General features: G+C 66.9%; 37 protein-coding genes. 18 read left to right on the forward strand and 19 right to left on the reverse strand.

Translation table 11 applies throughout. The features are described 5' to 3' along the window. A partial coding sequence (locus F3J15_RS26825; protein ID WP_166895029.1) for a winged helix-turn-helix domain-containing protein occupies positions 1 to 232 on the reverse strand: 232 nt, incomplete at its 3' end. 123 nt (positions 233 to 355) lie between these two features. On the opposite strand from F3J15_RS26825, the gene F3J15_RS26830 reads away from it, so the two are divergent. Continuing rightward, positions 356 to 994 carry an FMN-binding negative transcriptional regulator gene (locus F3J15_RS26830; RefSeq protein ID WP_166895031.1) on the forward strand — a complete coding sequence of 213 codons (639 nt, stop codon included), beginning with the start codon at positions 356 to 358 and terminating at the stop codon, positions 992 to 994. 55 nt (positions 995 to 1,049) lie between these two features. Here the strand turns inward: F3J15_RS26830 and F3J15_RS26835 are convergent, their stop codons facing one another. Then, the gene (locus F3J15_RS26835) at positions 1,050 to 1,631 is read right to left on the reverse strand and encodes a thioredoxin family protein (protein WP_089448326.1); all 582 of its coding nucleotides are present in this window, start codon (positions 1,629 to 1,631) and stop codon (positions 1,050 to 1,052) included. A gap of 227 nt (positions 1,632 to 1,858) precedes the next feature. Here F3J15_RS26835 and F3J15_RS26840 point away from each other — a divergent pair, with 227 nt between their 5' ends. Beyond that, positions 1,859 to 2,599, forward strand: a complete 741-nt coding sequence (locus tag F3J15_RS26840; protein ID WP_034190595.1) for a response regulator — start codon at positions 1,859 to 1,861, stop codon at positions 2,597 to 2,599. Continuing rightward, positions 2,596 to 3,918: an ATP-binding protein gene (locus F3J15_RS26845; RefSeq protein WP_166895033.1), complete on the forward strand. Its 1,323-nt coding sequence runs from the start codon at positions 2,596 to 2,598 to the stop codon at positions 3,916 to 3,918. The genes F3J15_RS26840 and F3J15_RS26845 overlap by 4 nt, the downstream gene beginning before the upstream one ends. A 78-nt stretch (positions 3,919 to 3,996) precedes the next feature. Here the strand turns inward: F3J15_RS26845 and F3J15_RS26850 are convergent, their stop codons facing one another. The 4 genes from F3J15_RS26850 to F3J15_RS26865 all read right to left on the reverse strand — a co-directional run bounded on the left by F3J15_RS26850 (position 3,997) and on the right by F3J15_RS26865 (position 6,695). Then, positions 3,997 to 4,608 (reverse strand): alpha/beta fold hydrolase, encoded by a 612-nt coding sequence (locus F3J15_RS26850; protein WP_069252485.1) that lies wholly within the window; start codon positions 4,606 to 4,608, stop codon positions 3,997 to 3,999. Positions 4,609 to 4,670: 62 nt separating this feature from the next. Continuing rightward, the gene (locus F3J15_RS26855; protein WP_089448323.1) at positions 4,671 to 5,405 is read right to left on the reverse strand and encodes a metallophosphoesterase family protein; all 735 of its coding nucleotides are present in this window, start codon (positions 5,403 to 5,405) and stop codon (positions 4,671 to 4,673) included. 111 nt (positions 5,406 to 5,516) lie between these two features. After that, entirely contained in the window at positions 5,517 to 6,050 is a 534-nt protein-coding gene (locus tag F3J15_RS26860) for a GNAT family protein (RefSeq protein ID WP_166895035.1), read from the reverse strand. Between the two features lie 12 nt (positions 6,051 to 6,062). Then, complete coding sequence (locus tag F3J15_RS26865; protein WP_166895037.1) at positions 6,063 to 6,695, reverse strand: LysE family translocator; 633 nt, start codon at positions 6,693 to 6,695, stop codon at positions 6,063 to 6,065. Between the two features lie 305 nt (positions 6,696 to 7,000). On the opposite strand from F3J15_RS26865, the gene F3J15_RS26870 reads away from it, so the two are divergent. The 4 genes from F3J15_RS26870 (at position 7,001) to F3J15_RS26885 (ending at position 12,155) form a co-directional block, all read left to right on the forward strand. After that, positions 7,001 to 8,194 carry a porin gene (locus F3J15_RS26870; protein ID WP_069252481.1) on the forward strand — a complete coding sequence of 398 codons (1,194 nt, stop codon included), beginning with the start codon at positions 7,001 to 7,003 and terminating at the stop codon, positions 8,192 to 8,194. 100 nt (positions 8,195 to 8,294) lie between these two features. After that, the gene (locus F3J15_RS26875) at positions 8,295 to 8,726 is read left to right on the forward strand and encodes a GFA family protein (RefSeq protein ID WP_166895039.1); all 432 of its coding nucleotides are present in this window, start codon (positions 8,295 to 8,297) and stop codon (positions 8,724 to 8,726) included. A gap of 463 nt (positions 8,727 to 9,189) precedes the next feature. Continuing rightward, on the forward strand, positions 9,190 to 11,112 hold the full coding sequence (locus F3J15_RS26880; RefSeq protein WP_166895041.1) for an SMP-30/gluconolactonase/LRE family protein: 1,923 nt from the start codon (positions 9,190 to 9,192) through the stop codon (positions 11,110 to 11,112). Between the two features lie 167 nt (positions 11,113 to 11,279). Continuing rightward, on the forward strand, positions 11,280 to 12,155 hold the full coding sequence (locus F3J15_RS26885) for a LysR family transcriptional regulator (RefSeq protein ID WP_166895072.1): 876 nt from the start codon (positions 11,280 to 11,282) through the stop codon (positions 12,153 to 12,155). A gap of 32 nt (positions 12,156 to 12,187) precedes the next feature. On the opposite strand, the gene F3J15_RS26890 is transcribed toward F3J15_RS26885, so the two are convergent. Next, positions 12,188 to 13,852: a Bcr/CflA family efflux MFS transporter gene (locus F3J15_RS26890; protein WP_345891574.1), complete on the reverse strand. Its 1,665-nt coding sequence runs from the start codon at positions 13,850 to 13,852 to the stop codon at positions 12,188 to 12,190. 19 nt (positions 13,853 to 13,871) lie between these two features. Next, positions 13,872 to 16,040 (reverse strand): TonB-dependent siderophore receptor, encoded by a 2,169-nt coding sequence (locus F3J15_RS26895; protein ID WP_166895043.1) that lies wholly within the window; start codon positions 16,038 to 16,040, stop codon positions 13,872 to 13,874. A 416-nt stretch (positions 16,041 to 16,456) separates the two neighbouring features. Here F3J15_RS26895 and F3J15_RS26900 point away from each other — a divergent pair, with 416 nt between their 5' ends. Beyond that, positions 16,457 to 16,903, forward strand: a complete 447-nt coding sequence (locus tag F3J15_RS26900) for a hypothetical protein (RefSeq protein ID WP_089448314.1) — start codon at positions 16,457 to 16,459, stop codon at positions 16,901 to 16,903. Between the two features lie 26 nt (positions 16,904 to 16,929). Here the strand turns inward: F3J15_RS26900 and F3J15_RS26905 are convergent, their stop codons facing one another. From F3J15_RS26905 to F3J15_RS26925, 5 genes are all read right to left on the reverse strand, one after another. Further along, on the reverse strand, positions 16,930 to 18,024 hold the full coding sequence (locus F3J15_RS26905) for a porin (protein ID WP_089448313.1): 1,095 nt from the start codon (positions 18,022 to 18,024) through the stop codon (positions 16,930 to 16,932). Positions 18,025 to 18,126: 102 nt separating this feature from the next. After that, a complete protein-coding gene (locus tag F3J15_RS26910) occupies positions 18,127 to 19,470 on the reverse strand; it encodes an MFS transporter (RefSeq protein ID WP_166895045.1) in 1,344 nt (447 codons plus the stop codon). Positions 19,471 to 19,621: 151 nt separating this feature from the next. Further along, positions 19,622 to 20,683, reverse strand: a complete 1,062-nt coding sequence (locus tag F3J15_RS26915) for a Rieske 2Fe-2S domain-containing protein (RefSeq protein ID WP_166895047.1) — start codon at positions 20,681 to 20,683, stop codon at positions 19,622 to 19,624. A gap of 49 nt (positions 20,684 to 20,732) precedes the next feature. After that, the gene (locus F3J15_RS26920; RefSeq protein WP_166895049.1) at positions 20,733 to 21,698 is read right to left on the reverse strand and encodes a PDR/VanB family oxidoreductase; all 966 of its coding nucleotides are present in this window, start codon (positions 21,696 to 21,698) and stop codon (positions 20,733 to 20,735) included. After that, complete coding sequence (locus F3J15_RS26925) at positions 21,695 to 22,774, reverse strand: aromatic ring-hydroxylating dioxygenase subunit alpha (protein ID WP_166895051.1); 1,080 nt, start codon at positions 22,772 to 22,774, stop codon at positions 21,695 to 21,697. Before F3J15_RS26925 ends, F3J15_RS26920 begins: the two co-directional genes overlap by 4 nt. Before the next feature lie 201 nt (positions 22,775 to 22,975). Here F3J15_RS26925 and F3J15_RS26930 point away from each other — a divergent pair, with 201 nt between their 5' ends. Further along, positions 22,976 to 23,464 carry a MarR family winged helix-turn-helix transcriptional regulator gene (locus F3J15_RS26930; protein WP_166895053.1) on the forward strand — a complete coding sequence of 163 codons (489 nt, stop codon included), beginning with the start codon at positions 22,976 to 22,978 and terminating at the stop codon, positions 23,462 to 23,464. Positions 23,465 to 23,529: 65 nt separating this feature from the next. On the opposite strand, the gene F3J15_RS26935 is transcribed toward F3J15_RS26930, so the two are convergent. Continuing rightward, a complete protein-coding gene (locus tag F3J15_RS26935) occupies positions 23,530 to 24,276 on the reverse strand; it encodes a TetR/AcrR family transcriptional regulator (protein WP_069252471.1) in 747 nt (248 codons plus the stop codon). Positions 24,277 to 24,446: 170 nt separating this feature from the next. Between F3J15_RS26935 and F3J15_RS26940 the strand changes: the two genes are divergently transcribed. From F3J15_RS26940 to F3J15_RS26980, 9 genes are all read left to right on the forward strand, one after another. Continuing rightward, positions 24,447 to 25,628, forward strand: a complete 1,182-nt coding sequence (locus F3J15_RS26940; RefSeq protein WP_039339638.1) for an isovaleryl-CoA dehydrogenase — start codon at positions 24,447 to 24,449, stop codon at positions 25,626 to 25,628. 31 nt (positions 25,629 to 25,659) lie between these two features. Then, the gene (locus tag F3J15_RS26945) at positions 25,660 to 27,267 is read left to right on the forward strand and encodes a carboxyl transferase domain-containing protein (protein ID WP_089448307.1); all 1,608 of its coding nucleotides are present in this window, start codon (positions 25,660 to 25,662) and stop codon (positions 27,265 to 27,267) included. A gap of 19 nt (positions 27,268 to 27,286) precedes the next feature. Beyond that, entirely contained in the window at positions 27,287 to 28,072 is a 786-nt protein-coding gene (locus F3J15_RS26950; RefSeq protein WP_166895055.1) for an enoyl-CoA hydratase/isomerase family protein, read from the forward strand. 45 nt (positions 28,073 to 28,117) lie between these two features. After that, a complete protein-coding gene (locus F3J15_RS26955; protein ID WP_166895057.1) occupies positions 28,118 to 30,115 on the forward strand; it encodes an acetyl/propionyl/methylcrotonyl-CoA carboxylase subunit alpha in 1,998 nt (665 codons plus the stop codon). Between the two features lie 330 nt (positions 30,116 to 30,445). After that, positions 30,446 to 30,649 carry a hypothetical protein gene (locus F3J15_RS26960; protein ID WP_039339629.1) on the forward strand — a complete coding sequence of 68 codons (204 nt, stop codon included), beginning with the start codon at positions 30,446 to 30,448 and terminating at the stop codon, positions 30,647 to 30,649. A 42-nt stretch (positions 30,650 to 30,691) separates the two neighbouring features. Next, complete coding sequence (locus F3J15_RS26965) at positions 30,692 to 32,806, forward strand: phospholipase C, phosphocholine-specific (protein WP_166895059.1); 2,115 nt, start codon at positions 30,692 to 30,694, stop codon at positions 32,804 to 32,806. 395 nt (positions 32,807 to 33,201) lie between these two features. Next, positions 33,202 to 34,344 carry a DUF2827 domain-containing protein gene (locus tag F3J15_RS26970; RefSeq protein ID WP_069252464.1) on the forward strand — a complete coding sequence of 381 codons (1,143 nt, stop codon included), beginning with the start codon at positions 33,202 to 33,204 and terminating at the stop codon, positions 34,342 to 34,344. A 793-nt stretch (positions 34,345 to 35,137) separates the two neighbouring features. After that, a complete protein-coding gene (locus F3J15_RS26975) occupies positions 35,138 to 35,941 on the forward strand; it encodes an EAL domain-containing protein (RefSeq protein ID WP_069252463.1) in 804 nt (267 codons plus the stop codon). 92 nt (positions 35,942 to 36,033) lie between these two features. Continuing rightward, complete coding sequence (locus F3J15_RS26980; RefSeq protein WP_166895061.1) at positions 36,034 to 36,450, forward strand: hypothetical protein; 417 nt, start codon at positions 36,034 to 36,036, stop codon at positions 36,448 to 36,450. Between the two features lie 98 nt (positions 36,451 to 36,548). Here the strand turns inward: F3J15_RS26980 and F3J15_RS26985 are convergent, their stop codons facing one another. From F3J15_RS26985 to F3J15_RS27005, 5 genes are read right to left on the reverse strand one after another with little or no spacing between them, the layout of a single operon-like run. Further along, complete coding sequence (locus tag F3J15_RS26985; RefSeq protein WP_166895063.1) at positions 36,549 to 38,528, reverse strand: FkbM family methyltransferase; 1,980 nt, start codon at positions 38,526 to 38,528, stop codon at positions 36,549 to 36,551. 23 nt (positions 38,529 to 38,551) lie between these two features. After that, positions 38,552 to 39,688, reverse strand: coding sequence for a DUF2827 family protein (locus F3J15_RS26990; protein WP_166895065.1), 1,137 nt, complete (start codon positions 39,686 to 39,688; stop codon positions 38,552 to 38,554). A gap of 30 nt (positions 39,689 to 39,718) precedes the next feature. Further along, positions 39,719 to 40,186, reverse strand: a complete 468-nt coding sequence (locus tag F3J15_RS26995) for a DUF4019 domain-containing protein (RefSeq protein ID WP_166895068.1) — start codon at positions 40,184 to 40,186, stop codon at positions 39,719 to 39,721. 25 nt (positions 40,187 to 40,211) lie between these two features. After that, positions 40,212 to 41,366, reverse strand: a complete 1,155-nt coding sequence (locus F3J15_RS27000; RefSeq protein ID WP_166895070.1) for a DUF2827 domain-containing protein — start codon at positions 41,364 to 41,366, stop codon at positions 40,212 to 40,214. Positions 41,367 to 41,380: 14 nt separating this feature from the next. Continuing rightward, a complete protein-coding gene (locus F3J15_RS27005) occupies positions 41,381 to 42,526 on the reverse strand; it encodes a DUF2827 domain-containing protein (protein WP_089448300.1) in 1,146 nt (381 codons plus the stop codon). Positions 42,527 to 42,848 lie beyond the last annotated feature (322 nt).

Consider the following 42,848-nt stretch of genomic DNA (forward strand, 5'->3'; position numbering starts at 1 on the left):
ATTCGAGGAAGCCTTCGGCGATGAGCTGCGCGTACGCATCGACGACGGTGCCGCGCGCCACCTGCAGCGACGCGGCGAGCAGCCGGGTGGACGGCAGCGCGTCGCCCGGATGGACGTCGCCGCGCCGCACGGCTTCGCGCAGCGCCTGCGCGAGCTGGCGGCTCAGGTCGCCGGCTGCACGATCGAGCGCGCCGAGTGACGGGATGTCGACGTTCCGGGCCGTTCTTGCCATGATTCTGGTCTGCTGAAATTGTTTCAAACCGGCTCTACAGCATAAACCAGTTTGGCGCCACAATCGGCGCATGACGGGCCAGCGCCCGATCCATTCCCACCCCCGCATGACCGTGGAGCCGACATGTACGTCCCCGCCGATTTCAACGAGCCCAACCCCGACGCGCTGCGCGAGCTGATCGTGCAGCATCCGTTCGCCAGCCTGATCACGCACGGCAAGAGCGGGCTCGACGCGAATCACATCCCGTTCGAGCTGCTGCCCGGCGATGGCGGGCTCGGCGAACTGCACGCGCACGTCTCGCGCGCGAATCCGGTCTGGCAGGACGTCGCGAACGGTGACGAGGTGCTCGTGATCTTCCGCGCGGGCGACGCGTATATCTCGCCGACCTGGTATCCAAGCAAGCATGTGGCGCACCGGCAGGTGCCGACGTGGAACTACGTGGTCGTGCATGCGCACGGCCGCATCACGGTGCGCGACGACGCGAAGTTCGTGCGCGGCGTGGTCGCCCGCCTGACGCGCACGCACGAGGCGTCGCAGCCGGTGCCGTGGAAGATGGGCGATGCGCCGGCGGACTATCTCGATGCGATGCTGCAGGCGATCGTCGGGCTGCAGATCGAGATCACGCGGCTCGTCGGCAAGCGCAAGCTCGGGCAGAACAAGGACGAGGCCGATATCCGCGGCGCCGGCGACGCGCTGGTCGCGAACGGCAACCTCGCGATCGGCGAAGCGATGATCGCGGCGGCCGACGCGAAGCGCGGGTGAGCGCCCGCGACGGGCAGGCATGCGCGGGCAAGCGCCACCCCCGCGCACCGGCGCGTCACTGCGTGCGCGTCGCGCCCTTCGCGCCTTCACCGGCCTGCGCGAGCGCGCCGCGAATCGCGGCCTCGGTCTTGTCGTACTCGCCTTCGCCGTAGCGCGTATAGACGACCTTCCCGTTCGCGTCGATCAGGTACAGCGCGGGCCAGTACTGGTTGCCGTACGCGCGCCACGTGTCGTAGCGGTTGTCCTGCGCGACCGGATACTGGATGCCGAAGCGCTTGATCGCATCGGCGACGTTGCCCGCGTCGCGCTCGAACGGATACTCGGGCGTATGCACGCCGACCACGACGAGCCCCTGGTCGCGATACTTCCGGTCCCACGCCTTCACGTACGGAATTGTATGAATGCAGTTGATGCACGAGTACGTCCAGAAATCGACGAGCACGACCTTGCCGCGCAACTGGCCGAGCGTCAGCGGCGCGCTGTTGTGCCAGCGGTCGATGCCGGTGAAATCGGGTGCGGACATGCCGGCCTGCGAGGTCGGCATGCCCGCGTCGTCGCGGGTGCCCGCGAAGGCGGCGAGCCCGGCCGTGGCGGCGAGGGCGAAGACGAGGGCGGCGATCTTGAGGCGGGGCAGCATGGCGTTCTCCTGAGCGGGAGGCCGCCGCGCGATGGCGGCGGCCGGACGGGTTTCGACAGGCCCCATTAAGCGGCGCCGACGTATCTGCGATGTGTCCGGCGAGCCACGCGTATGCAATGTTGTGTGTCGTCACGGCGGCGCGATACATTGGGATACAAACGTCTGCCCGCCGTGCGGTATAAAAGCGGACATCACCTGCCCGAATACCTCGACACCGACAACGACTCATGGACAAGATCGACCACGTGCTGATCGTCGACGACGACCGCGCGATCCGCGAGCTGATCGCGGATTACCTGGAGAAGAACGGCATGCGCGTTTCGCTGGCCGCGAATGGCCGCGAGATGCGCAATGTGCTGGACGACGGCGCGCCGGACCTGATCGTGCTCGACCTGATGATGCCGGGCGAGGACGGCCTCACGCTGTGCCGCGACCTGCGCGCCGGCAAGTTCCGTACGGTGCCCGTGCTGATGCTGACTGCGCGCGGCGAGGAAACCGACCGCATCATCGGCCTCGAGATGGGCGCCGACGATTACCTGGCCAAGCCGTTCGCGGTGCGCGAACTGCTCGCGCGGATCCGCTCGGTGCTGCGCCGCGCGCGCATGCTGCCGCCCGGCATGCAGGTGACGGAAACCGCGGAGATGCTCGCGTTCGGCGAATGGCGGCTCGACACGACCGGGCGCCACCTGCTCGATGCGGAAGGCACGCTGGTCGCGCTGAGCGGCGCCGAATACCGGCTGCTGCGCGTGTTCCTCGACAACCCGCAGCGCGTGCTGACGCGCGACCAGTTGCTCAATCTCACGCAGGGCCGGCAGTCCGACCCGTTCGACCGGTCGATCGACCTGCTCGTGAGCCGGCTGCGCCAGCGCCTGCGCGACGGCGCGCGCGAACCGCGCTACATCAAGACGCTGCGCAACGAGGGCTATGTGTTCTCGTCGGCCGTGACCGCCGTCGACGGTACGCCATGAGCGCGCGCATGCCGTGGCACTGGCCGCGCTCGCTGTTCGCGCGGCTCGCGCTGATCCTGTGCGTGGGCCTCGCGCTCGCGCAGACGCTGTCGTTCTGGCTCACCGTGACCGAGCGCGACCAGGCGACCACCAACCTGATGATGGGTTACATCGAGCGCGAGGTCGCGAGCTCGGTCGCGCTGCTCGACCATCTGCCGCCGGCCGAGCGGGCCGCGTGGCTGCCGCGTCTCGCGCGGCGCAGCTACGCGTTCATCCTCGGGCCCGGCGAGACCGGCACGCCGCCGGAAGCGCGGCTGTCGGCGCGCGTCGAGCGGTCGATTTCCGACGGCATCGGCGGCGACTACCCGCTGACCGCGAACGCGATTCCCGGCGACCGCGAACATCTGCAGGTGCATCTGCGGCTGACCGACGGGTCGCCGCTGACGATCGACATCCATCCGATGTCGACGGTGCCGCTGTCGGGCTGGCTGCCGGTCGTGCTCGTGCTGCAGCTCGCGGTGCTGGCCGCGTGCTGCTGGCTCGCGGTGCGGCTCGCGACGCGGCCGCTCAAGCAGCTCGCGCAGGCCGCCGATGCGCTCGGCCCCGACCTGAAGGGCGAGCGGCTGAACGAAAGCGGGCCGTCGGAAGTCGCGCGCGCCGCCCGGGCGTTCAACGCGATGCAGGATCGCATCGCGCAGTACATGGCCGAGCGCATGCAGATCCTCGCGTCGATCTCGCACGACCTGCAGACGCCGATCACGCGGATGCGCTTGCGCGCCGACATGATGGACGACGACGCGCAGGGCGCGAAGCTGCGCCAGGACCTGCTCGAGATGGAGCATCTGGTGAAGGAGGGCGTCGCGTACGCGCGGACGCTGCACGGCAACGAGGAAGCCGCGCGCCGCATCGATCTCGATGCGCTGCTCGACAGCATCGTGTGCGACTACACGGATGCGGGGCAGGACGTCGCGCTGCACAGCCGCGCGCCGCTCGCGCTCGTCACGCGGCCGAAGGCACTGCGCCGCATCGTCGGCAATCTCGTCGACAACGCGCTGAAGTTCGCGGGCGCGGCCGAGATCGACGTGCACGCCGCGCCGGACGGCGGCGCGGTGATCGCCGTGCTCGACCGCGGGCCCGGCATTCCGGACGATCAGCTCGACGCGGTGTTCGAGCCGTTCCGGCGCGTGGAGACGTCGCGCAACCGCGAGACGGGCGGCACGGGGCTCGGCCTCGCGATCGCGCGGCAGCTCGCGCTGGCGATGGGCGGCACGCTCACGCTGAACAACCGGGCGGACGGTGGCGGGCTGGAGGCGCGGCTGACGCTGAGGAATGCGGGGTGACAGCGTGCGGCGTGTGAGCGCCGCGGCTTCAGGTTTGTGCTGAAGCCGAAGCTGACGCCGTCGCCGACGCGTGCAACGTCACCCGCGCTGCAGATGCGCATCGACGAGCGGCGCGAGCGTCGCTGCATGAACGGCCGCGAGATCGTGCCGGCCGCCCGGCACGACATGCAGCTGCGCGTCGGGCAACCGCTCGAGCAGGCGCCGGCCGGCCGCGACGGGGCTGATCGGATCGTCGTCGCCCCACAGCAGCAGCGTCGGCTGCACGATGCGGCCGATATCCCGCGACAGGTCGGCACGGAACGTCAGGAACCAGTCGGGAAGCTGCGGGTTGGCTTCCGCGAAACCGGCGCGCCAGTCCTGCGCGCCGAGCCCGGCCATGTCGAGGCCGCCGGACGTGACCGTCAGCACGAGGTGCGTGATCAGTTCGGGTTTGTCGAGCGCCGCGCGCATCGCGATCACGCCGCCCATCGATTGCGCGATCACGGCGGTCGGCCGGTCGATCGTTTCCAGCACATGGCGCACGAGGCTGTCGAAATCGTCGACGGCCGGATCGCGCGGCGTGTCGCCGAAGCCCGGATAGCCGACGATCCGGCGCTCGGCCGGATGCGTCAGCAGGCTGGCGAGCGGTTGCCAGAAGGCGGTGCTGCCCGATGCGCCGGGCAGGAAGAGCAGTTGCGACGGAACGGGCATGGCGGTGCGGTTTTCCGATGAGTGAAGTGAAGCGGAAGGGCGCGCGAGGTGAGCCGAACGGATCAGCACCGGCCGGTGCGCAGCGCGACGGTCCAGTCGTCGCGCCCGCGAGAGGCCGCGGTGGCGGCCGCCGTGTGCCAGTCGTATTCGACCGCATGGAATTCGACGTTCCAGCCGGCGGCCGTGCGCGTCACCATCGCGTAGCGCGCATGCGGCGAGCCCGTCTCGATGCGGTGCGGATGCGGCAGGTCGTCCGTGTAGGCCTGCAGCCCGACGCTGCCCGGGTTGACCACCAGCCGGCCGTCGTCGAGCTTGGCCGTGCGCGGGAGGTGCGTGTGGCCGCACAGGATCAGCGATGCCGGTGCGTCGCCCGCGCGCTGCGCGATTTCATCGGGCGTGGCCGCACGGCAGCCGTCGGGCGTGACCGTTTCGAGGAAATAGACGAGGTCGCTGTCGGGCGTGCCGTGCACCATCAGCACGTCGTCGCCGAGCGTCATGCGTTCGGGCAGCGCGGCGATCCAGTCGAGATGATCGGCGCGCAGCGTCTCGTGCGCCCAGCGATCCGACAGCCGCATCGACTCGCGGTCGCCGGTGAGCAGTTGCCGTTCGTGATTGCCCTTGATGGTCGGCAGGTCGAGCGCGATCAGGCGGTCGGCCGTTTCGGGCGGATGGAGCGCGCCGGACAGGATGTCGCCGAGATTGACGATCACGTCGGCGCCGCGGCGGCGGACGTCGTCGAGCACCGCGTCGAGTGCGGCGAGGTTGCCGTGGATGTCGGACAGCGCGGCGATTTTCATGGGGGATCGTCGAGGAAGGGAACGGCGATTGTCGCCAATTCGGCGCAGGCCGTCCAATGGCGTGCGCATGCGAAGCGGTGAGCGGTTTGACGTGAAGCCGCGGGTGGTGTGTCAGTCGGTCGCGAGGCGCGCGTACATCGTGAAATCGCCCGGCGTGCCGCGCACCATCTTGTACGCGCGCAACAGCCCTTCGTAGCGGTAGCCGCATTTCTGCAGCACGCGCGCGGAGCCTGCGTTGCTGGTCAGCACGACGGCCTGCATGCGCATGAAGCCCTCGACGAATGCCCACTCGGTGACGGCCGTGCACAGCGCGCTCGCGATCCCGCGCCCCCAGTGCGACGGCGCGAGATCGTACGCGATTTCCGCCGAGCGGTTCACGGTCGATACGGTATGCAGGCCGATCGTCCCGGCGAGCGCGCCCGATGCGTCGTCGATCACGGCGAGACGCCGGATCGAATCGGGGTCCGTCGATTCGATGGCGTCGAACAGCGGCAGCAGATCGTCGGGCGAGCGAAGGTTCCAGCTCGTGTGGCGGTAGACGTCGGGGTTCGTCAGGTACGCGTACCACGCGTCGAGGTCGGTGCGTTCGATCTGGCGGAGCGACAGGCCGGGAAAGCCGGAGCGGGGCGGCGCAGCGATTTTCATCGGAATCCGCGCCTATGCCGCATGACGCCGGTACAGCGCCAGCGACCCGGCGAGCGCGAGCAGCATCGCACCGCAGGTGCGTTCGAGCCACAGCGCCCCCGCGCGCTTCAGCAGCCGCACCGCGCGTGCGCCGAGCAGCGCGTAGCCGAACATCACGACCCCGTCGAGCAGCGCGAACGTGATCGCGAGCGCGACGTATTGCGGCGCGAGCGGCGCGGACGGATCCAGGAACTGCGGCAAAAAGGCGGAGAAGAACAGATAGCCCTTCGGGTTCGTCACCGCCGTGAGGAAACTCTTCGCGAAGATCGATGCGTTGCGCCCGGATGTGTCGCCGCCGTGCGCGGCGGCGACGTCGAGCGAGCCCTTCGACATCAGCAGCCGGATGCCGACGTACGCGAGATACGCGGCGCCGAGCCACTTCACCACCGAGAACCAGAACGCCGACGCCATCAGCAGCGCGCCGAGGCCGAGCGCGACTGCGACGATCAGCACGAAGTCGGACAGCATCGCGCCCGCGAAGCCGTAGGCCGCGCGGCGCACGCCGTAACGCGAGCCGTTGGTCAGCGCGAGCAGCACGGTCGGGCCGGGTGTCGCGATACCGACGAACGCGACGGCGGCGAAGATCAGCAGGGTCGTCTCATGCATGAAGGCACTCCCGATGGATGGCGCGCGTTCGATTATCGGTTGCGCCTGCCCGGGCTGTACAGGTGCGGCGCGCTGCGCACACGGCCGCCCGCCCGACTATCTCGATTTTGGCAAAAAACTGTTTTCATTATTCCGCTTTCGATCGGAACCGGTTCCATCTACCATGGCGGCCGCAGTGGGCATGCCCGCCGCGTCGTCGCGCGCGGCCGCGGCCGGCCTCGCACCGCCGGCAGATCTCGCCGCCCGCGCGCTACTCGCAACTGACAGCCAGAACAACGGGTTCAACGCCCGGAGACACGACAATCATGAACAAGCAACTGATCGCAGCCCCGCTGCTGCTCTCGCTCGCGGGCATCGCCGCCGCGCAAAGCTCCGTCACGCTGTACGGCATCGTCGATGCGGGCGTGACCTATCGCAGCAACGAGCGGGTCGGCTCCGCGGGCGCTTACACCGGCCATTCGAGCGTCGGGCTCACGACCGGCAACCTGTCCGGCAGCCGCTGGGGGATCAAGGGTTCCGAGGATCTCGGCGGCGGGATGCGCGCGCTGTTCGTCCTCGAGAACGGCTTCGACATCACGAACGGCACGTCGGGGCAGGGTGGCCGCCAGTTCGGCCGCCAGGCGTTCGTCGGCCTCGGCAGCGACCGCTACGGCACGGTCACGCTCGGCCGCCAGTACACGTCGCTCGACGACTTCGTGAGCCCGGTCGGCCCGTCGTCGTATATCGGCGGCTTCGGCGCGCACCCGGGCGACATCGACGACCTCGACCAGACCGCGCGGGTCGACAGCTCGATCAAGTACACGAGCGCCAACTACTCGGGCTTCACGTTCGGCGCGCTCTACGGCTTCGGCAGCCAGCCGGGCAGCATGAAGCAGCGCAACACGTGGAGCGTCGGCGCGGCGTACGCGGCGGGCCCGCTGCGCGTCGGCGTCGGCTACGAGCGGTCGGACAACAGCAAGACGGGTGCGACCGACCCGACGGCCGGCAAGTGGCAGAGCACCGACGACGGGCTGTTCAACTCGTCGATCAACGAAGGCTATGCGAGCGCGCAATCGCAGCAGATCATCGCGACCGGCGCGACCTACGACTTCGGCCCGGCCGTCGTCGGCGTGAACTACAGCAACGTGCAGTACCGCAGCGGCGGCCAGTCGCTGTTCACCGGCCATGCGACGTTCAACGTCGCGGGCGTGTTCACGCGCTGGAACGTGCAGCCGCAGACGCAGTTGTTCGCGGGCTACAGCTACACGCGCGGCAGCGACGTCGACGGCGTGGACGACCGCGCGCAGTATCACAACGTCACGCTCGGCGCCGTGTATGACCTGTCGAAGCGCACCAGCGTTTACCTGCTCGGCGCGTACCAGCATGCATCGGGCATGACGCTCGACGCGCTCGGCCGCCCGGTGGCCGCGACCGCGTCGGTGTCGGACAAGGCGAACGGCCACTCGTCCGATTCGCGCTCGCAGGCCATCGTCAGTCTCGGCCTGCGCCAGAAGTTCTGACGTAAAGCGATCGTTGCGGCTGCAACGTTGCCCGCAGCCGATGCAGGCAACGTTGCCCGCAGGCTCCCATACTGTCGCCTCCTTTCATGGAGGAGACGACATGACCCGAACGCATTCCGCGAGCTGCCTGTGCGGAACCGTCACCGTGACGCTGCGCGGCGAGCCGGCGGCGCGCGCGAACTGCCATTGCGCGACCTGCCGCGATTTCTACGGCACGCCGGTGCTGTCGGCGACCGCGTGGCCGCCCGGGCAGGTCGCCGTCGAAGGCGGTAGCGCGACGTTCCCGCGTCCAGCGAAGTCGATGTCGCGCACATACTGCGCGTCGTGCGGCGAGATCGTGTTCGGCACCAACCGGCTCGGCATGCGCGTCGTGCCGAACAGGGTGGCCGCACGTGCGCACGGCGGGCAACTGCCCGACGACCTGCAGCCGACGATGCGCCTGTTCTACCGGCACCGCGTGATCGACGTCGTCGACGCGCTGCCGAAATACCTCGACGGCTGGGACGGCCCGACGCTCGACGACGCGAACTGAACGATCGCAGCCGCGTGCCGGCACGGCCGGCGCACGGTTTTGGGTTTTCTCCACCGTATCCCGCTTTCCTCTTCCTTCCTCCCGCCGCATGCCGCTGTGCTGAATCGCGACGACGCGATTGCGCCGGACATTATTTTTCTCTTTCATTTAAATTTCTATTTGTAATAATTTGGCCCATTTCCGGGGAATGAAAAAGACAATGCGGGCATTTCAGAAAAAATGACGTATTCGCATTGAGTGGGCCGGAAGAAAATGCCGGGGAAAAAGCGCCGAAACCGTGCGCCCGGCAAGCTGTTGCGGTGCGGTGAACGGGTTTGACCATCGTTGACGGAAAAGCGCCGGACGGCAAAAAGAACGAGGTGAATAATTCGTGAGGACGGCGAATGCGTTTTAACCGAAATCACCAATATTTCATGCGCCGCGATTTACAGTGTCGATCATTGAACGTTCGGGAGCATTATTCATGTCAATGAAACAAATTCGGGCGGCGTTGCTGGGAATGTGCATGGCAATGCTGGCGCCGGCGAGTCACGCGCAGATGCAATACTCGACCGACTGGCTCGCGAACACGTACGGCACGCTGGCCCAGCACGTCGGCAATGCCGCGCGCTCGATGTGGGTCGCGCCCGAGGGCGTGATCTACACGTCGTCGCGCTGGGACGAGAACGCGGGCGGCGTCGCGCTCTACCAGAACGGCCAGACGATGGGCACGATCGGCATCCACGACGAATTCCAGGGCGGCGCGATTACCGGCAACGCGACGTCGATCTTCGTCGCGCTCGGCTACAACCGCACCTTCGGCAGCGGCTCGGTGGGCCGCTACAATCGCAGCACGAACAAACGCGACCTGCGCATTCCGGTCAGCACGTGGACGGGCCTCCCGAACCCGGACGTGATCACCGGCCTCGTGACGGGCGGCAACCTGCTGTACGCGAGCGATTTCTACGGCAACCGCGTGCGCGTCTATACAACCGACGGCGTCTGGCAGCGCGACATCGGCGTGACCGGGCCCGGCGCGCTGGCGCTCGATGCGGCGGGCAACCTGTGGGTCGCGCGCATGAGCGCAGGCGTGGTCGTGCAGTACAGCGCGACCGGCACGCTGATGAACACGATCCAGATGGCGGCCGGCGCGCGGCCGTCGGCGCTGTATTTCGATGCGTCGACGGGGCAGTTGCTGGTGGGCGACCAGGGCCCGGACATGAACATCAAGCTCTACAGCCTCGCCGGGTTGCCGCAGCAGATCGGCACGTTCGGCGTGCAGGGCGGCTATCTCGACACGACCTCGGGCATCAAGGGGCAGGTCGGCGACAAGCGCTTCACGCGCGTGGTCGGCATCGGCAAGGATTCGGGCGGCAACCTGTACGTGCTCAACAACGCGTGGGGCGGCGGCTGGGATCTCGGGCGCAACGGCAGCACCGACCTGCATGCGTACAGCCCGACGGGCGCGCTGCAATGGAAGCTGCAGGCGCTGAACTTCGAGGCGATCGCCGCGCCCGATCCGGCGACCGACGGCACGTTCTTCTACAGCGGCAACAACGTGTATACGGGCTCGGCGGGCGGCACGTTCGTCGCGAACACGGTCGACCCGTTCACCTATCCGAAGGACCCGCGCCTCGACATGAACGACTACCAGCGCGGCCAGCATTTCGGCCAGCTCGTGATGGTGGGCGGCAACCGGATTCTCATCGCGTCGGGCCAGAACCCCGGCAACTTCAATTTCTACTACTTCACGCCGGCGACCGGCTACATCGCGAATCCGGCCGGCTCGCTGCCGGGCAAGCCGTTCAACACGACGTTGCAGGTCACGACCGGTTTCGACATCGACGGCAACGGCGACGTGTGGGCCGGGCTGAACGGCACCAACGTGATCACCCGCTACCCGATGACGGGCTTCGACGCGACCGGCAAGCCGTCATGGGGCAAGCCGGTGACGACGCCCGTGCCGAGCACCGTGGCGCCGACGACGCGCATCATCTACCAGGCGGACAGCGACACGATGATCCTCGCGCAGGGCCTGGCGAACAACTGGGACTGGACCGCGATGAACGGGCACATCGAGGTCTATCACGGCTGGAAGAACGGCAACACGACCGCACCGAACCCGGTGATCAACCTGACGAGCGCGAACCCGAAATCGATCGCGGCGGCCGGCCATTACCTGTTCGTCGGCTACGTGCACACCGTGCCGAACGTCGACGTGTTCGATCTCAACACCGGCGCGCTCGTGACGACGCTGACCAACTCGAACACGTCGGCGATGGACGTCGGCAACGACGTCGACTCGATGTACGGGATCCGCGCGTACCTGCGCTCGACCGGCGAATACGTGATCACGAAGGACAACTACAACGGCACGAGCATGATCGTGTATCGCTGGCATCCGTGAACGCGCAGGCCGTTCGGTCGCGTACGGCACGGCCTGGATTTCGCGCTTGTCGAACGATACCGTCCTATTGATAGGGAAACCTGATTATTGAAATCGGGTGGGTAAGGCGACTTGTATAATTGCGGCCAACCAATACATACATGCCTTACCGAGAGAGAACGTTATCCATGAACTGGGACGATGCCCGCGTTTTTCTGGCCGTTCATCGCACGGGAACGCTGCGCGAGGCCGCCGCCGTGCTCGATGTTGATCAGGCCACCGTGGGGCGGCGGCTGACGGCGCTCGAGAAGGCGCTGGGCGCGAAGCTGTTTCTCAAGACGTCGTCCGGCTATGTCGTGACGCAGGTCGGCGAGCATTCGCTGCAGGCCGCGGAAGCGATGGAGCAGGCGGCGAGCGACTTCGAGCGTCGCGTCCACGGCTCGGACGACCGGCTCGAAGGCGAGGTCCGCGTGACGACGACCGATTCCCTTGCGATGGATTTCGTCGTGCCCGCGATACGGTCGTTGCGACAGAAGTGCCCCGCGATACACGTGGTTCTCACGACGTCGGTACAGGTGCTCAACCTGACCCGGCGCGATGCGGATCTCGCGATTCGAACCGTGATGCCGGAAAACCCGGATCTCGTCCGCCGCAAACTGGCGGAGTGGGAGGTCGGGCTGTTCGCGAGCCGTGAGTATCTGGATGCACATGGTGAGCCTGCGATCGGATCGGCTTTCGAAGGGCATGACCTGGTCGTCTATCAACCTTCCATCACGTCCAACCAGGGCGACACGCTGTGCGGCGAGTCGATGGAACGCGGGCTCATCGTTGCGCAAGTGAGTTCGAGCCTGATGCTGGCCACGTCGATCCGGTCGGGCATCGGCATCGGTGAACTGCCGGTGTATATGGCGCAAGGGGATGATTCGCTCGTGCGAATCTGGCCCGACCGGTCGCGAGCCGCGCCGTATCAGGTCTGGCTCGTGTCGCATACGGACCTGAACCGGACGGCGCGCGTTCGTGCCGTCACCGCCGAGATTGCCGCTTCGTTCGACCGCTATCGATAGCGGCCGGGTCTCGCCAGTGCGGGGCCGGTTGCTCAACGCGGCCGGGTCTTGCGCATCGAGAGCGTGCGTCGTGCGGCATACCAGCGAGGCACGATCGCGACCGCCGCGACGATCGCGAAGAACGGGATGGCCGTCGCGAGCACATGGCTGCCGGTACCGAGCAGGCCGCCGGACACGGTGGCCGCGAGCGACGCACTGCCGATCTGGAAGAAGCCGACGAGCCCGGACGCCGTGGCCGCGCGCCCGTGTTCGCTCGCGATGGCGCCCGAGACGGCGAGCGACAGCGACGATCCGTTCGACAGGCTGACGACGAACATCGGCAACACGATCGCGATGATGCTCTTGACGTGCGACGATTCGCACAGGGCGAACGCGATGCCGCCGGCCACGAAGCAGCCGACGCCGGCCACGACGATCGCGTCGTAGGACATCCGGTCGAGCATGCGGCGCGAGAGCATGTTGGCGGAAATGATGCCGGCGGTCAGCGGCAGATAAAGCCAGCCGCTTTGCTGTTCCGACAGGCCCAGGCCGGAGAAGATGAACGGCGACTGTGTCAGGTAGACGAACCACGCGCAATAGATCGCGCAGACGACGAGCGTGTACCGGATGAATGCCCGATCCCCGAGCACATCGGCGAAGCCGGACAACGGCGCGGCGTGAGGTTGCCCCGGCGCGACGGCAGGCCGCGTTTCCTTCAGGAGAAGCTGGACGAGCACGAGCGCGACCGCGCCAAACGCGGCGACGAACATGAAATCGCTCCGCCATCCGAACCAAGCAGCCAGATATCCGCCGATCGCGGGCGCGATCGCCGGAGACAGCGACACGAGCGGATACACGATGCTGTAGACCTTCGCGGATGCGTGCTTGTCGCAGGTGTCGGCGATGATCGCGCGTCCGATGACGAGGCCGGACGCCGCACCCAGCGCTTCGAGCACGCGCCAGCCAAGAAAGCTCGCGAAGCCGCTGGCGCTTGCGCAGCCGATCGAGCCCAGGATGTATACGAGGATGCCGACCGTCAGCACCGGTTTGCGTCCCCATCGATCGGAGAGCGGGCCGTAGAACAGCTGCGCACAGGCGAGCGCGATCAGGTAGGCCGATACCGTCTGCGGCATCTGCCATGCACCGATTGAAAACTCATGGGCCATCGACGGCATCGCGGGCAGGTAGACGTCGGACGCGATCAGGCCGAAGGCGCTCAATAGGGAGACGACGAGGATGAGTGAGAAGTGGGACATGTTCGCTGGGTGGTTGGGGCGGAGCGCGCGGAGAGGGCAACGCGTATTGAGCAGCCCTGAGACAAGGCCGGGGCGATCATACGGCGTGCGATGCGGTTCGGGAGCCGGCGGAATTGCATCGCTCGGATGCATTTCTGCGGGCGGCGAAGCGCGTGCCGGGGAGGCGTGTGGAGGAGGGCGTCGGGTGTCGTACAGGACGCTGGTCAAGAAGAATCCGGCGCCGGTGTTGGCGGCGAGCAACGACGCGTTTCGCCGTCGTGCTTGTTGCGCCGGATGATCGATCGGTGTTTCGTCGCGGCGTTGCTGTTCGACGCAATGCGCGCGGGTTTGCCGCAATCGACCGACCGTGAAGTGGCCGGGGTGCTGCGCCGAGGAGGAGAGGGGGGCGGCTGAGCGAGCGTGGGACGCGACCGCTGATGCGGGTTTGCGGGTGGGCCGCCGCTTGCCGGCAAGCCCACGCACGCATCAGGCCATCAGCACATCAGAACGACACCGTCGTCGTCAGCGTGACGAGCCGCGGCTCGCCGACCGCGATGATCAGGTTGTTGTTGCTCGACGGGTAGTAGGTCTTGTCGAGCAGGTTCTTCACGTTGAGCTGGAAGCGCGTCGGGAACTTGCCGATCGTCGTTTCGTAGGCCGCGAACGCGTCGACGGTCACGTAGCCGGGCAGCGTGAAGCTGTTCGCGGTGTCGCCGGAGCGTGCGCCGACAAGACGTGCGCCGCCGCCGAAGCGCCAGCGGCCGGGCAGGTTCGCGATCGCCGTGTCGTATACCGCGAAGAGGCTGCCCGTATGGCGCGCAACGTTGGTTAGCGGCGTGTTGCTGTCACGATCGGTTGCATTCGTGTACGCATAGCTGCCGATCACGCTCAGGTGGCGCGTGATCTGCCCGGCGACGTCGAGCTCGATCCCGCGCGAGCGCGCCGTGCCGATCGTCGACGTCAGATCGCCGACCGTGACCGCGACGTTGCGCTTGTCGATCTGGTAGACCGCGAGCGTGCCGGTGATCGCCGGCTTCACGCTGAACTTCAGCCCGGCCTCGAGCACGCGGCCGTATTCCGGCGCGAGCGGCGCCGCGACGTTCGTGGCGACGTTCGGCTTGAACGAGCGGCTCACGTTCGCGTACGCGGTCAGCGCCGGCGTGAGCGCGTACGCGAGGCCGAACTGCGGCAGCCACACGGTGCCGCGCGAGCGGTCGGCGAACACGAACGGCCGCCCCATTCCCGATTCCTGCTGCCAGTTTTCCCAGCGCAGCCCGCCCACCGCCGTGAGCCGGTCGGTGAGCTTCACCGAGTCCTGCACGATCGTCGAATACGCATGTACCACCGAGCGCGAATCGCTTTGCTTCGGGTTGGGTATGCCGCCCGGTGCGAGCAGGTCGTACACGGGATCGTAGAGAGTGAAGCCCTTCGTCGCCTTGCCGCGGATCGTGTCGCCGCGGAAGCTGCGCTGGCGCTCGTATTCGCCGCCGATGTAGATCGCGTGGTGCATCCCGGCGAGTGTCACGTTGCCGAGCAGGCCGAGCGTCGCGATCTGGTCGGAGTCGTTGCGCCCGAGGTTCGCATCGGACGAGCGCGTCAGTGCGCCGGTCGAGCTGTTGAACGCGGTGGCGCGGGTAATGTATTGGTCATAGCGGTCGCGGCCCCAGCCGTAGGTCGCACGCACGCGCCACGCGTCGGAGAAGCGGTGCTCGATACGCGCGTGCAGCGTTTCCTGGATGCCGCTGCTCTGCGACCACGCTTCCTCGTAGCGGCGGTAGCGCAGCGCATCGTCGAGCTGGCCGTTCACGAGCACGGTGCCGCGATCGAACGGCGTCGTGTAGTCGACGTACTGGTAGCTGACGTCGATCGACGTGTTCGTGTCGTGCCACGACAGCGCGGGTGCGATCAATGCATCGCGCTGGCGGCCGAAGCTGCGCCAGTAGCGGCTCGTGTCGTACTGGCCGGTCAGCCGGAACGCGAGCGTGCCGCCCGCGACCTGGCCCGGCTTGCCGAGCGGGCCCGTGAGATCGAAGGTTGCGCTGCTGCCGCCGTGGCTCGTGCGCGAGGCCGAGATCGAGCCGCCGAACGTGTCTTCCGGCTTGCGTGTGACGAGATTGATCACGCCGCCCGGATCCTGCATCCCGTAGAGCAGCGACGCCGGGCCCTTCAGCACTTCGACGCGGTCGATCGTCGCCAGATAGCTGTGCAGCACCGGCGTGCGCACGCCGTCGACGAGCACGGAGCCGTCGTTGTTCGACCCGAAGCCGCGCTTGATGAACGCGTCGCGCGTGCCGCCGAGCGTGTTCGTCTGCGTGACGCCGCTGATGTTGCCGAGCACGTCGTCGAGCGTGCGCGCCTGCTGGTCCTGCATCACGCTGCTGCTGACCACCGCGACCGATTGCGGAATCTCCTTGATCGAACGGTTGTCGCCGCCCGCGATGCTCGTGGTGCGCGGCTGATAGCCGACCGTCGGATCGGCGGTTGCCGATGCGCTGACGCTGATGGCCGGGAGTTCGCGCGCGGCCGGCGTCGCGGGCGTGGTGGCAACGGTGGCGGGCTCGGCTGCGGATGCATGCGTGCCGCTCGCGACGCACAGAGTGACCAGGGCAGGCAGGCTCGTGCGCCACGGACGCAGGGTCCGGGCACGGCGGGGTGTTCGGCGGGATGGCATGAATCGATGCAGGACGGAGTGCTAAGGATCGTGTCGCGGGCCGCAGCGTTCCGCCACGACCAGGACGCGAATAATATATGTAATGAGAAGCATTTGCAATTGTAATGAGGTGAGCGGTGGCATGCGGGCCTTGGTTGCCGGGCCGTTGGCCGTCTGCTACCGTAGCGACCAAAATCAGACGCAGTGAAATTCAATGAGAGAGCCGGGGGCCGCACCATGTCATCTTCCTGTCACGTCGCGTTCAGCGCGACGCTGCGCACCGCACACGACCATGCGGGTGGTGAAGTGATCGCAGCCGTGTTCCGCCATTCGAACGATTAAAGCAACGGAAGCGAATTCATCGGGCGTTGCGCCGGGCAGCCGGCGAAGCGCCGTATTCCATCACTTCAACCACCACGCTTGACGGGAGACCACCCATGCGAAAAATTTCCGCGCCGTTCGCGGCGGCCGCGCTTGCGGCATGCACGATGCTGGCGGGCGTTCAACAGAGCGCCTGCGCCGCGTCGGATACCGAGCCCGCGATCGACGCGCATTACGGTGCCGTGATCGAGGCCTATACGCAGGACATGGCCGCCGCGAAGACGAAGTACGACGGCAAGCGACTCGTGTTCGTCGGCGCCGTGATCCGGATGGGCAGCGATCCGGGCGGCACCTATTTCGGCGCGCTGACGAAGGACGGCGAGCAGTTCGACACGCATTTCGACGTGGCCGACCAGGATGCGCTGAAGCCGAAATTCCCCGGCGGCGAGATCAAGCCGTTCGTCACGTCGTCGGCGTTCCGCTTCAGCTGCGTGAACGAAGGCTATATCGATGCGCCGGTGCTGCCGGGGTTGAAGCTCTCACACTGCCGGCTTGCCAACTGACCCCGCGCCGGCGCGGGGTCCGGCGTTCAGAACTTCTGCTGGATGCCGGCCATCACGCCGAGCTGGTTCATCCCGGTCCCGACCGTCCCGCCGGCAGCGACCGCGTTCGCAGCCAGCTTGCTGTTGAACATGTAGCCCGCCGACGTATAGACGGTCGTCCGCTTCGACAGGAAATAGTTCGCGCGGCCGACGAGCAGCGTGGCATTCGTGCCGCCTTCGCTGTTTTCGCGGCGCTGCAGGTAGCGTACGCCCTGAAGGTCGAGCGCAAGGTAGGGCGTCGCATAGTACGTGCCGCCGGCGAACACGATATCGGCCTGCAGGTGTTCGGCTGCCGCGAGGTTGCGGCGGATCCATCCGGCGCCGAGTTTCGCGGGGCCGATCTTCACGTAGCCGGCGACGATGTCGCGCGTGTCGGTGTACGCCGGATTGTTCAGCGGGGCGAGCGCGCCGCCGCCGCCGCGCATCACGTCGTGCGACGCGGCGAGCCCGAAGTTGCTCGCGTCATACGCGAGCATCGCCGTGTACTGGCGGCAGGCGACGAGGTCACCGGGCACCTGTCCGGCACAGCCCGTCGCCGACGGCCCTGCCGGCCCGGCCGCGTCGCGACCGAAGCTGTAGGTGGCGCCGAGCGTCACGCCGTGGAACGTACCCTTGTAGCCGATCGCATTGTCGCTGCGCGCGTTCGGCAGATAGGAATCGAAATCTGCCATCGAGTGAATCGACGGGCCGATCACGTCGGCATTGGTCAGCACGATCATCGACATGTTCATCTGGCGGCCGAGGGTCAGCGCGCCGAACGGACCGTTCACGCCAACGTTCGCCTGTCGCCCGAACAGGCGCCCGCCGTAGTTCAGTGCGCCGGTGCCGGGCTGGAAGCCGTTTTCGAGCACGAAGAAGGCCTGGTAGCCGCCGCCGAGATCCTCCGTGCCTCTCAGCCCCCACCGTGACGGCACCTCGCCGGTCAGCGTCGGCATGCCCGTGAACGATCCGCCGTGCGCGGCGTTGTTGTAGTAGGACACGCCGGTATCGATGATCCCGTACAGCGTGACGCTGCTTTGCGCGCAGGCCGGTCCGGCCAGCGCCATTGCCGTCGCGAGTGCGACGCCCGGTTTCCTTTTCATGACTGTCTCCAAACAGTATGTAGCTATGCTTATCGATTTTTATGGTGACCCGGATGTATCTGGGGTGCCGACGGGTATCGGCAGGACTGCTGGCGTCGCGTGTTACGAGATCGCCGGGTCGCGTTGCCGGCGCGGCGCCGCGGCACGCGGGCCCGCCATGACGACGGCGATTGCCGCGCCGGCCATCGGCACGAGGAACGCGAGATAGAGATGGGGCACGGACCAGCCGTCGTCCAGCAGCGCACCGACCGTCATCGGCGACAGGATCGCGCCGAGGCGGCCGATGCCGACCGCGAGGCCGATGCCCGTCGTGCGGATTTCTGCGGGGTACGGCGTCGGCGACAGCGCGTACATGCCGGCCACGCACGCATTGATCACCGCGCCGAGGCATACCGCGACGGTCATCCCGATGCCGAGCGAGCCCGTGTTCGCGCCGAACACGACCATCAGCGCACCGCCGAGCAGCAGGGTCGCGCCCAACAGGTTGCGCAGGGCGACGCGCGTCGACAGCAGGCTGAAGAGTGAGGCGCCCGCAATGCCGCCGAGGTTGAGCAGTACGCCGCCGGTGACGCCCTGCGATGCCGACAGCCCGGCCTGGACCAGCAGCTTCGGCGTCCAGCTCACGACGAAGTAGAAGCTGCCCATCACGAGGAAGAACGCGATCCACAACGCGATCGTGCGGCGCGCGAGCGGTGCGCGCAGCACGGCCGTCCAGCTCGACGCGGGGCTTGCCGTGCCGATGGACGAGGCCGCGGCCGGCAGCGAGTCGATCGGTGCGCGCTTCATTCTCGCGAGGATGCGGTTGATTTTCTGCAGCGCGTGGTCCGGCCGCCTCGCCAGCAGGAAATCGAGCGATTCCGGCAGCAGCGCGAGCACCATCGGGATCGACAGCAAGGTCAGGATGCCGCCGAACGCGAACACGCTGCGCCATCCCCACGTCGACAGCAGGTAGCCGGCGATGACGCCGCCGGCGGTGGCGCCGATCGCGTAGCCGGTCGACTGCATGCCGATTGCGGCGCTGCGCCATTTGTTCGATGCGTACTCGCCGCTGATGACGGTCAGGCTCGCCAGCATGCCGCCGATGCCGAGCCCCGTGTAGGCGCGCGTGACGGCGAGTTGCAGCGTGCTGTGCGTGGCCGCGCAGGCGAGCATCCCGGTCGAGATCACGGCGAGGCAGAGCAGGATGATGCGGCGGCGGCCGACGCGGTCGGCCAGCGGCGCGATCAGCACCGAGCCGATGCCCATGCCGGCCAGGCCTGCGCTCAGCAGCAGGCCGATTTCCTTGCCGCTCAGTTTCCATTCGGCCGCCAGGTGCGGCGCGGCAAACGCGATGGCCAGCACATCGAAGCCATCGAGCATGTTCAGCACAACGCAGGCCGTGACCGCCATCGTCTGGAACGCGCTCATCGGGGATTCGTCGATCGTATTGCGGATATTTGCGCTCACGTCAAAGATCCTTCATAAAGTAGTATGACTAATCAAATGGAATGGAAGCCGGCGGCAATGGATGGGACGAAAGCGACTGCGCGGGCTGACGGGCATCCCCGGGGAACACCCGCCGCGGCCGGCAGGCCCAGCTAGTGCACCGGCACGATGCTTACGCGGGTTCGGGGTGCAGCAGCAGCCGTTCGATCACGCGCCGCGCGCGATTGGGGCCCGCGTCGCCATGAATGTCGATCTGTCGGCCGTCCGGGAACCGCAGCTGATTCCGGTATTGCGCTTCGATCACGGTCTTGTCCTCGTCGAACGTCGCTGCGGATTGCTCGATGACCGTTTGCGCGACGCGCTCGACATCGTGTTGCGGATTGGTCGCGACGGTCCAGAAGTAGTGCGTCGTCGTGTCCGTTTCGGGCGTGATGCCGTGGAAGCCGCGCATGTGAAGGCCGCCGCGTGCCGGATCGCGCAGGTCGCCGGTACCGGCGTCGATCGCGCCGGTCCAGATCCGGATGTGCGACACGTGGAACTCGATTTCCTGCCAGCGATCGACGCGGGCCGCGAACGGCCATGCGGCGGTGTAGGTCGGCGGCGGGTCGGAATCCGGCATCCGGCGAACCAGTGTCACCGTGTTGCCGTCGCTGCTGACGCGGGTTTCCGCGCCCATGTGCAGCGGCGCGTTGCCGCCGATCGTTTTCAGATGGACATAGCCGAGGTGGCTCAGGTCCATCAGGTTGTCGTGAATCAGTTGATAGGGCGCGTCGTAATGATAGTGGCCGCCGCCGAACCGGTATTGCGGATCCGTATGGAATGCGTAGCGGGGCGGCGCGCAGGTCGGTTGAGCGTGCGGGTCGGCGCCGATCCAGATCCACACGATCGCGTCCTGCTCCTGCACCGGATACGACGACACGCACGCCTTCGCCGGAATCCGGTCCTGCCCGGGAATCTCCACGCATGCACCGCCGCGGTCGAACAGCAGGCCGTGATAGCCGCAGCGCAGGCCGCGCGCTTCGAGCGAGCCGCACGACAGCGGCAGCGACTTGTGGCAGCAGCGATCCTCCAGCGCACCGACTTCCCCGGACGGCAACCGGAACAGGACGACCGGATGGCCAAGCAGCGTGCGGGCGACGGGTTTATCCGTCAGTTCGGATGACAGCGCGGCGACCCACCATCGGTCGACGGGGAATTTAGCAGTCTTGATTGATGGCCGGGCAGGTTGCTCCATTGATCGTCTCCAGTATTGTGGTGGGCCGCCTCGGGTCGGGCGTGTCCGTCTACAGATCGAGTACCAGCAGGTCGGTTCGTGCTCGCGAGCAGCAGGGCATGAACTGGTCGCCGGCGGCTTTTTCCTCGTCGGTCAGATACGTATCGCGGTGATCGGGCTCGCCTTGCAGCACGCGCGTCAAGCACGTGCCGCATACGCCTTGCTCGCACGACGTCAGCACGTCGACGCCGTTTGCCGCCAGCGCCGCGATGACCGTGCATTCGGCCGGCACGTCGATCACCTGGCCGCTGCTCGCGATCCGGACCTGGAACGCGCGATCCGCGCCGGACGGTGCAACCACGCCGCCGAAGAACTCGTAGTGCAGTCGCGCTTCCGCCCAGTTGCGCTCGCGCGCGGCGTTCAACACCGCGTCCATGAAGCCGCGCGGCCCGCATACATACAGGTGCGTACCTTCGGGCGCCGCGGCGAGCACGGCGGCCAGGTCGAATCGTTGCTCGGGCGCGCCGTCGTCGACGTGGAAGCGGACGCGATCATGGAACCCGGCCGCGTTGATCCGCTCGACGAAGGCCATGCGGTCGGTCGAGCGCGCGCAGTAATGCATGTCGAACGCGCTGCCGGACGAGAACAACCGTTCCGCCATGCTGAGGATCGGCGTGACGCCGATCCCGCCTGCGAGCAGCAGGTGGTGCGGCGCGTCGGGGGCGAGCGGAAACTGATTGCGCGGCACGCCGATCCGCACGGTATCGCCTTGCCGGACGGCATCGTGAATGGCGCGCGACCCGCCGCGGCCGTCGGCATCGCGCAGCACGGCGATTTGATAGCGGTCGCCGTGCTCCGGGTGGTTGCACAGCGAATACTGGCGCACGAGGCCGCCCGGCAGATGCACGTCGATATGAGCGCCGGCGTCGAAGCGCGGCAGCGGCGAACCGTCAGCGCTGACGAATTCGAAGCCGCAGATGTCGCGTGCTTCCTGCCACTTGCGGGCCACCCGGACCGTCAGCGTCGCGGCGCTCATGACGCCTCCTTGATCTGCGCGACCGGAATCACGGGCCGCGACGGGCTCGCCCCGTTCTCGTCGGCGAGCAGCCGCTCGATCACCTTGCGCGACAGCACGCCGCCGGCGTCGATGTTGAGTTTGAGCAGCTTGCGATCGGGCCACTTCTCCAGGTTGAGCTGCTGGCGCTCGAGCATATCGAGATCCTCGGCGAAAATCTTGCCCTGGCCTTCACGGATCTCGGCGGTCAGTGCGTGATCGTCGGGCCGGAAGTTGCGCGCCATTCCCCAGAAGTACCAGATCGAGGTGTCCGTCTCGGGCGTGATGAAATCGACCACGATCGACGACGCCTTCCATTCGGCCGGCGCGTCGTAGCCGCCGTGGCCCGCGTGCGCGACGCCCACTTCGATCATCACGTGGCTCGGCGGCGTGAAGCGGCAGATCTGCCAGCGGTCGACCGGCACGTCGTCGGCCAGCCCGTTGCCGCGCAGCGCCATCTGCCAGAACGGCGGCGGCATCACGTTCTCCATGAAGCGGCTCGTGACGACTTCGTCGCCATGGCTGGTGGTCTTCGGCGGCGCTTCGTCGATTTCCTTCTGGCCGATGCTCGTCGCATGCACGTAGGTCTCGTGCGTGAGGTCCATCAGGTTGTCGATCATCAGCCGGTAGTCGCAGCGGATGTGATACAGGCCGCCGCCGTGGGCCCAGGCCGGGTCTTCCGCCCACGCCAGCGCGGGCAGTTTGGCGGGATCGGCTGCCGACGCATCGCCCGGCCAGACCCAGATGAATCCGTATCGCTCCACCACCGGGAAACTGCGAATCGGCGGGAAACCGCCGACACGCTGGCCCGGCATGCCGGTCGCCTTGCCGTTGCAGCCCATTTCCAGCCCGTGATAGCCGCACACGAGTACGCCGTCGCGCACGAATCCCAGCGACAGCGGCGCGCCGCGGTGCGGGCAGAAGTCTTCGAGCCCGGCGACCTGGCCATCCGCCGCGCGGTAAAACACCATCGACTCGTTGCAGATCTTGCGGCCCAGCGGCTTGCCGTCGATCTCGTCAGGCGTGCACGCCACGTACCACGCGTTCTTGAGAAACATGTTCCTTGTCTCCTTCGGGGCGGTGCCGCCGGGGAGGCGGCCCGATGTTCATTCCGTGTACTGAATGAGATTCAGTGTACTCATTGAGATTGGCTCGAGCAAGGCGGGCGGTATACTGGTTTTCCCGGGAAATGGCGCGAGGCAGCGCCATGCCGTCGGCGCGTGCAACCGGCATGCGCCGCTTATGTCATCGACTCATTCATGGAAAAAACGAATCCCGCCGACCTGCCGGTTTTCCCGCTCGATCTGTACGACGAACCCGGGCACCTGATCCGGCGCGCCCACCAGATCGCGGTCGCGATGTTCTACGAGAAGCTGGGCCGGGACGTGACGCCCGTGCAGTACGCGGTCCTGCGGATGCTCTATGAGAATCCGGGGCTCGACCAGGTGACGCTCGCGCAGCGGGTCGCGCTCGATACGTCGACCACCGCCGATCTCGCGGTCCGGCTCGAAGCGAAAGGACTGATCGTGCGCGAAGTGCTGCCGCGGCGGCAGCGCCGCTTGCTGCTGACGCCGGCGGGTGTCGAACTGCTCACGCACCTGATTCCGTCGGTGAAGGAACTGCGTGCCGGCCTGTTCGACGGAATGGGAGAGGACGATTCGCAGGAACTGATGCGCCTGTTGCGCAAGTTCGTCCATTTGAACAACGAGCAGAGCCGCGCGCCGCTGCGCGTCAGCGACGAGTCGTAGCGCCCTCGAACCCCGCGACGGCGGGGAAGCGGCGATGAGGCGGCGGGCGCGCTGCCCGCCGCGTGTCACCCGCGCGTGCTTTCGCCTTCCAGCCGCCGCACGGCTTCCGCCACTTCGTTCCTGAAGCGCACGAGCGCCGCCTGTTCCGGCGCCGGCGGCTGCACGGCCGCCCACAGCATGTCGACGAGCTGCGTGGCCGTCGTTTCCGCATCGAGCTTGCGGTGCCCGAGGATCGCATCCCACAGCACGTGCTCGATCGGCCCGAACACCATCGAGCGCAGCAGGCTCAGCGGCAGGTCGGTACGCACTTGCCCGGCCGCCTGGCCGCGCGCGAGCACGTCCATCAGCGGCGCGGTGTAGCGGCGCTGCAGCGCGGTGAGCTCGTCGCTCAGCGCATGCTGCTTCGCGCGGCCTTCCGACAGCACCAGCGCGCACAGGCCCGTGCCGTTCACCAGCATCAGCCGCAGGTGGGTGCGCACGATGAACGCGAACTGCTGCTGCACCGATGCGTCCTGCGGCATCCCTTCCTCGAAGGCGGCGATGTTTTCGTCGTACCAATCCGCGATGACGCGCGCACACAGCTCGCGCTTGCCGCGGAAATAGCTGAACACCGTCGCCTCCGACACGCCCACGCGCTGCGCGATCTCGGCGGCCGTCGCATGCTCGTAACCTTTTTCGGCGAACACTTCCCGGCCGGCGCGCAGAATGTCCTGCACGCGTTGCTGGGATTTGCGCCCGGCGGGCGCGCGCGACGTGTCGGCGCGGTCGGCTTTGACGGTGGCGGTCATGGTGTCGGCGGTAGCGGCTGTCATCCCGGCATGATATCTGAGTGTCACTCAAAAAACTATTGACGCCGAACCCGACGGGGCGCGAAACTGTGCAAAATTTACGCTGTATCGGTCAATGAATCTACGCATTCATTCGATCTGAGCGAAACTCAGAAATCGGTGAGTGCCACACACTTTCTGGAGACGGAGGAGACATGATCAACCTGCCCGGTGTGCAATTCATGCTCGGTGAAGACATCGAGATGCTGCGCGACGCCGTCGCGACGTTCGCGGCGAAGGAAATCACGCCGCGCGCGGCCGAGGTCGACCGCACCGACCAGTTTCCGATGGATCTGTGGAAGAAGTTCGGCGATCTCGGCGTGCTCGGCATGACGGTGGCCGAGGAATACGGCGGCGCGAACATGGGCTACACCGCGCACATGGTCGCGATGGAGGAGATCTCGCGCGCATCGGCGTCGATCGGCCTGTCGTACGGCGCGCACTCGAACCTGTGCGTGAACCAGATCCATCGCAACGGCACGGAAGCGCAAAAGCAGAAATACCTGCCGAAGCTCGTGTCGGGCGAACACATCGGTGCGCTCGCGATGAGCGAGCCGAACGCCGGCTCCGACGTCGTCAGCATGAAGCTGCGCGCCGACAAGCGCGGCGATCGCTACGTGCTGAACGGCACGAAGATGTGGATCACCAACGGCCCCGATTGCGACACGCTCGTCGTCTACGCGAAGACGGACGTCGAAGCCAACTCGCGCGGCATCACCGCGTTCATCGTCGAGAAGGGGATGAAGGGCTTCTCGGTCGCGCAGAAGCTCGACAAGCTCGGCATGCGCGGCTCGCACACGGGCGAGCTGGTGTTCCAGGACGTCGAAGTGCCGGAGGAGAACATCCTCGGCCAGCTCAACGGCGGCGTGAAGGTGCTGATGAGCGGCCTCGACTACGAACGCGCGGTGCTGTCGGGCGGCCCGACGGGCATCATGGCCGCGTGCCTCGACGCCGTGGTGCCGTATATCCACGACCGCAAGCAGTTCGGCCAGGCGATCGGCGAATTCCAGCTGATCCAGGGCAAGGTCGCCGACATGTACACCACGTTCCAGGCCTGCCGTGCGTACCTGTACGCGGTCGGCCGCCATCTCGACTCGGCCGGCAGCGACCACATCCGCCAGGTGCGCAAGGACTGCGCGGGCGTGATCCTCTACACCGCCGAGAAGGCGACGTGGATGGCCGGCGAGGCGATCCAGATCCTCGGCGGCAACGGCTACATCAACGAATACCCGGTCGGGCGCCTGTGGCGCGATGCGAAGCTGTACGAGATCGGCGCCGGCACGAGCGAGATCCGCCGGATGCTGATCGGCCGCGAGCTGTTCGCGGAAACGATGTAACGCCCCACGTCACGCGAACGGAGCCCCGTCGATGCCGATCATCGAATCGAAACTGAATCCGCGCTCGGAAGACTTCCGCGCGAATGCCGCCGCGCTCGAGGCGGTCGTCGCCGACCTGCGCGCGAAGATCGAACAGCTCGCGCAGGGTGGCGGCCAGGCCGCGCGCGACAAGCACCTGTCGCGCGGCAAGCTGCTGCCGCGCGACCGCATCGCGCAACTGCTCGATCCCGGTGCGCCGTTCCTCGAGTTCTCGCAGCTCGCGGCGAACGGCATGTACAACGACGACGCGCCGGGCGCGGGCGTGATCACCGGGATCGGCCGGATCGCCGGCCGCGAATGCGTGATCGTGTGCAACGACGCGACGGTCAAGGGCGGCACCTACTACCCGGTCACCGTGAAGAAGCACGTGCGCGCGCAGGAAATCGCCGCGGAAAACCGGCTGCCGTGCGTGTACCTCGTCGATTCGGGCGGCGCGAACCTGCCGAACCAGGACGACGTGTTTCCCGATCGCGACCACTTCGGCCGCATCTTCTTCAACCAGGCGACGATGTCGGCGGCGGGGATCGCGCAGATCGCCGTCGTGATGGGCTCGTGCACGGCGGGCGGCGCGTACGTGCCGGCGATGAGCGACGAGTCGATCATCGTGAAGGAGCAGGGCACGATTTTCCTCGGCGGGCCACCGCTCGTGAAGGCCGCGACCGGCGAGGAAGTGAGCGCCGAGGATCTCGGCGGCGGCGACGTGCATACGCGCCTGTCGGGCGTGGCCGACCATCTCGCGCAGAACGACGCGCATGCGCTGTCGATCGCGCGCAACATCGTCAGTCACCTCGCGCCGAAGATCGCGTCGCCGGTCGCGCTGCGCGAGCCGAAGCCGCCGCGCTACGACGCGAAGAGCCTGTACGGCGTGATTCCGGTCGATACGCGCAAGCCGTTCGACGTGCGCGAGGTGATCGCGCGCATCGTCGACGATTCCGAGTTCGACGAATTCAAGGCGCGCTACGGCACGACGCTCGTCACGGGCTTCGCGCACATCTGGGGCCACCCGGTCGGGATCGTCGCGAACAACGGCATCCTGTTCTCCGAATCGGCCGTGAAGGGCGCGCATTTCATCGAGCTGTGCTGCCAGCGCAAGATTCCGCTCGTGTTCCTGCAGAACATCACGGGCTTCATGGTCGGGCGCAAGTACGAGAACGAAGGCATCGCGCGGCACGGCGCGAAGATGGTGACGGCCGTGTCGAACGCGAAGGTGCCGAAGTTCACGGTGATCATCGGCGGCTCGTTCGGCGCCGGCAACTACGGGATGTGCGGTCGCGCATTCGGCCCGCGCTTCCTGTGGATGTGGCCGAACGCGCGTATTTCGGTGATGGGCGGCGAGCAGGCTGCGTCGGTGCTCGCGACGGTGCGCCGCGACGGCATCGAGGCGAAGGGCGGTTCGTGGTCGGCCGAGGAAGAGGATGCGTTCAAGCAGCCGATCCGCGACCAGTACGAGCGCCAGGGCCATCCGTATTACGCGAGCGCACGGCTGTGGGACGACGGCGTGATCGACCCCGCGCAGACGCGCGACGTGCTGGGCCTCGGCCTCGCCGCGTCGATGAACGCGCCGATCGAAGACACACGCTTCGGCGTGTTCCGCATGTAACGGCCGGGAGGGCTGAACGATGCGATACGAAACGATCAAGGTAAGCGAAGCCGGCCGCGTGGCGACTGTCACGCTCGCGCGTCCCGACGTGCGCAACGCGTTCAACGAGACGACGATCGCCGAGCTGACGACCGCGTTCGAATGGCTCGACGCGCACGAAGGCGTGCGCGCGATCGTGCTCGCTGCGGAAGGCGCGGCGTTCTGCGCGGGCGCGGACCTGAACTGGATGAAGAAGATGGCCGGTTACTCGGACGACGAGAACCGTGCCGATGCGCGCAAGCTCGCGCGGATGCTCGAGGCGATCCATCGCTGCGGCAAGCCGGTGATCGTGCGTGTGCATGGCGACGCGTATGCGGGCGGCGTGGGCCTGGTGGCGGCGGCCGACATCGCGATCGCCGCCGACGGCGTGAAGTTCTGCCTGTCGGAAGCGCGGCTCGGGCTGATCCCCGCGACGATCGCGCCGTACGTGGTGCGCGCGATGGGCGAGCGCGCGGCGCGCCGCTATTTCACGACGGCCGAGGTGTTCGATAGCGCACGTGCGGCGTCGCTCGGCTTCATTCACGACGCGGTGCCGGCCGATGCGCTCGACGAAACCGTCGCGAAGCTGGCCGCGACGCTCGTCGCGAACGGCCCCGACGCGGTGAAGGCGTGCAAGCGGCTCGTTGCCGACGTGGCCGGCCGGCCGCTCGACGCGACGCTGATCGAGCAGACCGCCGACTGGATCGCGCGCACCCGCGCCGGCGCGGAAGCGCGCGAAGGGATTGCGTCCTTCCTCGAAAAGCGCACGCCGTCGTGGCGTGAATGATCGCGCAGCGCGCGTGACCCCCTCTTTCCGGACGACACCGAAGCCATGTTCGACAAGATTCTGATCGCCAACCGCGGCGAAATCGCGTGCCGCGTCGCCGCGACGTGCAAACGTCTCGGGATCGCGAGCGTTGCCGTCTATTCCGACGCGGACGCGAACGCGAAACACGTGGCCGCATGCGACGAAGCCGTGCACATCGGCGGCTCGGCCGCCGCGGACAGCTACCTGCGCATCGAGCGCATCATCGAAGCCGCGCGCGCCACCGGCGCGCAGGCGATCCACCCCGGCTACGGCTTTCTGTCGGAGAACGAAGATTTCGCGCATGCGTGCGAAGCGGCCGGCATCGTCTTCATCGGGCCGCCGGTCGACGCGATCGCGGCGATGGGGTCGAAGGCCGCCGCGAAGGCGCTGATGCACGCGGCGGCCGTGCCGCTCGTGCCCGGCTATCACGGTGACGACCAGGACGCGTCCAACCTGCATCGCGAAGCCGACGCGATCGGCTATCCGGTGCTGCTGAAGGCGAGCGCGGGCGGCGGCGGCAAGGGGATGCGCGTGGTCGAGCGCTCCGACGATTTCCCGGCGGCGCTCGCGTCGTGCCAGCGTGAAGCCGCGAGCAGTTTCGGCAACGATCGCGTACTGATCGAGAAATACCTGACGCGCCCGCGCCACGTCGAGGTGCAGGTGTTCGGCGACACGCACGGCAATACCGTGTACCTGTTCGACCGCGACTGTTCGGTGCAGCGCCGTCACCAGAAGGTGCTCGAGGAAGCACCGGCGCCCGGTTTGCACGACGACGTGCGCCAGGCGATGGGTGAGGCGGCCGTCGCGGCCGCGCGTGCGGTGAATTACGTCGGCGCGGGCACCGTCGAATTCATCATGACGGGCGAAGCGTTCTACTTCATGGAAATGAACACGCGCCTGCAGGTCGAGCACCCGGTGACCGAGATGGTCACGGGGCTCGATCTCGTCGAATGGCAACTGCGCGTCGCATCGGGCGAGCCGCTGCCGCTGAAGCAGGACGAACTGCGCGTGCAGGGGCATGCACTCGAGGCGCGCCTGTATGCGGAGAACCCGGCGCGCGGCTTCCTGCCGTCGACGGGCACGCTGAAGCACCTGCAGCTGCCGGCCGGCGTCGAGTTCGCGATCGGCGCATCGGTGCGCGTCGACAGCGGCGTGCGCGAAGGCGATGCGATCACGCCGTTCTACGATCCGATGATCGCGAAGCTGATCGTCCATGGCGCGGATCGTGCAGAAGCGCTGAGCCTGATGCTGCGCGCATTGCGTGCCTGTGAAGTGGTCGGCCTGCACACGAACGCCGCGTTCCTGCAGCGGGTCGTTGCGTGCGCACCGTTCGCGACGGCCGATCTCGACACGGGCCTGATCGAGCGCAACCACGACGCGCTGTTCGCGCCGCAGGAGCCGCCGCGCGCGATGCTTGCGCTCGCATGCGCGGCGCTGCTCGCGCGCGAACGCAGCGCGACCGCACAGGGTTCATCGCCGTGGGGCGCGCTGCCGGACTGGCGGCTGAACGGCCGCTATCGCCGCACGCTCGAATGGCACGCGGCCGAACGCGAAGCGGACGTGACGGTCACGTACGAGGACGACGGCGCGGTTGCGCGCCTCGCGATCGGCGACGCCGCCGCGCAACCGTTCGCGTGGACGCGTGGCGCCACGCCGCTCGATTTCGACGTGAAGCTCGGCGGCGTGCGCAGCAGCGGCCGCGTGTATGCGGACGGCGACCACTTCCACGTGTTCACGCAGGGCACGGCGGAGACGTTCGAATGGCGCAACCTGCTCGCGCATGCAGGTGACGCGGAGCAGGGCGGTGGCCGCCTGACCGCGCCGATGCCCGGCAAGGTGATCGCGGTGCTGGTCGAGCCCGGCCAGAAGGTCGAAGCCGGCACGCCGCTGATCGTGATGGAAGCGATGAAAATGGAGCACACGATCGGCGCGCCGAGCGCGGGCGTGGTCGCGGAAGTGCTGTACGGCGTCGGCGACCAGGTCTCGGATGGCGCGCAGTTGCTGATGATGGCGGAAGGCTGAGCAGCGCTTTCGTCGTACACGGGCCGGCGGCTGCCGGCCCGCTCAAACCGCGTCGCGATCCATCGCAGGCACGCGGTTGCGACAGCACCGCCTTGACCTCATCGACAAGCGACAGCAGTACGAAGCTTTCGATTGAATTACGCGCTCGCTGGCGCGGATGACATGCCATGCCGCACATTCCGCACCATGCGTGTTTTTGCCCGCGTGCGCTCCGATTTTCTCCCGCCACACGACACCATCGTGTAACACGTCGAAATTAGCATCTCGCCGTCGATATGACCGGTGCGCACCCGCGCCTGTGTCACGTCTTCACATCCACGGAGAGACGTTATGCGAAACTCGGCCCTACGGCCCTTCGCGGTCGCTGGTCTGATCGCGCTGACCGCACTCCTCGGCGCCTGCAACGACGACGTGACCGCACCCGCCGCACCCGTCGCGCAGCAGAAGGCCGCCTGCGGCGGCGGCGTGGTCGCCACCGCGCAGATGCACTGCCCGCCCGGTTTCACCGCACCTGCCTCCTCGCCCGCTTCCTGATCCCGGCCGTTTCCACCAGAAATCCAATCAAGAGCAACCAGCATGGCCACCCATTCGCGACGCGACTTTCTGAAGTTCTCCGCCGGCCTCGCCGGTGCGACCGCCGCCACCGCACTGCTGCCGGAATCGATCCGCAAGGCGCTGGCGATCGAGCCGAACACCGTGACGGGCACGATCCAGGATGTGCAGCACATCGTCGTGTTCATGCAGGAGAACCGCTCGTTCGACCACTACCTCGGCCACCTGAGCGGCGTGCGCGGCTACAACGACCGCTTCCCGGTCACGCTGCCGAACGGCAAGCCGGTGTGGTTCCAGCCGCGCCAGGAAGACACGTCGAGCGTGATCGCGCCGTTCCGCTACGACACGACCAATCCGGGCGTCAACGCGCAATGTATCGGCGGCCTGCCGCATACGTGGGCGACGACGCACGGCGCGATCGACAACGGTCGCGCGGACCAGTGGGCGGTGCAGAAGTCGAACATGACGATGGGCTACCACGTCCGCGACGACATCCCGTTCCATTACGCGCTCGCGGATGCGTTCACCGTGTGCGACAACTACTTCTGCTCGATTCCGGGCAACACGCACCCGAACCGCATGTACCTGATGACGGGCATGGTCGACCCGCTCGGCACGGGCGGCGGCCCGCTGCTCGACAACACCGACTACATCGACAACCAGTTCGACAAGATCAAGCTGCCGCCTTTCAACTGGACGACCTATCCGGAACGGCTCGAAAAGGCCGGGATCTCGTGGCAGATCTACCAGCAGGGCACCGGGTTCGACAACTTCACCGGCAACTACGGCACGAACATGCTCGCGTGCTTCAACAACTTCGTGAACGCGCCGGCCGGTTCGTCGCTGCAGACGCGCGGGATGAGCACGCGCCCGATCACGCAACTGAAGGCCGACGTGCAGGCGAACGCGTTGCCGCAGGTGTCGTGGCTGCTGCCGCCGGCCGCGTATTCGGAACATCCGAAGTTCACGCCGCTCTACGGCGCGTACTACCTGTCGACGATTCTCGATGCGTTGACGTCGAATCCGGAGGTATGGAGCAAGACCGTCCTGCTGATCATGTACGACGAGAACGACGGCTTCTTCGATCACGTCGTGCCGCCGTCGGCGCCGACGCTGCCGGGCTCCGGCATGAGCACCGTGGATGTGTCGCTCGAGCGGCACAACGTCGTGACCTCGACCCAGACCGGCACGTACACGGCCGACAACCTGCCGTACGGCCTCGGCCCGCGCGTGCCGATGTTCGTGGTCTCGCCGTGGTCGAAGGGCGGCTTCGTCTGCTCGCAGGTGTTCGATCACACGTCGGTGCTGCAATTCATCGAGAAGCGCTTCGGCGTGATGGAAACGAACATCTCGCCGTGGCGCCGCGCGATCTGCGGCGACCTGACGTCGGCGCTCGACTTCTCGAAATCGGATGCGACGCTGCCGACCCTGCCGAGCACGCAGGCGTATGTCGCGCAGGCGGATCTGCAATGCTCGCGGGCGTCGTCGCAGACTGCGCCGGCCAGCACCGCGCAGCAGGTCGTGACCGCGCAGGAACCCGGCACGCGGCCGGCGCGCGCGCTGCCGTACGAACTGCATGTGACCGGCCAGCTCCAGGCGCAGGGCTACGCGCTGACGTTCGCGAATACCGGCACGCAAGGCGCGCACTTCTGGGTCTATACGGGGGACGCGACCGCGATGCCGCGCCGCTATACGGTCGAAGCGGGCAAGCAGCTGACCGATACGTGGGCGCTCGATGCGAACGGCAACTACCTGGTGAGCGTGTGGGGGCCGAACGGTTATTTCCGGCGCTTCGCGGGTTCGGCCACGGCCGATGCCGGCGCGAAGCCTGAAATCACGCCATGCTACGACACGGCCAACGGCGACGTGTACGTGACGATCGCCAACGCCGGTACCGGCACGCTCACGGTCACGGCCACCGATGTCGCGTACGGCGGTGCACCGCGCACGCTGACGGTGCCGGCGGGGCAGCGCGTCGAGGCGCACTGGGATCTGTCGTGCAGCAGCCACTGGTACGACCTGCAGTTCGCGGTGGCGGGGAATGCCGGGTGGACGCGCCGGATCGCGGGGCACGTCGAAACCGGCAAGCCCAGCCTCACCGACCCGGCCGCCGTGGCGCCGACGATTACGGCGATTTGACCGTAGCCTGTGCGTGCCTTCGCGGGGCAGCGTCCGGCTTCCGGCACCGCGAATGCGCCGTCAATCGTGAAAAAGGCGCCGTGAGGCGCCTTTTTCATTCGTCGTGCAAGCAGGATGCGTAGAGGTCGGATTGCATCACGCGCGTGAAATCAGATCGGGCGAAATACCGCAAATTGGTCGCCATCGAGTTTTTCCATGTACCGCGAGTCATGGAGCGTCAGGTTGACCGGCTGGAGCATTTTTGCATTCCGCGTGCTGACCATCCCTGACAGTATGCGGCCGGCGCTCCGCTAGAATGCCGGCTTGCCGCCGGCGAGCGCCGCTTGACGCGGGCGGCGCATCGCGCGCTACACTGCGTCCATTCCATCCCCATCCAATCTTCCATCCTGCCGACGATGACGTCTCCTGCCCTGAACGGCCTGCGCATCGGTATCACGATCGGACTGCGTGCCCCCGACGAAAGCCTGTGGATCAACGGCATCAAGCAGAACGCGTTGTTTCTCGCGAAGCTGCTGATGGCGTCGCCGCACGGCTATCGCGTCACGCTGGTCAACACCACCGATGTGCCGCTCACGGATGCGCTGCCGTGGGATCGCAACGTATTCGACACGCGCGCGTTCGACGACATGAAGGATTCGCTCGACGTGGTGATCGAGCTCGGCGGCCAGGTCAACGGGGAGCAGACGGCCTACCTGAAGGCGCGCGGCGCGAAGCTCGTCAGCTACTGCTGCGGTGTCGAGTACATCAACGTGATGGAGTCGATGCTGTTCGGCCGCCGGCTGTGGGATTCGCTGTTCATCAACCGCGGCTACGACGAGGTGTGGGCGATTCCGCAGATCGCGCCCTCGTCGCTGCCGTTCCTGCAGTCGCTGCGCCGCTGCCCGGGGCGCGTCGTGCCGTTCGTGTGGGATCCGATGTTCCTGAGTGCGCGCGCCGCGCCGCTGCCCGAGCACGGTGAATACCGGCCGCGCAGCGAGCCCGGCAAGCGGCTGACGGTGATGGAGCCGAACCACGACGTGGTGAAGTTCTGCGTGTATCCGATGCTGATCATCGACGAAGCGTATCGCCGCGATCCCGACGCGATCTGCTTCACGCACGTGACGAATGCCGACCGCCTCGCACACGACAGCCCCGAGTTCGTGATGCTGATGAACTACCTCGACATCGTGCGCGCGGGCAAGGCAAGCTTCGTCGGGCGCTTCGATACGCCGCTGTTCCTGGCCGACCTGACCGATATCGTCGTGTCGCACCAATGGTCGAACCCGCTCAACTATTTCTATTTCGACGTGTGCTGGCAGGGCTATCCGCTCGTGCACAACGCGAGCCTCGCGCCCGATCTCGGCTACTACTATCCGGACAACGACGTGCAGCAGGGCGCCGATGCGCTGCTGCGCGCGCTGCATACGCACGATGACGACTGGGAAGCGTACACGCGGCGCCAGCGCGAGATCCTCGGCCGCTATACGTCGGCCAATCCCGCACTCGTCGCCGAATACGACGCGCTGCTCGCGAACCTGGTCGGCGCATCGGCCGCGTAAGGCACGATTTTCGCGCGACGCACACACCGTCGCGCCGAATCCCGCCATCGGGATTGTCCCGCCCTCATGTCTGACGAATGGATGCCGTTAAAAAAAGAAACCGCCGAACCCGATCGGTTCGACGGTTTTTGAAGGCACGAATTTGACGGCTCCGAGGGAAGTCCGTCGAAAATCATTTTATAGGTTAACAAGTATTTAAGATTGTTAAAAATGGTCCGATCGATAATCGTCATATGAATTAAATTGGTATTATTGATTCAATGTGGCTGGATTCCAGGTTGGAAATTCAATAATTCGTTTGAAACAATAAAATTGAATGCTGCGACGATCGAATGACGTGCGGCGGCCGATTTTCGACCCTGGAAAAACCGGGTGGCCGGCCACCTAGGCGCGCTTGGCAGCGGGCGAAGACACAAGACTTTCCGGGCCGGCATTTATCTGATTAATTGATAATTTCCTGATTTCCGAGATCCGTAAATTGCGAGGAAATCGAGTCGGATCGGGTTGTTTAGGTGCGACGAATAAACAGTATCTGGGTCGGGGGTTCCGTAATTTGCGTTAATGTGACCTGTCGCACATTCGGTATCGTGCACACATGGTGTATTTCCAGTAACTGAATATCGTTGAAAAATATCGAATTTGACGGCGCGCCGAAGCGAAAAGTACGCCCCCGGAAAAGATCGACATAACAGGATAGGCCGGGTAGGCGGCGGAGCGCGTCATGGTCGGCTTGCTCCGCATGTTTGTTGAGGTCGAGCCGTGATCGGCGGCTCGCCATTTGCCGGAGCGCCGGATGAATGCGGTCGAAGCTCGCCAGGAGGCGAATCGGGAAGCGAATCGTGACGAAATCGATCTCGTGTTCGGCACCCCCGACGATCATCCCGACCTTGCGTCGGTACGCAGTTTCGTGGAAAGCCGGCTCGGGTTCGCACAAGAGCCCGTATGCCGGGCCGACCTGTCGGGTGGTGTGCTGTACCAGGAATGCCTGGCGCGATTGCGGTGGGGTGAGCGCGATGCGCTGCCGCCGGTCGCGTTCCTGCCGCGCCTCGAGGCGCTCGGGCTGATGCGGTGGTTCGACCGGCTCGTGGTCGGCCGGACGATCGACGCGCTGCGTGCCGATCCGGCTGCCGTCTACGGCTGCAACGTGGCGGCGGCGAGCGCGGTGGTCGACGACGCGTGGCTGGCCATCTTCAGGCGGCTCGAGCGCGAGCCGTCGGTCGCGGCGCGCCTGGTGGTCGAGATCACGGAGACGGGGCCGCTGAATCCCGTCGCGGGGCGCTCGTTCGTGAACCGCTTCCAGCAGGCCGGGTGCCGCATCGCGATCGACGATTTCGGTGTCGGCTTCAGCGCATTGAACAACCTGGTGGTCGGCAATCCCGACATCGTGAAGCTCGACAGGTCGATCCTGTCGATGATCAAGCGCAACGCGATCGGGCGTTACCAGTTCCGCCGGCTGATCGCGTTCGCGCATGAAGGTGCGCGACACGTCGTCGTCGAAGGCGTGGAGAGCGAGGGCGATCGGCAGATCATCGTGGATGCCGGCGTCGCCTGGGCGCAGGGCATCCGTTTTTCGTGGCGGTCGCCGGCCGCCGCGTGACGGCGCGGGAACGGGCGAGGTGGCGTGCATGATGCGCGCCGATGTCGGGCGTGATCGGCGCGTGGCCGGGACGAATCGCAAAGGGGCTGAGCATGGCAGGGACGAAGGCCGGAGGCGGAACGGGCACGCAGGCGGCCGGTGCGCGCGACCTCGTCGCGATCACCGAGCTGGCCGACATGCTGTGGCAACTGGGCGCCGAATCGACCGATGTGACGATCGACGTCGCGCCGTATCTCGACGGCCTGACAGCCGTTGCGCGCCGCATTCAGCGAATGAAGCCGCTCGACGCCGGCGGCCGCGAGCTGGCGGCGCGGCACTATTACGCGGCCGTCATCGCGGGTGCGTGCGGCGACGATTCGGCCATCGCGCGTGGCGTATCAGACAGCCTCGTCAAGCAATCCGGCGGCGCCAGCCGGCCGGTGGCGCATTGCTTCGCGGTGCTTGCGCGGATGGGGCGGCGGCATGGCCGCACGTTCGCCGCGCAGAGCGGCGATCGGGTGCTGGTCTAGCGCCCGTTCACGCCAGTCCCGGGCCCTGGCGCAGCGCGAGACGCGCGGCCCGCGTCGACATCATCCGCACGCCGCAGCCCCGATCCGCATCCCGTCGATCAATCCTTCCCGAATCCGCCGAGCACGAACGCCATCGCACGGTCGACCGCGTCGTCCCATTGCCCGACGCGCGTGGCGCGCACGATCCGGATGCCCGGATAGAGCGCGGTGCGCGAGCCGGTTTCCCAGCGCGCGTCGGCTTTCGGGCTGAGCAGCAGTACGGCCGGCACGCCGAGCGCGCCGGCGAGGTGGATGTGCGCGGTGCAGGTGGTCACCACGGCATCCAGCGCCAGCATCAGCCCCGCCAGGTCGCTGAAGTCGCCGATCGCGTGATGCGGGAACGTCACCGGCAGGTCCGATTGCTCGGACTGCGCGGACAGGTCGCGGTTGATGCAGTACGCGGCGTGGCCATGCATCCGCGTCAGCGGCGCGAAGTCGCGCAGGCTGGCCGCGCGATGGAAGCGCGCGTCGCTTTCGTCGCGTCCGCGCCAGTTGAGCCCGATGCGGCGCGTGCCGGCGGGATGGCCGTCGCGCGACACGCGCTCGCGCCACGCGGCCGCGCGCTCGGGCGGGCACGACAGGTAGGCGGCCGCCGAGCCTGCGGGCGCCGGCGCGTAGCCGAACTGCGCGGCGAGCATCAGGAACGAACACCAGTAGTCGTGCGAGAGCGGCGACGTGTCGACCCATGCGCCATGTGCGCCGACGAATTCGATGTGCGGGAACGTGTGACGCAGCAGGCCCGTCAGCGCGTCCGGCACGACGACGGTCACGCTCGTGCAGCCGAGTGCGCCGAGCGCAGGCAGGTAGCGCGCGTACTGGAGCTGGTCGCCGACGCCGCCGTAGCTGAGCACGAGCAGCCGCTTGCCTTGCAGCGGCTGGCCCTGGTAGAGCCGCTCCGTCGGCAGCCCGAACTGGGCGGCCGTCAGCACGTTTTCGCTGGCGATGGTGGCGCGGGCGGCCTCGTCGCGCCGGCCGGCGCGCAGCAGCAGCGCCGAGCGCGCGAGTTCGATACGCCCACGCGTCGCGTCGGGCAGGGCGGCAGGATCGCCGAAGCGTTCGAGCGCTGCGAGCCCGCCTTCGGGTGCGCCGGCGAAGCCGTAGCACGACGCGAGCTGCAGCGCGATCGCATCGTCGTCGAGCCCGCGGCCGCGCGCACGCTGCCAGCGGTCGATTGCATGGCCCCATTCGCCGCGCGACTCGTGGTCGAGTGCGAGATTCCAGTTCGTTTCGGGCGCCTCGGCGTCGGCGGTTGCCGCTGTCGCTGCCGGGAGCGCCATATCGTTTTCCGCCGTCGACGTGACGGCGAGCGGTTCGCCCGAGATGATCAGCTTCTGCCGGTCCCAGCGCGGGTTCGGCACGCACAGCATGTTCAGGCCGTCGATCCGGTAGAACGTGTAGTCGAGGCCGGCGAAGGTGGCGATGATCGGCGCCTCGCCGACTTTCCAGTATTCGATCCAGCACCACGGCAGGTGCGTCTCGATCAGCCGGCGCGCGCCGCGCAGCGCGTCGATCTCCATCCCTTCGATGTCGAGCTTCAGGAAATCCAGCCGAGGCAGCCCGAGCGAGTCGAGCCGCACGACGGGTGTCGGCGTGCCGCCGTCGGCTTGCCCGTCGACGAGCGAAATCTGGCCGAAGTCGGCCTCCTGTCCGTAGTCGACGTCGGGCACCTTCATCGTCCCGTTGGCGCTGGCGAGCCCCATGTTGAGCAGATGGACGTTGTCGAGCTGGTTGAGCGCGACGGTGCCGCCGAGCGCATGGAACAGCGTGCGCTGCGGCTCGAACGCATACACGCGGCCGCCGCGCGCCCGCAGCCGGTGCGCGATCGGCACGCACACGAGCCCCGCATTTGCGCCGCCGTCCACCGCGATCGCATCGTCCGGCAACTGGTCGATCACGTGCAGGATCGTGTCGAGCTCGCCCTGGATGTGCGGCCGGCCGGTCTTGATCAGCGCTTCGGCCTGAAACGCGCAGTGCCGGTTGATGACGAACGGGCCGTGGATCGAATCGATCACGACGAAATTGCGGACGGTCTGATTCATGGGCGGGGCGTGTGCGAAGGAGGTCAGCCGAGCGCGCGGCCGTCGAACAGCTGCCGGATCTGCGCGGAATATGCGTGGACGTTGTGCTCGGCGAGCGTGTCGACCTGGTGCAGGCAGCGGCGGGCCGCGGCCGCGTAGTCGTCGAGCCGCCCGTCGTGCGTCTGCGCGGCGGTCGCGATCGCACGCGCCGCATCGAAGATCTCGAAGTCCGGGTAGTAGTAGCCGACGTCGCGCAGGAACGGCGAGTTGTGCACGAGCGGGTAGTTGCCGTACAGCGCGTCATACAGCAGGTAGTTGAGGCCGTTTTCCCAGTGATGGGACACGACGATGTCGGTGTGGTGCGCGGCCCATGCGACGAACGGCGCGCGCACGTCGGCGGTGGCCTTGCCGTCGCGCACCATCTCGAGCCCGAGCGCGAGATGCTTGAAGGCGACGTTTTCCTTCTTGTCGAACGTGTTGGTCATGAACACGTGCTCGACGAGCTCCGGGTGCTCGACGTAGCACGCGTTCGCGGCGAGCATCGGCACGATCGAGCTCTTCACGACGTTCAGGTTCGGTTCGAAGAACGCGATGCGCTTCGCGGTGCCGTGGTTGCGATAGCCGAAGCGCGCTTTCAGTTCAGGATCGGCGTCGAGGCTGCGTTCGATGAAATACGGCGACCAGATGTGCGGCAGCTCGATCACCGGCGCGCGATAGACGGCCTGGAAATACGCCGCGCACGTGTGCATGTGCTGCGGGTTGGTCCAGATCTCGTCGAACTGCACGCGGTTCGGGTTAGGCCGCCATTGATTCTTCTCGAAGTTGATCGTCTCGACCGCGATCACGTAGTCGTTGCCGAAGCGGTACGACACGCACTTGCCGCCGCGCCGGCGCACGGCATCCGTGTGGGTCTGATCGATGAACGCATTCATCTCGATCAGCAGGTCGGTCTGGTGGACGACGGCCGACAGCGGACGCAGCGCGTCGCCGAACGCGTCCATCATCAGCGCTTGCGGATAGTCGGTGATGCCGTCGTCGTGCGCGAGCCAGACCTCGCCGATCAGCGGCGACTGCTTCAGCAGCATGTACAGGAACACGCAGTGCTGGTTCGCGCCGTTGTACCAGATCGACTGCGTCGCGTCGCGCTGCACGTTCATCGTTATCGCGACATTGAGTTTCATCGGATGCTCCGTGGAGGCGCGGCGCGCGGGTTATTGCGCGAAATTCTGCGACTGGCGCGGCACGTAGCCCGTCAGGTGCCAGCGGCCGTCATCTTCGAGTCGGAAGCTCAGCTTCTCGTAGACCGTCGCGCCGCTCGTCAGCGTGGTCGTGTAGTCGACGTTCGCGTAAAGCCCGTCGGGCGTCGTCGCCGCATTCGTGTAGCGGATGCGCGTGACCTGCGCCCAGCCGCGACGGCTGACCGTGCCGACCGACTGGCGTGCATGCTGCATGTCGGCCGCGAACTGGTCCTGCTTGATGCGCGCCTTCACGAACGGGGCCGGGTCGGTCCAAACCGCGCCGTACTGGCCGGCATCGAGCAGCTTGAACACCGCATCCGAGTCGCGGAGCAGCGCGTCGGCCGATTCGCCGGCGGATTGCGCGTGCGCGCCGATCGCGATCGAAGCGACGGCGCAGCCGATCAGCCATTTCGAGCGGGTGAGGGGCGGGCGTGCGTTCATGTCGGAGTCCGGAAGGGGCAGCGCGTCACGCGTCGCGATAGAGGGTGGCGATCGCGGCCGTATAGGCGGCGACGTTCTCGGGGTTGTAGATGCTGACGGCGCTGAGCACGTGCTTCGACTGCTCGCGGTACGCCTCGAGGTTCGCGTCGTGCTCGGTGAACGCCTTCAGCAGTGCGCGGCCGCCGGCCTGGCAGTCGAAGTCCGGATAGAAATACCCGGCCTTGCCGAGGAACGGCGAGTTGTGGATCAGCGGGTAGTCGCCGTACAGCAGCTCGTAGTACAGGTAGTTCTGCGCGTTTTCCCACGTGTGCGACACCACCGCATCGCCGTATGCGGCCATGAACTCGTACACCGCATAGCGGCTTTCGAACGTCGTGATCCCGTGGTTCACGATGTCGAGGCTCTTCGCGAAGTGGACGAACGTCGCATGCTCCTTCAGGTGCAGCGTGTTGCACACGCGCACGAACTCGAGGAAATCCGGTTTCGCGCGATACGCTTCTTCGGCCACCAGCATCGGGATGACGCTCGTCTTCACCATGCAGATGTTCGGCTCGAACATCGTCACGCGCCAGCGCGGCTTGCCCGGCTCATAGCCGAACGACAGTCCGGCGCCGAGCGTCGCGCGCGCCTTGTCGAACAGCATCGGGTGCCAGATGTGCGGGACGATCGTGACGGGCGCGCGCAGGCCCGTCTGGTAATAGTGCAGGCACGAGCGCTCGAATTCGGGGATCGTCCACACGGCGTCGTAAGGCGCGCCCGAGAACAGGAAGCCCGACGGCTTGTCGAACATCGCGCGTTCGATGTCGATCACGTAGTCGTTGCCGACGCGCATCGTGACGACCTTGCCGCCGCGCTCGCGGAACGCGCGCAGGTAGTCGGCGCCGAACTGCGCGCTCATTTCGATCAGCACGTCGCAGCGCTGCAGCGCTTCGTCCATCGACAGCAGCGGCACGTCCCATTCGCCGAGCATCATCTGCGGATCGGCGACCTGTTCGCCGCCGTTCACCATCACTGCTTCTGCGACGAGCGGCGACTGACGCAGCAGCAGGATCAGCAGCAGGCAGTTCTGGAAGATGCCGTTTTCCCACAGCGACTGGCCGGCGCCGCGCACGAACAGCGACACGCCGACGACGAGACGCTTGCCCTCGCCGGGCGCTTGACGGGCATTGGAGTCCGACATGCGTATGCTCCGGTTCAGGCGACCAGACGCGAGACGAACGCGTCGAGGTTCGCGGGGTTGTCGATCGAGACCGACTGCAGCAGCCGGCCGGCCTTCGTGCGGTAGTCGTCGAGGCGTTCGTCGTGATGCAGCCACGCTTCGAGCAGCGCTCGGCCGCCCGCGGCGGAATCGAAGTCCGGGTAGTAGTAGCCGGCGTCGCCGATCAGCGTCGAGTTGTGGATCAGCGGGTAGCCGCCGTACAGCACGTCGTAATACAGGTAGTTCTGCCCGTTTTCCCAGTGATGCGACACGACCGCGTCCGCATGGCGCGCCATGAAGCCCGGCAGGTCGAGGCGCGGCTCGAAGGTCGCCTTGTGCTGGCGCACGAGGTCGAGGCTGTTCGCGAAGTGCACGAAAGTCGGATGTTCCTTCATGTGCAACGCATTCACGACGAACATGTGCTGAACCGCGTCCGGGCGCGCACGGTAGAACTCGTCGCACGCGAGCATCGGGTAGTGGCAGGACTTGGCGACCGAGATGTTCGGTTCGAGCATCGCGAGGCGCCATGGGCGGGCGCCGGGCTGATAGCCGAACGTCGCGCCTTCCGCGGCGAGCGCGGCGATGCGGCGCTCGAGGAAGTACGGCGACCAGATGTGCGGCATCAGGTGGACCGGCGCGCGCAGGATGGTTTGCAGCATCGGCGCGGCCGTCTTGTCGTATTGCGGCAGCAGCCACACTTCGTCGAACGGCGCGCCGTTGAAGATGTGCCCCGACGGTTTGCCGAAGATCGGCGTTTCGCACAGGCCGGCATACACGTGCCCGCAGAAGAACGCGGCGATTTTCTTGCCGAGCGCCTTCATGTGCCTGAGCCATTCCACCGGCAGCTGCGCGCCCATTTCGATCACGACGTCGAGTTCGTGCGTGACGTCGGAGGGCTTCACGAGCGGGATGTCGAGGCCGTCGAGTTCGAGGCCGGCCGGCAGCGCGCTGGCGTCGCCGCCGTTCAGGAAGTAGACGGGGCCGACGCGATCCGAGCGCTTGAGCATCATCGCGAGGAACGCGATGTTCTGGTGTATGCCGTTTTCCCAGATCGCCTGGCCGTCGCGTGCAAACAGCGAGATGCCGACCGCCGGCCGTTGCTTGCGGGTGCCGCCCGAGGCGGCTTCATTGATGTCCGTCACCGGTTGGTTTCCTCTGCGGCGTCGTGCGTCCGGGCATCGCGTCGAGCGTCTGGCCTGGAAGCGGCGCGCCGTGGATTGTCATGGTTGCATGTGCGCCGGTGCGCCGCGGCGGGCGAATCGGGCGACCTGGTTCGCGAGGGCGGCAGCCGGTTTCCGGCGTGTCGTCGCGCACGCCTGGCACGGCGTGCGATTCGGGCTGGCTGCCCCGGCGACTGTCTGCGGCGATTGTGGCACGGAAACCACCGGTTTTGGCGGGACGTGACGAACTTTGACATAGCCGCCGGCCAACGGAAACGGGCGCCGGCGAAGCGGCGCCCGGGTG

The organism is Burkholderia sp. Ap-955 (assembly GCF_011753045.1).
Lineage (GTDB): Bacteria > Pseudomonadota > Gammaproteobacteria > Burkholderiales > Burkholderiaceae > Burkholderia > Burkholderia lata_D.

Excerpts from the sequence above, each read along its gene's own strand:
- F3J15_RS26830 (WP_166895031.1), top strand. The coding sequence starts at position 356 with ATGTACGTCCCCGCCGATTTCAACGAGCCCAACCCCGACGCGCTGCGC.
- F3J15_RS26835 (WP_089448326.1), bottom strand. The coding sequence starts at position 1,631 with ATGCTGCCCCGCCTCAAGATCGCCGCCCTCGTCTTCGCCCTCGCCGCC.
- F3J15_RS26840 (WP_034190595.1), top strand. The coding sequence starts at position 1,859 with ATGGACAAGATCGACCACGTGCTGATCGTCGACGACGACCGCGCGATC.
- F3J15_RS26845 (WP_166895033.1), top strand. The coding sequence starts at position 2,596 with ATGAGCGCGCGCATGCCGTGGCACTGGCCGCGCTCGCTGTTCGCGCGG.
- F3J15_RS26850 (WP_069252485.1), bottom strand. The coding sequence starts at position 4,608 with ATGCCCGTTCCGTCGCAACTGCTCTTCCTGCCCGGCGCATCGGGCAGC.
- F3J15_RS26855 (WP_089448323.1), bottom strand. The coding sequence starts at position 5,405 with ATGAAAATCGCCGCGCTGTCCGACATCCACGGCAACCTCGCCGCACTC.
- F3J15_RS26860 (WP_166895035.1), bottom strand. The coding sequence starts at position 6,050 with ATGAAAATCGCTGCGCCGCCCCGCTCCGGCTTTCCCGGCCTGTCGCTC.
- F3J15_RS26865 (WP_166895037.1), bottom strand. The coding sequence starts at position 6,695 with ATGCATGAGACGACCCTGCTGATCTTCGCCGCCGTCGCGTTCGTCGGT.
- F3J15_RS26870 (WP_069252481.1), top strand. The coding sequence starts at position 7,001 with ATGAACAAGCAACTGATCGCAGCCCCGCTGCTGCTCTCGCTCGCGGGC.
- F3J15_RS26875 (WP_166895039.1), top strand. The coding sequence starts at position 8,295 with ATGACCCGAACGCATTCCGCGAGCTGCCTGTGCGGAACCGTCACCGTG.
- F3J15_RS26880 (WP_166895041.1), top strand. The coding sequence starts at position 9,190 with ATGTCAATGAAACAAATTCGGGCGGCGTTGCTGGGAATGTGCATGGCA.
- F3J15_RS26885 (WP_166895072.1), top strand. The coding sequence starts at position 11,280 with ATGAACTGGGACGATGCCCGCGTTTTTCTGGCCGTTCATCGCACGGGA.
- F3J15_RS26895 (WP_166895043.1), bottom strand. The coding sequence starts at position 16,040 with ATGCCATCCCGCCGAACACCCCGCCGTGCCCGGACCCTGCGTCCGTGG.
- F3J15_RS26900 (WP_089448314.1), top strand. The coding sequence starts at position 16,457 with ATGCGAAAAATTTCCGCGCCGTTCGCGGCGGCCGCGCTTGCGGCATGC.
- F3J15_RS26905 (WP_089448313.1), bottom strand. The coding sequence starts at position 18,024 with ATGAAAAGGAAACCGGGCGTCGCACTCGCGACGGCAATGGCGCTGGCC.
- F3J15_RS26915 (WP_166895047.1), bottom strand. The coding sequence starts at position 20,683 with ATGGAGCAACCTGCCCGGCCATCAATCAAGACTGCTAAATTCCCCGTC.
- F3J15_RS26920 (WP_166895049.1), bottom strand. The coding sequence starts at position 21,698 with ATGAGCGCCGCGACGCTGACGGTCCGGGTGGCCCGCAAGTGGCAGGAA.
- F3J15_RS26925 (WP_166895051.1), bottom strand. The coding sequence starts at position 22,774 with ATGTTTCTCAAGAACGCGTGGTACGTGGCGTGCACGCCTGACGAGATC.
- F3J15_RS26930 (WP_166895053.1), top strand. The coding sequence starts at position 22,976 with ATGGAAAAAACGAATCCCGCCGACCTGCCGGTTTTCCCGCTCGATCTG.
- F3J15_RS26935 (WP_069252471.1), bottom strand. The coding sequence starts at position 24,276 with ATGACAGCCGCTACCGCCGACACCATGACCGCCACCGTCAAAGCCGAC.
- F3J15_RS26940 (WP_039339638.1), top strand. The coding sequence starts at position 24,447 with ATGATCAACCTGCCCGGTGTGCAATTCATGCTCGGTGAAGACATCGAG.
- F3J15_RS26945 (WP_089448307.1), top strand. The coding sequence starts at position 25,660 with ATGCCGATCATCGAATCGAAACTGAATCCGCGCTCGGAAGACTTCCGC.
- F3J15_RS26950 (WP_166895055.1), top strand. The coding sequence starts at position 27,287 with ATGCGATACGAAACGATCAAGGTAAGCGAAGCCGGCCGCGTGGCGACT.
- F3J15_RS26955 (WP_166895057.1), top strand. The coding sequence starts at position 28,118 with ATGTTCGACAAGATTCTGATCGCCAACCGCGGCGAAATCGCGTGCCGC.
- F3J15_RS26960 (WP_039339629.1), top strand. The coding sequence starts at position 30,446 with ATGCGAAACTCGGCCCTACGGCCCTTCGCGGTCGCTGGTCTGATCGCG.
- F3J15_RS26965 (WP_166895059.1), top strand. The coding sequence starts at position 30,692 with ATGGCCACCCATTCGCGACGCGACTTTCTGAAGTTCTCCGCCGGCCTC.
- F3J15_RS26970 (WP_069252464.1), top strand. The coding sequence starts at position 33,202 with ATGACGTCTCCTGCCCTGAACGGCCTGCGCATCGGTATCACGATCGGA.
- F3J15_RS26975 (WP_069252463.1), top strand. The coding sequence starts at position 35,138 with ATGAATGCGGTCGAAGCTCGCCAGGAGGCGAATCGGGAAGCGAATCGT.
- F3J15_RS26980 (WP_166895061.1), top strand. The coding sequence starts at position 36,034 with ATGGCAGGGACGAAGGCCGGAGGCGGAACGGGCACGCAGGCGGCCGGT.
- F3J15_RS26985 (WP_166895063.1), bottom strand. The coding sequence starts at position 38,528 with ATGAATCAGACCGTCCGCAATTTCGTCGTGATCGATTCGATCCACGGC.
- F3J15_RS26990 (WP_166895065.1), bottom strand. The coding sequence starts at position 39,688 with ATGAAACTCAATGTCGCGATAACGATGAACGTGCAGCGCGACGCGACG.
- F3J15_RS26995 (WP_166895068.1), bottom strand. The coding sequence starts at position 40,186 with ATGAACGCACGCCCGCCCCTCACCCGCTCGAAATGGCTGATCGGCTGC.
- F3J15_RS27000 (WP_166895070.1), bottom strand. The coding sequence starts at position 41,366 with ATGTCGGACTCCAATGCCCGTCAAGCGCCCGGCGAGGGCAAGCGTCTC.